Source organism: Paenibacillus sp. P13VS (genome assembly GCF_015143645.1).
Lineage (GTDB): Bacteria > Bacillota > Bacilli > Paenibacillales > Paenibacillaceae > Paenibacillus > Paenibacillus xylanilyticus_A.
On record NZ_WYEV01000004.1, the window covers coordinates 461,374 to 519,044 of the forward strand.

The following is a 57,671-nucleotide window of genomic DNA, read 5'->3' on the forward strand; positions in this document are numbered from 1 at the left end:
CCATGGGATCAGAGCCCGGTACCGGCTGAATACGGTATTGTCGGCCTTGGTCCTGTACACCTCACCGTTCAGGATGCCTCGTTGACGGCTGCTGTTCTGACGGAGCTGCTTGGATTCCGTCAAAAAGGAACCTACCCTGCTTTTGTTGCAGGTCAACCGGATGTTCTTGTATTTGAATCCGGTGAAGGAGGCAGTGGTTCCGAGGTCCATGTCGAGGAGCGTAATGACTTGCCGATCGAAAGACCAGGGCGTGGCAGCGTACACCATGTGGCCTTCCGGGTGGATAACGAGGAAGAATTGAAACAATGGGTAGAACGCGTTCGCAACTACAGCTTCCCTAATTCCGGCTTCGTCGATCGCTTTTACTTCCGGTCCCTGTACTTCCGTGAAGCAAATGGCATCCTGTTTGAACTCGCAACGGATGGTCCGGGTTTTGATACGGACGAGGAACTTGCTCATCTGGGAGAATCGCTCGCTTTGCCTCCATTCCTGGAAGGCCGCCGGGCAGAGATTGAAGCCAATCTCAAACCTCTGGATACTGTAATTCGTTAATGTCGATTGATCAACATGATTCGCACGGAATAAACGTAAAAACGATTATCACAATGTGTGCTATGGATTTGATCCAGCAACATCATCGTTGATAATCGTTTTTTACGTCTATTTTATTTAACCAAATACGATGTTGTAAGAGGTACAAACAGCGATGAACCTGGATCTTCTGAAACAATCTCCACAAAAACAGCTTCTGTGCCTGATACATCCACGTCCAAGCTTACCAAACCGCTTCCCGGCGATATACTCAGCTTTTTGAGCACCGTATTGTCCTGGTTGATTACCTGTATCTCCTGATTACCAACAAGAGCGGCCAATTCCAGATGCAGGGAAGAATACTTTTTGCCCGTCATGATCTGGAAGTCGTCCCCTTGCTTCACGGAATCGGTATGCAGATATACATCTTTGTAATCCTTGCCTTTGTAAGTAGTCTCCGCAGGATCTTTGGTATGCCATGCTGTAGATCCTAATACAGTTGTTCCAAGTGTACTTAGTGTTACTTTATCCTTTGTTACTGGCCCGGTTCCATTTTCTCCACCAATCAGGACGGATGAAGTTGCACTGTCATAAGTGATTTCCGTTCCGAGCAATGTGCCCACTGCACGCACGGGTAAATACGTTGTTCCATTGTAGGTAATTGGCAGTACCGTCTTGCCATTGGCATCCTTGGCTGTCACGGTTGCTCCATTCATTTTCAGAGAAATCTTGCTGTTCAGATAGGCCTTAATTGGTTCAAGCCCTGTTGCTGCCAGTGCCCCTGTACCAATACCGAGTGTCAGAGTGCCCACCATTAGTCCGATTACGGCTTTTTTCTTCACGATAAATCCCTCCCATACAAAATTGTTATCCTTTATACATTTAAACGACTAAAGTGGTAATGTCAACCACTTTAATTCAATATTTTGGAAATATTTCTGTATAAGAACAGCACAAAGCGAGGCTGAGTATCCCCGTTTTTTTCAGCCCCACCATTCCTGCGCCTGCCTAATAAGGCAGAAGCATAAGTTATTTTTTTATGACAAGCATCGATCCCTTAAATCTTCTATTCCGTGAATTCAATCAAACGATTCATAATACTCATCTTCATACGCTTCTGTACGGTATTCCACGTTCTCGGCCTTCCACTCACCGTCCTGATATACATAGGCAAATGTTAGATCTCCGTCGTACCCGACCGGCCCATAAGCACCGGATGCTGTAACTTCCAACTTGCCGTTCTCCACACTGTAATACACGACATCTCCGAATTGAAGTTCATCATGATAAGCTATGCCATCCGTTTCTTCCTCTATCTGAGAAGGTTCTAACTTCACCCCATCCAACGCTACGTCAATGGTCACTTTTCCAGACGTCACGTTCACTTTGGACTGCATGTGCTGCTTCACCACCTCATCCAGAGGCTGCATGTTCATCTCTTCCAGCGTATCCGGATCTATGATGTGTGCCTGACCCAAATAAATACCCGTCCCGTGTCCGGCAGTGAAAAGCACGATAATTTCCTTTTTGCCGTCCCCATTCAGATCCAGTTCGTGCACTTCGGGTTTGTAAGACCCTCCTTCTCCCTGCCATTTGCTGAATTCACGTGTCTGTCCATTCACTTCAAGAATCATGCCGTTATATATATAACCCGAACCCTCCACTTGCATCGGGTATAATTTCACCTTTTCATTTTCCGGAGCAACGGAAACGTTCTCTTTTTTTACAGGAGTTCTCTCTATTGAGTCAAAGGATGTTTCATTGGTTTCTATATTGGATGCCACGACCCCATCGGTCTGGCTGGATGGATCATCTATGTTAAGCTGTTTTGGTTCATTGGATGTTCTGGCTGCTGAAGTTGTACTAATCGTAACAACCGCCAAAACGATCATCAGCAGGATACCTGTCCAAGTTTTCAATATTCTGGGCTCCTTCTTTTAAAAATGGAATACTACAACTATTATATCGTCATTTATCGCCCAGTCGTTGCGATTTTGTTAATGTTTCATAAAAAAAACTTTACAAACCTCAAATTTTACGAAAGAATGTTCGGGTTTATCCATATAAAGAAAAAAACACCTCGGACACAGCTTATGGCTGCATCCGAAATGCTTTTGTTTTATCCATCAAACGATTCGTTAATTCTCTCAACTCTTCAGCCGAAGAAGAGATTTCCTCCATGATTGCCGTCTCCTCATGAGCGGCATCCATAATCCGTCTGGCCTCGTCTGAGAACGAACCGGCTTTTCCTTGAATTTGTTTCACGTGACCATGCGTCCGTTCAACCCGAACCGTCTGCTCTGCAATTTTGGAGCCGATCTCATGAGCGCCCTTCATGAACACCTCAACCGTCCCCGTCAGTTCCTGCAGTGTCTGATCAACGTTAATGGTGCGCTGGGACTCATTCACGACAAGCCCGTGCTGCTCATGAATCAGCTGTGCTGTATCCCGGATACGCTGCTGAACACGACTGATCGATTCGTTAATCCGGTGAACCGATTGTGTGCTCTCGTCCGACAGCTTGCGAATCTGCTGGGCAACGACAGCGAAGCCTGCTCCCTCTTCCCCGGCACGCGCTGCCTCAATGGATGCATTAAGGGCAAGAAGCGCTGTCTCCTCGGCGATATTTTTGACCGATTGCGTAATGGCTTCAATATCCGAAGCTTCCTTCTCCAGAAGCACCATGATGTCGCGGGAGCGATTATGTGATACGGTCAGCTCGTCCATGCCTTTCATCAGATACGAGAAAGTCTGCTTCGTTTGATCAACCGACCGTTCCATCTGCCCTGACATCTCTGTCATTCCGATCGATTGGGTATGCATGCGCTGAAAATCATTCAACATCTCATCTGCGGTAATCAGTGAATGCTGTGAGGTTACTTTTTGTTCCTCTACCCCTACGGCAATATGATCCACCGCTTCCGACATCATTTCGATCTGTTCAGCTGCCTGGGTAATGGCTTCACTTAGCGATTGCGCATTCTGTGAGGTCGTACGTGTACTATCCGAGATATCGTTTACAATACTTCTTAGATTAACGACCATCGCGCGAAATGCATCATATAAAACAGCAAGCTCGTCCTGTGTACGGCGCTCCGGAATTTCAGCTGTCAAATCCCCTGACGAAACTTGCTGAGCTGCCTTGGACAGGTGAACAATTGGACGTGTCAGCCAGCTTGAGGCAAACCATCCCAGAATTCCGTTCCAGCACACTCCTAGTATGAGTACTAAGGTGATGTACAACCAGCTTGGCATGGAGAAAGAGAGCCAGTCCTGGAGGAAAAATATAAAAAAGCCGCTAGTCCCGTATGTAATAATCGAAATGAGTACCAGACCCGCGACTGTCTTTGCGCCTAAAGTCCATTTCATGCTCGCACCTCGTAGTCCTTTTTTCCTATTTTACCAATCGTCGACCAAAAAACATGTGATCTACATCACTGAAAACACTAAATCAGGAACCCATCTTGTCCCGCACGAATACCTTTTCATCCTTGTGGTGCATAATTTATAAGATAAGTTTGTTACACTTCGATTCACCCAGTTACAAGCCAGGTTAATCCCCCTAATTTTAATTATTATCGGCAACTTGGGTAAAATCATTAAGCCTGGCATCCATTTTGCTTAAGTGATATACTGAGTGCGCTTCGGCATCGCCGGAGCTGACCTATTTTTGGATGCCACTGGAGGCGAAAGAAATGTCTACAATGTCCACACGGACGGAGAAAGATTTTATTGGTGAAAAAGAAATTCCTGCTTATGCCTATTACGGTATTCAGACAGTTCGGGCCGTGGAAAACTTCCCGATTACCGGCGTACCTGTGCACCGGGAGCTAGTTACAGCCCTCGCTGCCGTGAAGAAGGCTGCCGCAATCACGAATATGGAGCTGAAAATGCTGCCGCCGAAAATTGGCGATGTCATCGTGATGGCCGCTGAAGAAATGATGAAAGGTCATCATCTGGATCATTTTATAGTTGACTCCATTCAGGGCGGTGCAGGCACCTCCATGAATATGAATATGAATGAAATTTTGGCCAATCGCGGACTGGAACTGCTGCTGCAAAACAAAGGGGACTACTTCCATTGCAATCCCAACAACCATGTGAATATGTCCCAGTCGACCAATGATGTCATTCCAACGGCACTGCGGATCGCGGCGTATCGGTTGTCTGAAACACTGCTTGATACCATGCAGCGTCTGAAAGATGCTTTTCTAAAAAAAGAACTGGAGTTCAATGATGTCGTCAAAGTAGGACGCACCCATCTCCAGGATGCCGTGCCAATCCGTTTGGGACAAGAATTCGGTGCCTATGCGCGTGTGCTGGGACGCGATATGGAGCGTCTTGAATTTGCGAATCGCCGACTGCTGACGATTAACCTCGGAGCTACGGCAGTAGGAACAGGACTCAATGCCAAACCGGAATACATCGTTAAGGTCACGGAACATTTGTCCGATGTTACCGGACTGAAGCTGCAGACAGCTGATGATCTCGTCGATGCCACTCAAAATACGGATGCTTATATGGAGCTGTCGGCTGCCCTCAAGGTATGCGCGGTCAACCTGTCCAAGATCTGTAACGATATTCGAATGATGGCTTCCGGACCGCGTGCAGGATTCAATGAGCTTCGTCTTCCGGCCCGTCAGCCCGGTTCTTCCATCATGCCAGGGAAGGTCAATCCGGTTATGGCCGAAGTGATCAACCAGGTCTCCTTCCAGGTCATGGGGAACGATCATACCATCTGCATGGCGTGTGAAGCTGGACAATTCGAATTGAATGTCATGGGTCCTGTCATCGCGTTCAACCTGCTGCAATCCCTGAAAATCATGAATAACGGCATTGACGTGTTTACCCGTTATGCTGTGGAGGAAATGGAAGCAAACCGTGAACGCTGTGCACTGATCATGAAGCAAAGCTTCAGCGTTATTACGGCCCTCAACCCACATCTGGGCTATGACGTGGCAGCATCCATTGTGAAGGAAGCCCTGAAAACGGGTGCTTCGCTCCAAGAAATCATTCTGGAACGCGGATTGCTCACCATAGAGGAGCTCGAAGAAATCATGCATCCGGAACAGATGACTACACCAGGCATTGCTGGTGAGCGTTTCCTGCACAATATGTAATGTGGTTTGACTGACCCGAATTCATCATCATTATGGATCCAAAACAGAAGGCCCCTGCACACCGTTAATTCGGGTGAGCAGGGGCTTTATGGTGTTATAGCGCTGATGCTATAAGAATGAAGACTTTAAGACATGAAGGATCATTTAACTCCAGCGCTTGCGCTCAAGCGAAGGAAGGATCTGCAGCTCCTCCCTGTACTTTGCCACCGTTCTGCGGGAGATCCTGATTCCCTCCCCGGCGAGCAGCGCTGCCAATTGACTGTCTGAATATGGCCGGCTAACCTGCTCTGTACGGATGAGTTCCTTCAATCGAAGTTTAACCACTGATGCAGAAGTGGGATCTCCACATGCCGTCTCAATGCCTGTTGTAAAAAAGGACTTTAATTCAAATACTCCATGAGGGGTCTGAATATATTTCCCGCTAACGGCACGGCTCACCGTGGACTCATGCATGTCAATCCTCTCGGCAACGTTGGCCAGACTGAGCGGTTTCAGACCAGCGGGCCCTTCATGCAAAAAAAGTACCTGCTCACTCATCACGGCCGTGAGAACACGCATCAAGGTTCTGCGCCGCAGCTGCACACTGCGCACAATGGCTCTCGCCTCCGCTGCCCGCGCCGACCAGACTTCGTCTTGGGCTCCATGCCTGATCCAGTGGGAACATGCTTCATTCATGGATACACGAAGGTTCCCTGCCGAATGGAGCCCGATATAGATCTCGCCCAGCCGCAGTTCCACCAAGGCATCCGGAATAATGTAACGAGGACGCTCTTGCCGTCCAATGGAACGACAGGGTTTGGGGTCGAGCTGCGTAATGTAATTATACGCAGCCTGTGCCTCATGTGAGGATATACCTAGCCTGGCTCCCGCTTTCCCCGGATGGAAGGGGACGAGTTCCCCCAGCCCGGCCTGAACCATTTGCTCGGCATGGACAACGGCTGACGAATCCCGGCGTATCTGAAGCAGCAAGCACTCATGCAAGCTGCGTGCTCCAACGCCTGCGGGATCCAGCGACTGGAGGATATCCAACCCTGCTTGCAGCCCATCCACAGAGATGCCGAGTACGGATGACAATTCAGCCAAATCTATCTTCAGATAACCGTCGTCATTGACACACCCCGCCAAATATTCAGCTGTTACCTTCACCATAGGCGGGAGATCCAGCAAGCGAATCTGAGCAGACAGCAGCTGCTCAAGTGTTGGCTCAGCACTTTTCACCTGCAGCAGCGGGTCGTAGGAATCGAATGTTCTCTGATTTCCTTTCCGCGGGAGGCGAACCAGAGGTGCAGCGTGCTCCTCCACTTCAAGTACCGGATTCTCTTCGGCTGCTTCCTGCAGATAACGGTTCAAGTCCTGACCGGACAACGTCAGCAAATGAATGGACTGCTTCATCTCTGGCGTCATGGACAGCCGAACACGCTGTTCCTGAACCAGCTGCATCTCCAGCATGATTCTCCCTCCTTCTGTGCGGAATGGAATATATTTTATATTTTCCGGAAAAAGAGTACAAAAGTAAATGCTTGACTACAAGCATCTGCCGCTGCACGCCTCAATACTTCTCGGAGACCAGCTTCGCTTGTGTAAAGAGCAGCAGATAGTCTCTTCCGCCCGCTTTGGAGTCCGTGCCTGACATATTGAATCCGCCAAACGGATGCGTACCAACCAAAGCACCAGTGCATTTCCGGTTAAAATACAAATTGCCAGCAAAAAACTCCCGTCTCGCCAGTTCCAGATGCGCACGATTCCGTGAAATGACTGCACCTGTTAAGCCATAATCCGTGTTGTTTGCAATATGAAGAGCTTCCTCAAACGTATCTGCCTTGATGAACGCGAGTACCGGTCCAAAAATCTCTTCCTGTGCAATTCGGGCCAGCGGGTCAACATCCGCGATAATCGTCGGTTCGATAAAATAGCCTTGGGCATCCCCTGTACCACCGCCCAACACAAGCCTGCCTTCGCCCTTGCCCACTTCGATATATTCATTAATCTTGGCATACGCCTTGTCATCAATAACTGGTCCTACATGACTGCCTACCTCTAGAGGACTGCCCATCGTGAGCTTCTTCGTACGCTCAATGACCTTTTGTAATACCTCATCATATACATCCTTATGAATAATGGCGCGGGAACACGCGGAACATTTCTGTCCGGAAAATCCGAATGCCGAAGCGGTAATGGAGTCCGCAGCCAGTTCCAGATCACTTTCGCTGTCTACAACGATGGAATCCTTACCGCCCATTTCTGCAATCACCCGTTTGATCCACTTTTGCCCTGGAGCTGTGCGGGCAGCCCGTTCGTTGATCCGCAGACCCACATCTCTCGAACCGGTGAAGCTGATAAAGCGAGTCAGCGCATGATCCACCAGATAATCGCCCACTTCGCTGCCCGGGCCTGGTAAATAGTTCACTACGCCATCCGGCAACCCTGCTTCAGTGAGCAGTTCCATGAACTTGGCTGCAATCACCGGTGTCGTGCTGGCTGGCTTCAAGACAACTGTATTACCCGATACAAGCGCTGCAGAAGTCATGCCAGCCATAATGGCCAGCGGGAAGTTCCAAGGTGGAATGACAACCCCCACGCCAAGCGGGATATAGGTCAGTTCATTATCCTCGCCTGCAATGCGGGTCAGGGGCTGAGGTTCACTGAGACGCTGCATTTCTCTTGCATAGAACTCCATAAAATCGATAGCTTCCGCTGTATCTGCATCTGCCTCTGGCCATGTTTTGCCTGCTTCATACACCATCCATGCAGAGAATTCATGCTTGCGCAGGCGCATAAGCGCAGCTGCTTTGTACAGATATCGCGCGCGTTCGTTCGGATCTGTATGTTTCCAGGTACGGAACGTTTCTGCTGCTGTCTGAATTGCCTGCTCTGCCAGCTCCTGATCTGCCTGAAAAATCGTTCCGATCACCTGGTCCTTAGCCGCCGGGTTAACGGAGGTTAACGTGCGACTGCTCGTTATTTTCTGCCCGCCGATAATGATGGAATATTCCTGTCCGAGCTCAGATTCCACCTTGCGAAGTGCGCTCTCAAAGGCTTCCTTGTTCGCTGGTACAGCAAAGGGCGTAAATGGTTCGTTAACAAAAGGGATATTCATGAATAATTCCTCCTTCAGGATGTTGGAATCACTGGCTGCTCGCCTGATTTACCATGCTATTTCACTCTCACCCAATATATGTAGCAAGATCCGTGCCAACTCCGATTAAGAATGAATATTTTAATAAAATTAATGGAAATAAATGATCTGGCATGATTCTTGCTTCATTAAACGGCTATAAGAAGCATGATCCCTAAGGAGGAAACTGGCGTGAGTATTGGAACGGAAATGTACCGTAAAACACTGCTGACCGTTGCAGGCAATAAGGCTGTGGAGAATCTGTCCATCAAATACGGCAAGAAGCTGGCAGGCAAGTTTATCGCTGGCAGCACACTGGAGGAGGCACTGGAGGAGATTCGGGTCCTTAACAACAAAGGCATTATGGCCACACTGGATCATCTCGGGGAAGGCATCACAAGGTTGAGCGAGGCTGCCCAGTATCGTGATGAATATATAAGACTCGTGGAAGGCATAGCTCGCCAAGGGGCAGACTCCAACGTATCCCTGAAGCCAACCCAGATGGGCCTTGCGCTCGATCCGGAGGAGGGTTACCGGAATATCCGATCCGTGGCAGCACAGGCGAAGCTGCATGAGCTGTTTGTCCGAATTGATATGGAGGACAGCCCATTCACCCAGGCTACGCTGGATATTGTCCGCCGCCTGCATGCAGAAGGACTTGATAACACGGGAACGGTACTGCAAGCCTATCTTCATCGTACCGAACAGGATACACGGGACATGATTCGTGAAGGCATACGGCTTCGCCTCGTCAAAGGCGCTTACAAAGAGCCCGCGGCCGTAGCATATCAGAATGCTTCCGAAGTCATTGATCAATTCAAATCCATGATCCGCCAGCATCTGGATCAGGGTGTCTACACAGCGGTCGCTTCGCATGATGACCATATTATCTCGTGGACCAAACAGTATGCCAGAGACCGTGGCATCTCCCCTGATGCGTTTGAATTCCAGATGCTGTACGGGCTGCGCATGAGCGAACAGGAACGACTTGCACGGGAAGGTTATCGCATTCGCTGTTATGTACCTTACGGAACCATGTGGTATCCGTATTACACTCGCCGCCTTGCCGAGAAGCCGGCCAATCTGTGGATGGTCGTCAAAAACATGTTTAGATAATCAGACTTCTCCTATCCTGGTTCGATCGACCGCAGTGAAGCAAATCGTTGGAGCCATGTGAGCCCTTTTTTCTCAGGCCGCATGGTTTTTTTATCCCCTCTCTCAAGTCTCCCTCCTACAATGCAATGTCTAAAAAATATGAAACCCCAAATTGAAATGTCCAAAATTTGAGACACTAAGGAATGTTCAAAAAATAGTAATCACCAGCTTGGTGTCATATAACTTCACCTCCCTATGACTTGAAATGCTCAAACTATTTAGGAACAGTTGCGTAGAGAAGCAACATATTCGTATGTAAGCGTATACCAAACTAATTACTTTTTATTTTATTTAATCCTCCCTATAACACCTACACCTCATGTCAAAAAATATATACACAACTTATTTGTGCCGCTATAATAGGGCTAACCATTCTTTATCGTTAAAATCACTTTGTAGCTGCGCAACAATTCGTATTGCAAGTAATGGCACACAAGTGTCGTTTCTGATTATCATGCTCGAACCCGAGGTGAAACGGATGAAGCATTTACTCCCAGACGTAATGTCCCTTCTGCGAACAGACCTGAGTAGGCTGAAGGAAAGTAGTCATTTGCCTGTTATTTCTTCGTCTACTGCACTGCCCGAAGCCATTCCCTATTTTAGCGAAAGCCCGCACCTGTTGATCCAGGATGAAGGATCCCCTATTGGATATATTGAAGTAACTGATGTTTTGCAGCATATGCTGCAAGCCCATCGCCTCATGGAGGCATATTTTGAAACCACCATTGAAACGGCAGGTACAGCACTTACCCTGATTAATGAAGAAGCCAAGGTGGCGTACTGGACAACGGATGCAGAGCGTGTTTTCTCCATTAACAAAGAGGACATCATCGGACAGCCGGCAGCAGACTTCTTCCCGCCTGACCGCCTTCAATCGCTCAAGACGCTGTACACGGGCGACACGGTCTACCGTAAACAGCACCAGCCCCGTCCGGATCTGTTCGCGCTCATCAATGCACGTCCAGTGGTTCTTGATGGACGTATTGTGGGTGCGGTAGCTGCCGAAGTGGACATAACAACTGAAATCCGCCTGCATCAGGAACTATTACATATGACATCCAAAGTCCAGCACCTGGAGAAGGCCGTGGCGCGGCTGCGTCCGGATTCCGACCCGTTCGCGGGAATCAAAGGCAGCAGTCCGGTCATTAAGCAGTGTCTCGAGACCATACGCAAGATTAGTACTACTTCAGCCACCGTGCTCATACTGGGTGAGAGTGGAACAGGCAAGGAGTTGTTTGCCAAAGCCATTCATGACCTGCGCGAGTCACCATCCGCGCCTTTTATCGCCATCAACTGTGGTGCCATTCCCGCTTCATTGTTCGAAAGTGAGTTGTTCGGTTATGAAAAAGGGGCATTTTCCGGTGCTGATCCCAAAGGGAAAAAGGGGAAAATTGAACTGGCCGAAGGCGGTACGCTCTTCCTGGATGAGATCGGCGAAATGCCGCTGGAATTGCAGGTGAAGCTGCTGCGGGTCCTTCAGGAAAAGAGCTACTTCCCCGTTGGCGGAACACGCATGAAACAGGCGAATTGCCGAATTATCGCAGCCACCAACCAGAATCTGCTTGGCATGATTGCCCAAAACCAGTTTCGGGAAGATCTATACTATCGCCTGAATGTCATCAATCTCATCATCCCTCCTTTGCGCATGCGCAAGGAAGATATATATGAACTGACCCAGACGTTCCTTCAAGAGTTTTCCCTGCTCTATAACCGTCACATTGAACTCGTTCCTCCCGAAGTATTCAAGCTGCTGTTCAGCTACGAATGGCCAGGCAATGTACGGGAGCTTCGCAATGTGATCGAGCGGATTACCATTCTTACAACGGATGGTGAGGTCAAGGCGGAATATTTGCCGGAATCCCTTACCTCACTCATACAGCCTCAATCGTCCACAACAGATGAGACTGCATTGCTGCATGTCATACCGGTACAACCGACACTCTCATCAACCAGCGAATCTCCGGATACCATTGCAAAAGGAAACGAGAGCGAATCCTTCGAAGTCTGCCCCCTGTCTTATCAGGAAAGGCTGGATTCATATGAAGCGAATCTCCTGCGTCAGTGTCTGATCTCGGCAGGTGGCAATAAGCGTACACTCGCCAGGCAGCTAGGCATCTCCAGAGCCACGCTCTATAACCGAATGAAGAGGCTTGGTCTATGACCAGCCTCTTCTGTATTTCATGATCCATATCGTTTATAACACTCGTGCAAGACGAATCAACGCGGTTCGCAGATGGCGGTAAAACGTGGCCCGGCTCATGGAGCAGGCCTGGGCTGCGGCCGTTGGATTACCCGCATGAGTCCAGTAAGCTGCATAGAGGAGCATCTGATCCTGCTGGGAAATTCCGTGTGCACGCCCCTCCAGAAGATCCAGAACATGCATCTGCAGCTGTATCCCGTCTCTCACACTACTCACCCGCGCAGCATACTTTTGCAGTTCACCCGGGGAGTGTAAATGCGCCAGCATTTTTCGCAAATCCGACTCAGACCACGTAATCCGTTCCGTTCCCTCACTCGTCGCTTCATACGGCAACCGGCTCCCTTGTTTCTCGGGATTCAGCAACGACATTACCCATTCTCCAAATAATCCATTACGCAAATCCAGGTCCATGACATCAGCCTGATCCTCATATCGGTCACAGATACGTGTACGCGTTCTTCTCATCCGAAAACCGATGCTCTGTAAAAACAGCTTCAGATTCGGATTGGTTGCCACCAGCATGACTCTTGCTCCATCACCCAGGAGGGACAGCCTGTCCAGGGCCATGTAGCCCACGAGCTCTTCACGTCTATATCCGGGTACGTTATCACGGGCAGCAGCCAGTACGGCAAAATGAGTATCCGTCTGATCCGGATCGCATGCGAGTTCCTGCGGGCTAAAGCATTCTTCCATTTCCGCCGGGAAATATCTTAACAGCATCTCACTGCTCTCCCGGTGGACAAGTACCGTAATAAACATGGCAATTGGCTCCCCGTTCTGATTACGCATCAGCACAATTCCTTCAGGGTAACGCTGTGCCAGCTCATCCAGAAATGGGCGATAAGGCTCAGCCTGCCACGGCTCCACACTGTATTCGCACCATTCCTTCAATAAGCTGTGCAGCAAGGGAAGGTCTCCTTCTCGCATGACCTCCAGCGGTGAAAAGAGGGCCTCGGTGGATACATCCGCATATTGGCGATGCTGAAGCATGGATTCCTGACAGAGCAGGAGCATTCTCCGGGCAATCTGCCGCTGTTCATGTGGTCCGGCCTGCGCATGCAGGGGCAGCAACAAGCTCGCGATACGTACCCGCATGGCTTGCAGCCGCTGCGGTTCACGCTGACGAAAATCCCGAAGCAGATGTACTCTGGCCAGGTCATGCAGTGCCAGGCCATCCGGAACGGAGCGAATGAACGACATCCGCTTCAGCGCCAGGTATTCGCCGAGCGTCACCTCCGTTTGCAGAACTGAGGATAACAATTCCTGATTGGCGGTTTCGAGCAGCGTGAGCACCTCAATCATGGGATGCAGACTTGGAAGCGTCAATTCGAGCAATAAGCGTGCACTGATCATATAGGACAGTTCGGCCCACTCCGCAAGAGGTACGTTTCGCCGATGATCGGCAGCTTCCACCGCGAGGGCAAGTCCAAACGGATGCCCGTCCGTCATTCGTGCAATCGTGCCTGCCATGCTGATATTCACAAGTCCTGCACCAGCAATGTACTCCGATACTTCTTCATTCGTGAAATGCTGAAGCGGCATCTGCACCAAGTGCTGCCTCAATCGGGGATGCATTCGCCATGCCGTAGCCGGTTCGGATCGTGAGGCCAGTATGATCAGCACCCCGCTGGAGGAGAGTTTATTAACGAAAACCTCCATAAACCAACTTTCCAGCAAAGCAAGTTCTTCATAGTTATCCACCGCAATGACCAGTCTTTTGTGAACCGACGTCTCACTCAATCGGCTAAGTGGGCGGAGATGCCCCTCACTCCCCAACGTTTCCAGTCCCAATGTCGAGGACAGATACTCCAGAAAGACCGAGGGGGTTGAACCACAGGATCTGCCATCCATCCATATGGACGTAGCTCCCCGACTACGGGATACCGATAACATCTCCGAGAGCAGGGAGGATTTCCCGATCCCTCCCATACCCGTTACCGAAAAAATGGTCAAAGGTGCTTCCGGATGGTCAAACCAGCGATCCAGAATCATTAATTCCTTGACTCGTCCTACAAAACGTTTGCCACGGTCATAGTGTCTATCGCTCTGTACCTCACTACTGTTTCCCATTTGTGCCCTCCGTACTAGATACTGGTACTTTACGCTAAGCCTTATACAAATGCTCAATATACGCCATTCACTTGCAAAATTGAGACTATTTTGAGACGCGCACTAACCTATAAAATGATAAAATCTCGAAGTAAGCCAAATTATGGATAGGTCCCGAACAGCATCATGCAAACGTTTAACACGGGATACATGCGCTTTATTTTCTATAATCTTACCATTGCATAAACTTAATTAACTGTTCCGCCCATCGAGCACACCAATCTAGTCGCATTTGCGAAAACCTGTTGCTGAAGTACATAAGCACTTACCGATCTCAAACTCCTTGCTTCCCTTCCAAAACCATACTGATTGCAGGAAAGGCGGATTTGTGTGAGAAAAGAACTCGATATCTGTAATCTGAGCGGACAACTCGGAATCCAACATGAAAAGCTGGCTGATTGGTTGAAGGAACACGGAATTCTGTCCCATGAGGCTGAGGCAAAGGGCCGTTCTGTTCAAACGTCGCCTCCGTACAGATTGGCAACCCCCACATCTTTATCACTCGCTCCCTCAACAGGTCAACCCAAACTCTTTCGCGGCAGGCGTTCCATGTCCGGTCGTTCGATACTGCCAGAGCTGCGTCCATCCCGTCGTATCGGCAAAAACTACTAAACTACACTTCGGGTGCACCCCATTATCAGGAATGATGAGTCTGTTCATCCTCCATCATCGCGTTAGCAAGCAGCGCCATTTCCAGGCATATTCTTCTTTCCTGGTCCATAAAACCAGGTCCCATCAGCTCTTCCAACTTCTCCAATCTGTTGTACAACGTCTGTCGATGTATAAACAATTGGGCAGCAGCGTCGCGCTTGGAACCAAAATTCTTCAAGTAGGCTTCAAGCGTCTCCACAAGCTGAAGATGATGTGTACGGTCGTATTCGATCAGCACACCAAGATGGTCTTGCACGAAGGACTGAAGGAAGGATTGAGGCAGTGCCTTCAACATTTGATATATACCCATACGTTCGTAAAAGCAGATATGTTCCATCCGATTCACTGAACGTGAAACTTCAATAACCTGAAACGCTTCTTGAAGACTGTCCGGCATGCTGGTCAGGCGGTTGCGAATTTTGCCAAACCCGGCATAGATCGCAACCTGCTTCAGGTTACGGCTCGCAAAGCGTTTTACATCTCCAATGATGCTTTCGAGGGACCTAACCAGCTTATGGGAGGTGGATGCAGCACTCTCTTCCTTGGCACAGCACAGGTAGACCTGGTTATTTTTCAGCATGATCAGGCTCGGCAGATTGTTCTTCTTCAGCAAGGATCTTAACAAAACCAGAATATCCTGATGATTCGCCTCCATCCGTTCACGTCCGGTCCCCCTCAGCTGATGCTCAATCTCAATCACTCCTCCTGCAAACCAGTACTGTCCCTTCACCAGCAATCGGAGTCCCATACGGGTCTGTGCCTGTTCTTCCTGATGGATATGACCATTCATCAGGTCCTGAATTAATTCATTCTGATTGCGGACCATCTTCTCTTCGAGAAACTGGGAACGAAGCGTCAGTGCGGCTGCCGCCTTCGCCGTGTAATCAAGCAGCAGTTTGAGATATTCCACTGGCGCAGAGGGATGCACCACCATACCTACAGCCGAGAACACCTGACCAAAGCAGACCACCGGATGACACAGCAGCGTATGCTGTTCATCGATGCGAAACCATAGCTCGGTATCCGAATCGTTCAGATCCAAATGCTCTACTTCCTGTTCATACCATGTATAGATGGCCTGCTCCATCTCCGGGGGAAGACCGGGGACAAAGCTGCCTGGCTCCATGGACGAAATAAAGACAACCGGTTTGGCCGCATATTCATGAAGCAGATGGAGTACGGCAGACATATCGGTGCTCTGCAATGTCCGCTGCTGCAGCTGACGGGAGTATGCCTCCAGACTCTTCAGCAGCTGATGCTGATGATTAATGAGCAGCGCATGAATATCCTGCGTAATCTCCACGAACCTTACTGGCTGTTCGAATACAATCAGCGGAAACTGATGTCTATCCGCCAGTTCAATTAATTGTTCGGGAATGCCATGAATGCTGGTGCCAAACTCCACACACAATCCTGCCGCATCACTATGAATCAGCTGGAGCAGATATTCTTCACGCCCCTCTTCCGATTGAAGCCACAGCCCTGTGGATAAAATAAGATCATGGGGGCTGACATACGGAGAGACGTTGGTAATCTCCAATACATGAACCCATCCAACCTGACGGGATGTTCCCCCGCTTCCTGCAACCAGACGCGCTCTGGCAAAGACAGGGCGTGCCAACAGATCCTTTATCGTAAACACACGATCATTTCTCAATATCGATCCCTCGTAATGTTATTTTTTCTTACATTATAATTCATGGACAAATGTCCTGAACAGCCCTTTTCGACATAATGTTGATTGAATCTCTTGAAACATAGACATTAAGTAAGGTGCAAAACCGTTACTCAGGTCATAAACTTGTAGTATAAGTTGACAACCATTAAATGGACGAGGTGCATGGGCATGAAAATCGGTATCCCAAAAGAAATCAAAAATAATGAAAACCGTGTAGCCGTAACCCCTGCCGGAACGGCTGACTTTGTCAGAGCAGGGCATCAAGTCATGATTGAGCAGGGTGCAGGATTGGGCAGCGGATTCACAGACAGCGAGTATGAGGCGGCCGGAGCAGTCATTCAGACTCAGGCCCAATCCGTTTGGTCGGAAGCTGACATGATTATCAAGGTCAAAGAACCTCTGGCGAGTGAATATAGCTATTTTCGTCCCGAACTGATTCTCTTCACGTATCTGCACCTGGCTGCAGAACCTGCGCTGGCCCAAGCCCTCATCGAAAGCCGGGTGACTGCCATTGCGTATGAGACCCTGGAGGTTAACGGCACCCTTCCCTTGCTGACGCCAATGAGCGAAGTTGCCGGACGGATGTCGGCTCAGATCGGGGCACAGCTATTGGAGAAAACGGAAGGTGGCAAAGGCATTCTGTTATCCGGCGTGCCTGGCGTCAGCCGCGGCAAGGTTGCCATTATTGGCGGAGGTACGGTCGGTACCAATGCGGCCAAAATTGCGATTGGTCTCGGAGCGGACGTGACCATCCTCGACCTGAATCTGAATCGCCTGCGCCAGCTGGATGACATATTCGGCAACCAGATCCATACGCTGGTATCCAGCGCATCCAACATCGCAGCTGCGGTCGCTGAAGCGGATCTGCTGATCTGTGCGGTGCTGATTCCCGGCGCCAAGGCGCCCAAACTTGTCAGCGAGCAGATGGTCAAAACGATGGCACCCGGCTCGGTTATTGTGGATGTCGCTATTGATCAGGGCGGAATCGTAGAGACCATTGATCATATTACGACCCACGATGAACCGACTTACGTGAAGCATGGTGTTGTACATTACGCGGTAGCGAACATGCCTGGCGCGGTGCCGCGCACATCCACATTGGCGCTGACCAACGCCACCATGCCTTATGCGCTGCAGTTGGCCAACCATGGTGCAGCCTCCGCGATTCGCGGCAGTGCATCCATTCGCAGCGCGGTTAACGTGCTGAATGGACATATCACGTATGAGGCAGTGGCCCGGGATCTCGGGCATGCCTATGTTCCTGCAGGACAGGCGCTGGAGCATCCCGCCGCTGTCCAGTAATCTGTAGCTGATCGGTTCCCACCCGGCGTCTTACCTTTCCGGCCCGTGGAACGAACAGAAGCGCCAGTCCGGGCATATGCTGTCCGGGCTGGCGCTTCTCGGTTTAATTTTACATAAAATAAGTTCTGCTAGGATGATAAGTTCAGGGTTCTCGGATACTCCTATGGTTCAAACGGCCCGCTCACTGCACACCTCGCGAAAGTTACAATCCCTGCACGCACGACGTGAAGGCATCGGAGTAAAGTACGACATGTCTTTTGGACGATTATGATACTCATCTGCCACGCAGGAACGCATCTCCTCAATGTATCTTCCCACATTGTCTTCGACCTTCTGCAATTCCTCTTCGGTCGGCGTAAACTCTCGATGCGTCCCGGTCAAAAGATATTCCACTCGCAGCTCAATCTGCTCCAGCGGCACTCGGTAATGGTCCCTGACATACGCGGCGTACAGCATGAGCTGGTCCGTGAAATCATCCTCCTTGCCCGTCTTCCAGTCCACAATTACAATGTTGCCATTGCTGCGGCGATACAACAAGTCCATCTTCACGTATACTCGCGTATCATGCAGAATCATGGTGTCCCATTTCTCAATCTCCAAAATATCCGTACTCGCCCGGGACAGATCCTCCCAGGTAAGAGTCTGATACATATGGCTTACACACGCCGAAGCTCGCTCCTTAATCGTTGCAATTCGGTCATTCAGCGTGTCATCTCCGTAGTAGATTTCGGATAGCATCACCCGATTCTTCGGGTCCAGACGCCACTGATCCTGATCCATCGACTCCACATAGGCCTGATTAAGCAGCTTCCGCATCGTTTGTTCCAGAAAAGATTCACGCGGCTTGTCTTTGCCTTCCTCCCTGCTTCGGACTGCCGACTCACACATCCGATGTGCGAGATCACCAAAGACGAGATATAGATTGCTGAGCTGTTTCAATCGGTACAGACGAACCTGCATCTCATCAGCCGATTCTGTCTTCCAGCCGTTATGGGCTCCGTAATAATGATAATAATATTTGCGCAGGCACTCATCGAACATGCTTGCCCGCGACTGCGAATACGACCACTGCGGGTATTGTGCCATAAGCTGTTCTGCCTTTCTGTATACCGGATCTGCATGAGATCCCTTGATGCTCACAGTATATAGGATGGGGTGAAAATGCTGCAAGCTGTCCTGTGATTTTGTACTGAACGCAACCGTTTCCGATTCGAATCGTAACGTTTATATAGTATCATCACCAAAAGATGAAATGGCGAAGCAAAACGCATAATATACTAAATAGAGGACAGGATGTTGCAGATCATTAAATCATGTACAGGCATATCCTAAAAGGAGGCACCACCCATGAATCGACCGGATTGGTTCCAGGCGGAAATGGCTTTGCAACAGATCCAGGTCATTGGCAGCGACCGGAATGAGCTGGTGAATATCATCGGCCATGCAGAAGGAATCCATTGCATCGGAACAGGTACGGATGCGGCTGTTTTTACCTACGACGGCTTGCCCCAATATGCCTTCAAAGTGTATTCGGATCACGCCCTGGAGAAACTGGAGAACGAGAAGCGGGTCTATGAACAGCTCCGTGGATTACCCTACTTTCCCACCTATTACGGCTGTGGCCGAAATATTCTGGTCATCAGTTATGAACCGGGAGATACACTGCTGGAGTGTCTGGAAAAAGGAATTCCGGTTCCCGAACAGGTGATGATCGATGTGGACGAAGCGCGGTCAGCTGTACGCAGCCGTGGCCTCAACCCACGGGATATTCACCTCAAAAATGTACTTCTTCAGAACGGACGCGCAAAGGTTCTGGATGTATCGGAGTACATTAAGGAAGGCAATGACAACCGGTGGGAGCATCTCGTCTGGGCCTACCACAACATTTATCCAAGAATCAAAGGCACGCCCATTTCCCCGCGTATGCTGCAAACGATCAAATGGGGCTACAATCAGCTGGATCAGGCCAACCTCAAGATGGACGACCTATCCAAAAAGGCAAATCGTCTGTTCGCCAGGTTTATGAAATAAAAGGTTACTCTCACAACAATGTACTTTCACGGAACATATCCTTCGGTATCAATTTTAAAAACCCGGTCATCCCCATGAAGGGTGAGAACCGGGTTTTATTTGTAATATACAACATTGTAATGGGAATGATCATCTGAGTCTTATATGCCGCAGCTTATCCGGATTTCGGATCATGTAAATTTCTTGAACGAGGCCGTTTTTTATAGCCAGGCTGACTACCGTTGGGGAAGTCTCATTGGGGACTTGTATCAGAAGACCATGTTGTCCGTTGATTCTAACCACCCGTACCGATACCAGGCTGTCTCCCTTGGCTACCAGACCTCCAATGAATGCAATGACGCGTTGACTGGATACAATCGGCTTCACAGCTGCTGTGATTTTGCCACCACCATCACTATACAGCGTAACATCATCCGAGAGAAGCTGGAAAAGTTCAGCCATATCGCCCGTCGACGCAGCCTGAAGAAAACGCAGTGTCAACTGCTCGGACTTCGCATTGGGAACCCACTCAATCTCCGATTCGTTCTCCATTTTTTGTTTGAGACGACTGAAGATTTTACGACATCCCGTCTCGGTTTTACCAAGGAAGTCTGCAATATCATCGTATTCAAATACGAATGCTTCACGTAAAATAAATACCGCTCGCTCGACAGGGGTCAACCGTTCAAGCATAACAAGGAAAGCATAAGAGATCGTATCTTCCAGCTCAATCGTCTGAAATGGATCCATTTCTTCTGCCCGGATTGATGCTGGGATGATCGTATATTCTTGCAACAAGGGCTCCGGCAACCAAGGACCGATGTACACTTCTCTTTGTGCCTTGGCTGACTTCAAATAATCAAGACAGCGGTTCGTAACGATTTTGCATAAGTAAGCCTTCAGATCTCGGATGTGTCCCTCATCCTGATCTATGGCTTTCTGCTGCAAGGTCACAAAAGTGTCCTGCACCAAATCCTCGGCATGGGTGACCGATCCCAGCATACGATAAGCGATAGAAAACAGAAGCGGTCTGTACCTGCTGTATACTTCATCAAGTTCCATCCTGTGCCCCCTCTGTATAGATGTCTGTATCTGCCAATATCATCCGAGCAGCTTCACGTGCACTAGCCAGCGAAGCATGAACCAGCATCCCCTCACTCCCAACCCAATCACCAGCAACATAGATTCCCGGGCGACCCTTGACCTGCGGACTCGGCCTCCCCTGGAGACCGCCCGTTGCGGCGGTCGGAACCGCATGGGTAACCAGCATTCGTGGCATAAGCCGCTTCCGGACAACATGCTTGCGCCAGCCTGATTGAATGCAATCCAGAAATCCAGTCAGTTCGTATTCATCCCTTTTGGGATCGGAATGCCCTGTTGCCGGTAAATACTTCATGACGTGTACAACGTTACGCTCGGAGTGAATGGATAATGAAGCCGTGGCAGAATGATTAGCATAATACCACGGGGCGTCGGCACCCAGAACAAAGGTCGTTTTGGGATTCGGCATCCCTGTCACAACCAGATCCAGACACGCTGCGTAAACTGGAACTAGCTGCCTGTAAAGTGCTTCTTCGGTGGTAGTAAGTGCAGGATTCAAAAAAGCCAATGTACTCTTTGGCCCAGCAGTGGAGATGATATTCCGGGAAATTAGACGAGATTCGTCCTTAAGCTTGATCTCAATCCGAGGCATAGTGCCACTGACTTCTTGTACGGAAACGCCATTACGGATGGATGCGCCAGCTTGCTGAGCCCGCGTAGTCAATTGATTGATAATAGACTGCCATCCTCCGTTTACATACAACACCCGACTCTGTTTAAGCTGATGAATCACAGCTCCAGCACTTATCAGATCAGGGGCATCGCAATACATGCTTAACCGAACAAGCGCAAGTACAATACGCTGTGCACACAGGCTAGGCACCCTTGTATCCAAATACTCCTGCAGACTAACCCTGTTCAGGGAAGATGCATCCGCTCTGTTCAGAGACCAATAGAAACCAAGCAGCTGATATTTCTCTCTACTATTCAGGCGCGAACCGAACAACAAACGCAGCAATGAAACGTTCATACCCCGACTATTTTCTCCGTCAAAAACCAAGCTGCCCGGCGGTTTGGGTGCCATTCCATCAGGAATTACACCTATATCTCGCAAAATGGGGAGTGCGCTTCTATTCAGCGCATGAGCACCCAAGTTAACTTGGGCATCTGCCAGTTCAGTAGAAACAGCACGACCTCCCGGATGCGCCCCTTTTTCCAGCAAAAGCACTTTTTGTCCGGCCCGGGCCAGATATATAGAAGCAGTTAATCCAGCGATACCTGCTCCAATAATCACAGTGTCCCACACGAAATCATTGTCATTGTGTCTCACGTCATATCAATCCCTTCTATTGGATACACATATGACGATTAGAGCCGTTATTCTGTGACCAAAATCATTCCCCTCATCCTTTCCGGTTCAACCGACCTTCGGAAGGAGTCATTCCCTTATACTGTTTATACAGTTTCGTAAAATAATTGGCATTGTCGCACCCCACCCTGGCAGCAATCTCGGTAATGGTCAGATTGCTGCTTCGCAGCAGATGCTCGGCTTCGGTCATCCGGCATCCGTTCACGTATTCAACGAAGGTGCGGCCCGTTAATTTCTTGAACATTTTGCAAAAGTGATATGTATTCAGCCCCACCTGACTGGCTGCTTCGGTTACGGATATCTTCTCCGCCGCATTGGCTTCAATCTGCTCGATCAGTTGTTTGAACCGCTCGCGATTCGGGAAATAAGAACCCGTTGCTTTTCCCGGCAGCTGCTGGGGCATAAAGGTCCGAGCCAGCATGGTAAACAGGGCGTGCAGCTTGGACTTGGCCACGAGCTGGTAGGCAGGTGGCTGCTTAACCATCTCCTCAATTGCATCATGGATTAAGGAGAAGTAGTCCAAGCAGATTTTATCCTGCTCCGCCGGCTTCACCGGAAAGCGAATCCGCCCCTCCAGATAAGGTGCCACGTACTGCAGATGCAGCGGATCATGTGTGAAGTCATGGAATAACGCCGCATTGACAACAACCGAATCATACTCCACATCCCCTTCTTCCAGAGCATAACCCACATGCAGCGTGCCTCCCGGAATAACGAGCACCTCGCCCGGCCCCGCCGTATATGGTCTGCTGTCGATATGAAATACAGCGTGACCCTTGCGCATGGCAATCAGTTCAAAGTGTTCATGCCAGTGCAAATACATGATACACTCCTCCATTTTCATATCGGAGCATCGATTCTGAAACAGCTGAAATGGATGTGATTTATGGTCAATTCGGGTATTTTCGTGAAGCGCTTTCAGATCCAGCACGACCTCTTCCCCCTCCTCACAAAATCGGACTAATATTGCACAAGATTGTATAGAGCCATGCAGCAGATGCGCGGCTATAATGAGTTTGTCACGAAGTACTATAAGCCAATATTGGAGTGAAATACAACCATGAAAAATCAAATACGCATCGGTACCCTCGTGGGTGGAGCGGATGCTGTCCGCGTGATCCCTCAGATCATGAAACACGGTTTCGAGTCATTTAATCTGACCTTTTGGCAAACCACGGGTGAACTGGATCTTGCCGAAACAGCGAAGCGCGTGCGCGAGCTGGTCGACGAACATGATATTAAGATTTCTGCACTCAGTGTATTCGGCAACCCGCTCACCGGGGCCGGAGACAATGCAGACACACTGGCCAGCTGGGAACGGGTTATTGATCATGCCCATCTGTTCGGCGCAGACATTGTCTCGGGTTTCACGGGACGACTAACGAATCAGCCCATTGACGAGTCCATCCCGCGGTTCAAGGAGGTCTTTGGGGAACTGGCACGCCGGGCGGCGGACCGGGGAGTACGGATTGCTTTTGAAAACTGTGATATGGGTGGAACCTGGCAAACGGGCGACTGGAATATCGCTCATAATCCGACGGCTTGGGAAATGATGTTCAATGCGGTTCCGGAAGAAAACATTGGCCTGGAATGGGAGCCTTGCCATCAGATGTCCAGTCTCATCGATCCGATTCCTCAGCTTCGCAAATGGGCGCATAAAGTATTCCACGTGCATGGCAAAGACGCAACCATTGCCTGGGATATCGTCAAGGAATATGGGGTTCATGGTCCTCATGAATATGTCTGGCATCGTACGCCCGGCTTCGGAGATACCAATTGGTCCGACATCATCACCATTCTGCGGCAAAACGGTTACCAGGGAACGATTGACATCGAAGGCTGGCATGATCCGGTATACAAAGATGAATTGGAAATGACAGGACAGGTGCATGCTCTGCGCTATTTGAAACAATGCCGCGGCGGGGATTTTGTGCCCAATCCGAAATAAGGAGATGATCGAGTGAGTCAGCAACATCGAGTGCTTGTCGCCGGCTGCGGTGCCATGGCCAACACCTGGGTCGATTACGCCATGCAAAGACCGGACACGGAGATCGTAGGGCTTGTCGATCTGCAAGAACAAAATGCTATGGCCCTGGCTGCACGCCATGGTCTCTCCTGTCCTACATATACGCATATCGCTGAGGCCATCCAAGCTACAGAAGCCAACATCGTATTCGATGTCACGATTCCCGCAAGTCATTATGGCATTGCCATGACAGCTTTGCAGCAAGGCTGTCATGTATTCGGCGAAAAGCCGCTGGCAGAAACCTTCGCGGAGTGCGGGGATATCGTCCAGACTGCCCGCAAAACCGGCCGCATCCAGGCCGTGATGCAGAATCGCCGCTTCGATCCTCGAATCCGTGCCTTTCGGGAGCTCATTGCCGGAGGAACCATTGGTAAGGTCGGTTATGCTGGGGCAGACTTCTTTCTCGGACCACACTTTGGCGGATTCCGGGATATGATGGACAGTCCGCTGCTGCTGGACATGGCGATTCACACGTTTGATCAGGCCAGACTTATTCTTGGAGCCAATCCGGTATCGGTCTATTGTCACGAATTCAACCCTCCAGGCTCCTGGTACACAGGCAATGCGATGGCGTTATGTATCTTCGAAATGTCGGACGGCTCCGTATTCAATTACCGCGGGTCCTGGTGCGCAGAAGGCGCCCCAACCTCGTGGGAAGCATCATGGCGTGTAACCGGGGAAAAAGGTACAGCCATGTGGGATGGACATGATGACATTTATGCAGATGTCGTTGCTGCAGAGCACCTGGATGCAAGCGGCAAGCCTTCCTTCTTCCAGCCTTCAGAGCGAATCGAAGGACAGCTGCCTGTCATGGAGAAAAGTGGACATCACGGCTGCCTTGAAGACATGTTCGCTGCACTGGAAAGTGGGCGATTGCCCGAAACGGATTGCAGCGACAACCAGTTCAGTATGGCGATGGTGCTCGCTTCCCTCGAGAGTGCCCGCACCGGACAGAAAGTGCTCATCGCTGATCTGATGCAAGTATAGCTTGGAGATGGCTTCTTCTAAACTAACCCAGCCCGACCCGCAAATCTGCGCGAGTTGAGCTGGGTTGCTTAGTATTTTGCTGCATCTTTACAGAATGAAAAAGGAGATGAGAAAATCCGGGGATAACAGCGATCGAAAGATGGTAATGCAATCGGAGTTGTTGAGTGTAACTATATAACCATTTTATACACCTCTATAAAATTCCTTTTTGCATGGCTTTGTACACGAGCTGTGAGAACAGGCTGTTGGACCAGGCAAACCAGGGTCTTGTAAATGTATCGGGATCATCTGCATGAAAGCCTTCATGCATGAACCCGGTCCCTGCATCCGTATTTTCCAACAGTCCAATCATCTCCAGCATTTCCTCGTCATTATCCGCGGTCAGTCCCTGCATGGACAGTGCCATATGCCAGATGTATCCCGGCGGGGTATGCGGGCTTCCGATCCCTTTGGCTGCTTGGCCTTCATAATAGAATGGATTCTCCTTACTCAGAATAAACCTGCGTGTATTCTGGTACACGGTATCCTCCACAGGTGCATATTCCAAATACGGAATGGACATCAGTCCAGGCGTACCCGCATCATCCATCAGGCAATGATTACCGTATCCGTCTGTTTCGTAGGCATAGATTCGTCCATAGACCGGATGATTGTATATGCCGTAGAGAGAGATTCCATGGCGAATCTCTTCTTCAAGCCGCGCCATTTCGCTAACCAGTTTTTCGTCCCGGAATACCCATTTGGCGATCTCCCCCATCTGGCGCAAGGTCACCGCAGCGAACATATTCGCAGGGATGTTATAGTGGAAATCACAGGCATCATCGCTCGGACGGAAACCCGACCAGATCATTCCGGTGTAGTTCACAGGCATTCCCATTCCCGCATTACGCATCGTATCATGGGCTGGACAATTGCGACGCATAAACCGATATGGCGATTGCTCGGCATGGTGCTGCTCCGTTTGCCAGAGATGGACTACACTCTCCATCACCCTTTTGAAGCGTTCATCGAAAATATCCGTCAATTCCGTCTCACGCCAGTACGCATAGGCCAGCTTCATCGAGAAGCAGAGGGAATCCAGTTCGAATTTACGTTCCCATACCCATGGCGACATCTCTGTCTCATCATTGGCATCCCAGTGCCAGCCGTTGGCTGTTTCGTTGAATGCATTGGCATACACATCAATGTCAGCATAGAACATATGGCGCTTGATCAGTCCGCCGATGATCCGTTGTAATGCTGCATCGTCCTTCGCGAGCGGTACATAATGCATAACTTGCTCTACGGAATCACGCAGCCACATGGCTGGGATATCACCTGTAATGACAAACGTTGTACCGTCATCAAGCAGTTTGGTCGTCGTCTCGAGCGTACTCGGAAAGCAGTTGCGGAACTGTGCGAGCAATCTCGGTCTGTGCTGCAGCTTCTTGTCCGCCTCCGCCAGAATATCTTGTACAGCCTGCGGCAACTCCAGATGAGGCATGGGAATCTTCGGTAATCTGAACTGTTCCATGGATGTAGTCTCCTCTGCATGAATTGTGGTTGTGGTGTTTGGATATGGCTGATCTGTTCTTCTCTAAATCCGTCATATCCTTTCAGGCATATTCGATTATTGTTATTTTTGTTATCATAATATATAATAACGTTATTAAATGTAGTGTACTGTGAGTTGGTAAATGTCGTCAATTCGCAATTGTTATAATTGTCACGAATTCATTTCAAAATTTATATTTTGTTTACATATGAAGGAGTCATGAACATGTCCCGCAAAGTATCCATTCAGACGCTGGCTGACCAGCTTGGATTATCGAAATATGCCGTTTCCCGTGCACTCAGTGGCAAGACAGGAGTCAGCGAGTCTACCCGCGCCCGTGTGCTTGAACTTGCGAGAGCTCTGGGTTACCGCCAAAATACACCCGGAAGCACCGGTGTCTCCGCTGCTGCAGACCAATCCGAACCGCCATTCGCGCTCATCTGCATGAATCAGCTAAACCGCGGGGAGCCTCACTACTGGCAGCGGGTGCTGTCCGGCATGATCTCAGGCTGTAATGAACGAGGCTGGCATCACGCAATTGTATCTCCTTCACTTGGTACGGGGGACGAACATACACCACCGGAACGGGCCATTGCTCCCCATCTGGACTGGGAACGATGTGCGGGTGTCATTGTCATGGGCGCCTTTCCTCATGCCGTGCTGCAGCGGCTGGCTCAGACCGGTCGTCCCATCGTGCTGGTGGATCATCAGGAACCGCTCCTGAACTGTGATACGATCAGCCATGATAATCTGGAGGCAGGTATCACCGTTGTGCGGTATCTACTGTCCCTGCAATCCCGCAGAATCGGGTTAATCACGGACGATGGCCGTGCGGCCAGCTTCGCACAGCGCAAGATCGGCATGGAACTGGCATTGAATCATTTTCATACCGGCCACGGTCACGCGGCCACATTCCGGGAATGGAATGTTCCTTATGAGCAAGGGGAGTGGGTAGACCAGCTCGCTGCCGAAATCAACAACATGCCGGAGCATGAACGACCCGATGCCTGGATTGGGGTGAATGATGATATTGCCCTGCAATGGATGAACAAACTGCAGGAGATCGGAATCTCCACACCTCAAGACTGCCTCGTGATTGGCATTGATAACGTGCACTCTGCCGCAACGTCTTCCCCACCTTTGACAACCGTCAACCTGTGCAAGGAAGAGCTAGGACAGCGGGCCATTGAAGCTTTACAGAGACGAATTGAACGTCCGGGGACACCGAAAGAAACCGTCATGCTCGCCACTTCCCTTATACCGCGGGAATCGGCTTAACTTGATACTTGTCCACCCCTTAACATCAGTACAATCTAATGCACAGCAAAAAAGGCCCCACATGTTAGTGCGGGGCCTTTCATCATTTTAATTGAATTTTCCTGCTGAGTAATAGTTCGTGTTTGTTATTTCTGCCAAGGTAGGCTTGTAAACGATGGCAGATCTACTTTCCAATTCAGATCGCGATATTCTGCGTTAACTAGTGCTGTTCTTTTTAAGGTGAATTTCGTTCCGCTTCCTTTGTAATAGCCGCGGACGATCAATTTCAGATTATCCGCAACATATTCTCCATCAGCATTGGGCTGATCTGGAAAACCAATTACTTCAACGGGATACTCTTTCCCTTCCTGATCGACTGCCACCCAATGATCTCCATTATAAGCATTCTTGAAAGATCCATACCCCTCCAATACAAGGGAGTATTCTTCCCTATCTCCTTTCGAAGCGTTATAAGAATCCAACAAAGACTTGTAATTGAAATCAGAAAATAAAATCTCATCTCCAAATTGTTCAAATTGTAGTACGTAGGTGTAAAATTCAGCATCCTCACGCATCTTCTCCAGGTCCACTTCCAAGGACTTCTCATCCCTTACCGGGATGGTGTACCCATCCAGGACAAAGCGAATCTTCTTCGCATTCACTGTCACAATAGCAGGGTCCCACGTCTCAGACAATCTCATCTGTCCCCCATCCTGGCTTAACTGACTCGTATCTCTTAACCTGAATTTGGCTTGACGGGCATTCGTCATGTTTCCGTTAAATACACGGTACTCATTAGTTTCAGGTATCTCCAGATGGTACAGCAGTTCCATTTGTTTCTCCCAATCCTCTCCGACTTTGGCACGCAACTGATCACTCAAACTCACATTCATGTCAAGCCGGGTTCCATTTGGTGTTCGCACCAACTGTGTCATATCCAGCTTCAAACCTTCCGGCGTCATATATGTGTTATTCATAGGAGCTTCGACAGCCAGTGATTTGGCTTTGGTCATATCGATATTGAACTGGAAGCTCCAATCCACCGTGACATCTTTGTCTTCGTACGATTTTGTCTCGAAATTATAATAGCTTCCTATATTCAAATGCCCCAGCTCCCCACGTACAACCACCTCGTCGGGGATTTCATCCTGAAGCTGGTATACAAATCTCTGATATACTGAACCATTTTGAATTGGATCCCCAATTGAAGCTAAGGATGCAATCGAGTTTCCTTGCCCGTCTGTGATATGAATTCTTCCCATTTCGGGATAAACCGAATATATCGTACTCCCATCAGGTGCATTTTGCTGTACAGTAATCACGATCTGCGAACGGTCCACTAGTACATCTTCAATCTTAAGCGTGTAACCCTGGTCCTCAATATGAATATTAGGATTAACCACAAGACCGAGCGGCTTGAGACGTTTGTAATCATCAGCCAGATAGGAATACTTCAGTTCCTCTGGTACAGGAATATTGGGGAGCAGAGGATTATTCACTGCGTTGACCGCAGGTTGCTCAGATCCTATTTTATAATCCCAAGCAAACCAGGCTCCCCCTGCAAGAATTACAACAGCCGCTGCTGCAACCCCCATACGACGCATCCAATGGGTTTTGGAAGACTTTTTCACGGAAAAATTCAATTCTGCTTCACGTTCCATGGAGACACCATCCAGTTTCTTCATCACCTGAAGTGTAAAATCGGGTTCAGGCTCCTCGCGAAATACATGCTGTTCCCATAACCGGTCTTCATCATTTGGAATAGGCTTCATATGTGGCTAACCCTCCTTTGCGCTCCATCTGTTTCTTGAGCATCTTTTTCCCACGGTACATCGCGTTTCGGACCTGTGCTGCACTCATGCCGGTAATATCTGAAATTTCTTCATAGCTTAGCTCATTGGTATATTTCAACAGCAGCACAAGCCGGTATGATTCCGGCAGCTGTTCCATCTGGCGGTGTATTTCCCGCTGCATCTCCTTGTGCAGCACATGCCTCTCCGGCGATTCTTCACTGGCTGGCTCCATGACCGGTTCATCTGCGGTCATCACCGGTTTCTTTTGCCGTATAAAATCCCGCATCCGATTCACTGCGATGGTATATACCCATGAAGAAAAACTGCTTCCTACCCTTCGGGACGGGAGATAGCGATAGATCCGAATAAACGTGTCCTGTGCAAGATCCTGCGCATCCGGATGACTCGCGCCCATTCCGCGTAGAATGCCGTAGACTTTATTTTTATATCGATCCACGAGCAAGGCGAACAGCTGTTTATCCCCCGCGATAATACGCTCGATGAGCTCCTCCTCCTGCATATGTTGAGTCATGTAATCCCCCTTCTCTACAGCTTCCATGCATGGTTCTGTACTATATAGACGGAAGTACTTTCCAAAAACTCTCACTTTCTTCAAAAAAAAGAATTCGCTCAAGTCCGGTTCAAAGCCGGTTGAGCGAATCCACTATAATCAGTCTCAACGTTTCTGCGCAATAAAATCGCTAAGCTGTGCGTAAATAGCAACAATCTCATCCATCGACATGCGCACCAGTCCGCTCGAAGAAGGTGCCACGAATTCCTGAATTTCCGGGACAACCGGATCGTCCTGAAATCCCCATTCCACTTTGGTACGTTTGCTGTACTGGGTGTATACCCCTTTCCCGACAAAACAGGCAATGTCCGGTCGGTACTGTTCCAGCTTTTGCCGAAGAATCTGACGTCCCTCCGCATATTCTTCACGTGTTATATCTTCCACGCCTCTCGTAGGCCGGGCTACTATGTTGGTAAATCCATACCCCAATTTGAGCAGATCCTGATCTTCTTCCGGATGATATAAACGAGGAGTTAAGCCGGAACGTTCAAGAATACGCCAGAACCGATTGCCTTTGTAGGCATAATGATGGCCGGTTTCGCCTGATGTAATGCTGGGATTGAATCCGATAAACAGAATCGATAACCCAACATCCAGATGATCTGGAATCATATTCACATGACCTCCCTAGTGTATAAAATGATATAATGGTTGAAGTGTTTACGAAATCGGACTGAAATTTTCATGAAAAAGGAAGCTGAACAGATGATAGCAGACATCATGCTTGAAGTCGTCCTGCCCGTCTTTCTCCTGATCGGAGTCGGGTCCTGGATGCAAAAGGTGTTCAAGCTGGACTTGTACACCCTCGCCAAAATCAATTTCTATTGTATTACCCCCGCAGCCGTCTTTATGAGCATGTACCATTCCGATATGTCGGGTGAACTGCTCGGTACGGTCACTCTCTTCTACGCCATATATGTCATTATTCTGTATATCGTAGGATCTGTGTTCGCACGAACACTTCGATTGAACAAAGGCATGAAAGCCGCCTTTAACAACAGTGTCATGCTGGACAACGCAGGCAACTATGGCCTGCCGATCAATGCGCTCGTATTTCGCGGAGACCCGCTGGCGTCTTCCATTCAGGCTCTGGTCATGTCCCTGCAGTCATTGCTGACCTTCACGTATGGCGTATTATCTATCCAGGGCGCGAAGCTGAAAGGGAACTACCGTGCAGTCATTATCGGATTTCTCAAAATGCCGGTTCCCTATGCTCTCTTACTGGGGATTCTGTTCCACATGTGGAAGGTGCCTCTGCCAACGTTTTTGTCCATGCCGCTGACGTATGCGCAGCAAAGTATGGTTGCTGTGGCACTGCTGACCCTCGGAGCACAGATTGTCAAATATCCGATCCGGCTGTACCGTCTTGATGTGTATATTAGCACATTTTTGCGTCTCCTGATTGGCCCGGCCATCGGGATCTCCATTGTACTGCTTCTGGGTCTGGAAGGGATCGCCGCACAGGCTCTGATCATTGCTTCCGGAATGCCTACCGGGGTGAATGCTTCCATTCTGGCCGAAGAATATGATAACGAACCCGACTTTGCCGCCCAGACAGTGCTCATCTCGACACTCTTGAACATTTTTACGATTACTGCCCTTATTTCTTTTGCCAAAACATTTTGATGCTGTCGCACACAACAGCTGAGCGTCTTCATATTCAACAAAAAAACAAGTCCATGACCCACGATTAGGGTTATGGACTTGTTTTTTTGTATTAGTCGTTCATGGACACTGCAACGACATCAATCTGATACTGACCAGCAGTGTTAAATGTAATGTTAAATGTAGAATCCATGCTTGGGCTTGTTACCGTGCTGAACCTCTTGGAATAAGATAGATAGAGTTCTCCGTCCGTGTCACCAGTTAAGTTGATTAAACCAGCGTCTCCATATTGAGCCAAGGTTACGTCATGATCCGTAATGGTTGTTCCATCCGTTCTTTTGATCTTGAAATAGTACCGGATATCCTTGAAGTCCTGATTAACCGTCGCGCGAAGCTTAAGGTCCTTGCTAACTCCACTGTCCACGGTTTGGAGCGGGAGCGTCTCCAGTTCATTGTTGCTGGAATCCAACCATTTTAATACATATGTAGGCTCTGCCGGAGCATTCACCTTGAAAGTGGCTGTGATTTTGTTGGACAAAGGCGTGTATGAATAATCAGCATAGGCTGGGGCAGCCATTGTAAACAGCGCAGCCGTGAGAAATAGCGCCTTAACCATTCTTGGTGCTTTCATCGTTTTAATTTCCCCCATCTTTTTGGACTAACTTTCATATGCTTTAGGCCGGCTCGTTAACAGCAACAACACTGATCTGGTACTCGCCTGTTGTGTTGAACTTCAGATTGTAAAAGAAATCTTTCCCTGGTGAAGAAATTGTTCGATAATATTTGGAACGGATCACCAGTCTGCCCTCATCATCCAGGTATCCTGTTCTTGGCGTACCAAGCTCATTCTCAACGTATTCGTTCAATTCCACATCTCCTTCAGTAATTGCAGTTCCGTCTGTACGGGTGATGGTGAACACCATGGAAATATCCGAATAATTTTGAGATACCGTTGCACGAACCGTAACATCCTTGCTTTCTCCACTGGTTACGGTTTGTAACGGCAGCGTTTCCAGTTCTCTATTGTCATTATCCACCCACTTCAGCATAAACGATGGAGCAACCGGATTGACCTTAAAGCTTGCCGTAATTGTATTTGAAACCGGTCTTCCAGAAGCTGCATAAGCAGGAGCTGCAGCGAGCAGCAAGGCAGAGGACAATAATAATACTTTCGCGAAGGTATTCTTTTTCATGATTAGTAAACGCTCCTTATAATTTATAATTTTTAATTAATATTCATCCCGATGTTCATGTTTAACAGCACTAATCTGCACAGAGTACGTCCCCGGAGTATTGAATTTTACTTTAACAGCAATCAATTCCTTGCTTACCACTGGAGAGTCATCTGATTTAGTAATAATCCAGCCGTTTTCTACATGATGAGACGTGTATCCTGGCGTACTGATTAACTCTACTTCTGAGGTAGAGCGCCCTTGTTCATCCGTCCATTCCAGCAGGTAGCTGGCATGATTAACGATCTTCGTTACTTCCGGGATTGGCTCTGAGGTAAAAGACACCGTCTTGGTTTCTCCTGCTTCCGTAACGACGATGCCTGTATTTCCTGATCCAATTACCAGCTTCAATGGAAGTCTAATGTCCAATTTCAATTTCGATTTTTCTTTCACACCTTCGACCGCACCTGTGAAATTGTATACACCCGGTTGTGTGATGGTAACTTCACCTTCCTCTATAACAACGCCTTCTGGCGCACTCCACACCACGGCTCTATTAACCGTGCTGCCATCCGTCAATCGAACGGACACTTCTGTTGGCAGTTTGTAAGCTTCAGCAACCTCCTGAATTTTGGTGATATCTGCGACGACAGGCACCGATGGATTAACGCTCCCCCCAGAACTGCCACCAGTACCAGAACCACCAGTGGAGGCAGTGGGTTGTGAATCGCGTGGTTGTCCATTGATCAGTTGGATCTTATCCTGATTACCGCTATAGTCTTTGACAAGTCCAGGCACATTCTGTTTGTCCGGGACAATAATGTCGTTAATCACACTGTTTTGCTGGAGGACAATTTCTGAGTCCTTGACTGCTTTTTGTGCGACGGTCAATGAACCAACGGAAGTTGTGCCTGTCAAAGTCAATTTGGAAGCCACATTCAGATTAAGTCCGTTGAATTGAGTATTTTCAAATACCAAGGCTGTTTTGGCATTCCCTTCTACCTGTACCATTCCATCTACGGATAGATTTTTGATAGTCATCTGATCACCGAGAAGGGTCAAATTACCTTTGATATGCAGATCCCCACCATCAAACACCAAATTCTTTTTGGACGCAGGCAACGTCAAATCGACAATATCTTTAATTTTGAAATCAGGTGTCAGTGTGACCTTCAGCGCTGCCCCTTCAAGAATCTTCTTGTTGTCCATGTTAAGTAACCTTTGCATTTCCTCTGTCACAGGATACTCAAACGCACCAATGCGGACCGTATTCTCGTTTACAAGGGTAAGCTCCGTTTCCGTCGTTTTTGGTTCCTCAAGCGCCTGAATCAATCGGGTCAAAAAGACTGCAATTTCCTGCCGTTCTGTCGGCCTGTCTAAATCCAGCTTTTTTCCGTCCCCTTGCAGCAAACCAATCTCCAGAGAAGTTTCTATGCTTTGTTTGCTGGCAGGATCACTTACTTCTTCATCCGATAACGTCGAGGTTCCCTGTCCCTTTGCACTGGTTGCTTGAACAAAGATGGATAACAATTCTTCCCGAGTGACCGGGTCTGTTGGTCGAAACGGCTCGTTTGGATTCCCCATCAACCCTTGGCTCAGAACCCGCTGGATACTGTCCGCGGACCAGTTGCTTGCACGGACATCCGGAGGCAAGGCCGATGAAGATTCACTGGCTGGAAACTGAAGAGCACGTACGAGCAGCCCTGCCACCTCTTGACGAGTAATTTTTTTGCGCGGTTGATAAGTTCCGTCATCATAGCCCTGGGTTATCCCCATTTCGTTCAAATAGGCTATAGAGGCCAGAGACCAGCTGGAGGCTTGATCCAAATCCGAGAAAAGTCTCTCAGAAGACTGCGCTGATACATAATTCGATTGAAGCTGACTGAACAGGAAGACACTAAGCGATGTGCGCAAAAGCCATTTGTTCAAAGATATTTCTCTCCTTTTGGGAAGTAAATAGAGACCTGGGAATCATTGCGATTTGCACAACAAAACAAAATAACCAGGACAACATCCTTCAATAGTCCCACCAATATAGCAGGTCATTCTGAACAGATTCTGAACAATCGACTTTGGGTCCAGAATCAGCAGCTGAAATTCCTACCTTATTAAAACCTAATAGAATGCAAAAGAAGTTCAGAGCCCTTTCCCTACGGATGGCTCTGAACTTCTATTTTGGACCAATTATATGAGAAGAAATTTGAATACCATTCTAGCTCCCTACAAAACAATCAGGATTCAAACGTCGTCCGTTCCGGAAACTTGCCGCCTTCCCTGAACAAACATCGGACCAGCCGCTGCGCCGCCCGATTGAAGTAAAAGCTGGGATTAACCCCTTCGACCTGAACAGGTTCCAGTTCCTTCACACTTTCCTTGATCTTGTTCATTTCAATCAGTCCCATCTTCCGCTCATTGGGTCCGAATCGATAAATAACCTTTTCATCGTCTTCCGTCTGTTTTACCAGCAGAATCATGGATGCCATACAGGTTACCCCCTATCGTTACGTTATGAGATTCCAATGACTACTTGCTATATACATTATTACCCAGATGATCATGGAAGCATATAGGGCTTTGGTTCGTTTATATTGAAGTTAAGACTCCTAATTCAAATGTTCTTAAATGTAAAGTTTTTACAATAAAACAAAAAAACAGGCCTGGATCTTGTCCAAGCCTGCCTTCATCTCAGTCTAATGTAAGGTGCTTTCCTTTATTATTATGGACCATCACAATCGTGGATCGACCTTCTCAGACTCCAGAGCTAACGTCGCCAGCACACATTCATGAACCCGCTCCACCGGCTCCCTGCGTACAAAACGCTCCACTCCCTCCATGCCCAGAGCGCTTTCCATCAGAGCATGGCGTTCCTTCTTGGACGTTTTGCGTTTGCTAAGCCGGGACAAATTCTCGGGCGCCAGGTAATCCATCCCATAGATGATGTGCAAATATGCATGCCCTCGTACTTTAATCGCAGGTTGGATTCGGATTCTTCGAGAGCAGATGCGATACGATGCCTGCTCCCTCTCCAGTTGCTTTTAATATCAAATGCATGGATTACTCCTCCTTCTTCCTATGCTCCTGCTCTTCATCCGCCCATGCTTCATCCAGCGCAGATCGGAAAATTCGATTCAATTCTTCGTACCCTACAACCTGATCATTCCTCATGTCCGCAGCTACGTGTCCGAAATGCTCGATGTTCTCTGCCAAATAGGAATGAATGGCTGGCAGCTTCGGCTCCAGTTCCAATTCTTCTCCAGCTCTCTTCCTGCTCAAAAGGTCTTGAATTTCCACATACAGCTGCGGTCCCGCAGGTATAATGTCCTTGACTAACTCATCAAAGTCCAAGGGCGGCATGGCGTCATAACGTTCAATCCAACCGCAGGCGAGCAGCGGACGGAGCACATAGAAATACTTTTTGATCTTCACCTGCTCGCCTTGCAGGTAATCCCGGAAGTTCCCTTTGGCCATATTCAGATAATGGTACATGCAGGACTTCGGCGAGAACGTAAGCGGAGACCATGCACGAATGTGCTCTGCCACACTGTACCGCTCTTTGTAGCGAATGGGCGATTGCAGCCACTCCAGCAGCGGTGGATTTGATTTTCGAAATAACTTCAGCGCCTTTTGCAGATCCCAGCCGTTGATGTCCAGCTGATCACTGATCGGACGTTCAATCACATCCCGTTTATCTTCAATCGACAAGTACCAATCCAGCGGTCTCACGTACAGAAAACGCACATCGTAATCACTATCCTGCGAAGGAAACCCCCAGGCACGGCTGCCCGACTCGCAGGCATAGATAATGCGGATCTGTTCCTCCTGTTCAATCTGTGCGAGCTGCTGCCGAATCGTTTCTCTCATTTCTTCATCAACGTGAGTCATGTCTACCTGCCTCCTTTATCTCTTCTGCTGCTCGCCACGTATCTCTTCGTACCCTCATTATGCCTAACTCATCCATACTAGAACATGTCGAAAGTATGGCGACCTTAGTAAGTTTCAAATGAAACCAGCCACGCTTCCTGTTACAATGGAGGGATACGAGAAGTGGGGAGCTGCATATTGCTTAATCCATATTTGCCTGACTCCAGGCCACCAAGGAGTGATGATTCATGGCCAAAGAAAGCTTTGACAAAGAAATTCAGTTCCTTCGCATGCTGTCTCTGACAAGCGGTGCATACAGTCGCAAACAATATGCCGAACGACTCGGCATCTCCGTACATACTTTTGATAAAACGACGCGTAGGCTAAAAGAAATCATGCAATCTGTGGCGGACCAGCGACACGGTTCAGAGCCGAGCAAAGAAATGACGGAACTCGTCCGTTTCCAATATGGGGAATCTGCGGAACCCCTGCTGCTTTTCCTTTTTCGGGCCAAATCGATGAAAGAAACAGAGGTTCAGCGGCTTTCCGTCATTTTACATACACTGCAGGGCAGCGCGCTGACCGCAATGGAACTGCTGGATGCCTGCTGTGTCGATCTGCCAGAGGAACTTGCATTGCCTGACGAAAAAACGATCCGCACCGATCTGAAGTATCTGGAAGAAGTCGGTGTTATCCGGAAGGAACCGGGCGGCAGGCCTTATCGCTATATGCTGCAGCAGGACGTCCTCACCAAACTAACGGCCCAGGAACAGCTGGAGTTATATGATTTTGTGGACATTATGGCGAATACCCAAGTTCCCTCGGTACAGGGGTATCTGCTGAGAGACAGCCTGAAGAAGGCAATAGCCGCAAGCTATCCCGAGAAGGAAGTAACCGAACCTTTTATATACAAGTACCATTATTATTCCCGCATTCTGGATGAGGCGCATCTGTACACCCTGCTTAGTGCCATTCGCCAGTGCAAGCGAGTCCAGTTTGTCTATTTTTCACCCAAAAAACCATCCAGCTACAGCTCCCAGAACACGAATCCGCGATTCGAACGGGAAGCAGGCGGACACTCCAATCAGATCCTGCCGCTCGAAGTTGTATATGATCACCAATATGGTCGGTGGTATGTCATTGGATATCAGGGACGCCGGGGTTTCGTGAAGTTTCGAATGGAGGGCATCACCCAGATGGAGGAACTGGATGCGGTAAGCCCAGAGCATATGCACGATCTCAAGCAGCAATGGGCAGAAGTCAGCCGGTTCAGCTGGCTGGTGGATACGGCGAAGACGGTTACGGTTCAAGCCCGCTTTTTCCATCCCGAGAGCGGTCAGCGCAACTTCATTCTGGATCGGGTACGTCTGCAGGGCCAGTGGGGCACCATTACGCCCGAAACCGAGCATACCTTTCTGTATGAGATCCGGGTTAACGGTACGACGGAGATTAAACCATGGCTTCGAAGCTTTGGCTCCAGCTGCGAGGTCATTGCACCTCACAGGCTTCGCCAGGAGATGATTAAGGAATGGAAGGAGATTGCGCAATATTATGAATCTGTTCGAGAAGATGTTCAACTATCAGATCATGACGAGATTGAATGAGACAGGACTGTTCACCTGGACTTCCCAGGAACGGGCCTGGCTCCGGATGATGCTGAATCACACTGCCGCCCAGGAAGCATTAACTCCTTCCACTTACCATAAACTGCAAGATATGCTGGATGACGAGCCGGATATGAACCTGCAGGAGTACTTGACCGAGAAAGCCAAAAGCGAAGAACACAGCGTATCCCATCCCCTGCTCCATGCACTGCGCAGAATCATAATGAACCAACAAGCTTTTCGACTAACGGGGCATGTCCGCAATGGACGAATCATTCAGGATCAATTCGGATTCCCGTACAAGCTCGAATATTCCATGGTCAAAAAAGAGTGGTATGTGCTCTGGTACGCCCCCCGTTTCGGGAAATTGATGTCAACCAAGCTGCGCAGCATTATCACTGCGGAGGCCGAGGTCCTTGAACCGGAAAACGTCTCGCGTTATACGGAGCAAATCCGCCATTTGAGTGAGAAACGTAAGACAACCATCACGATTGAAGTACTGCCGGAGTTTAATACGGAATTGTCACGAATTCTATATGCCTTCTCCTGCTTCGAGAAACAGGTAACGTATGTGGAAGCTCAGCATACCTACCGGATTGAGCTGACGATCCCCCGGAGTGAGATGGATTATGTGTTGTCCAAAATGCGTTTTCTCGGCAAACGGGTGCGGATTGTAGACAACGTTATGCTGCGCAATCGCATGTCCGAGACAGCAGCCAAGGTGCTTGCACGCTACGCAGATCCGGAACCTCAAGGTGAGCCGGGTCTGACTTCCGAGGCCAAGGTGTCCACATAACAAACAACAACCCGAACCATATGGTTCGGGTTGTTCATCTGTGCGCTATGTGGCAGCGGAATTCCGTCTTTTGTTGATGGCATGCACACCCATAACGACAGCAATCAACTCATAGGTATCCAGCTGCTCGGACTCATTACTCAATACAAAAGCTCCTGAACTGAACCAGCCGCTCGTGCGTCTGAAGCTAGCCACAATTCTGCCGCCCATTCCCGTGACATCATATTCCTGGGAAAATGCCGGTGCAGATACTTCATAGATTCCTCGCGGTCCAGCATCGTATTCGTATCGTTTACTAAAAAAGCTCATTCTGGCTCGGAGGACCCCAAGGTGTCTTCCATCCACTGAAGTGACATCCCAGCGATTGCTTAACATCCCGAATCGACCACTGCAGATCAGCCCTTCTGGACCGAACACATCTAGTGAAGAACCAAATAGACTTTTCAGATCCAAATGTCCGGCCTGCTCCTGATTCCCGTCCATAATTTCGGTGTATCCTGCGTTGAAAAAGTTATCTCTGAAGTATAGTTCCATAACATCCTCCCCTTTTGCTGAAATTAAACCTGCCCGGTAAAGTCCATACTATATATGTATTTACGTATGTGAATTGGAAATGGCTTCACAACTTTTCGAATTATTAGTATTCTAGCCATAAAAAAACGGACGATCGTGATCGCCCGTGTGATTCATATCGCCCCGAAGTATACTGCTAAACTTCTACCTTTTTATTATTCAGATATACAGCAGCTCCAACCATAATTACTGCCACAATAATCTCAAATAGGATACTCCCCAGCCTTCCATCTGACCACAAAACTCCATTCGCTGTAAGTGTGATCCCTGTACTCTCTTGAGTAAACTGGAACAACTCGTTCGGGTTAAAGCGACCAGCAAGAATGACATTCTCCAGCCAACTGATTAGATTGGTCAGCACGAAGAATGAGACGATACTAATCCACGGGCCTGCTTTCCACCTGAAGCTGCCTCCAATGGATATGGAGAGAAAAATCATGATGGTCATAAAGATGGCAACCCACCAAATAAACAACAGCAAAGTAAGCCAATCCGAAAGATGGATACCCGAAAGATGGATGTAGCTGAGAAAGTGCATTCTTGCATTCGTGGCAACATAGAGGAAGTAATGAATGATGGCAACTGCTGTTAGCCCCAGCCCACACAGTGTACCAAATATTAGCGGAGACAATAGGTGAGACAGCCCTGTTACGGGTACGAGACGACGATTGTACGCACGGATGTTGGACCAGTATGTCTTAATCATTCTCACATAGATGGCTACACCTGCCCCCACATAAGCAATAATACCAATAATTAGCCCTGCCACCTCGGACATGAACAATGCCAGACCGATCTGAACGATGATCAATACAACCAGCCCTGCCAATAGGATATTCCAATTCCTTCTAAAATCATATTTCAACAATGTCATCATTCCGCATACACCTCCTTGAACATCTCATCCACACTTTTACCGTATTTCAGACGAAGCGTCTCGACCTCTTCCTGCATCACTTTCTCGCCCTCACGGATGAAAATGACTTCATCAAAAATCCGTTCTATATCGGTCACCAGATGTGTCGAAATTATCAGACTGCTGTGTTCGTCATAGAATTTTACGATGGCATCGAGAATTTTGCCGCGGGCAACGGGGTCAACACCGCCGATCGGTTCATCCAGCAAATACAGACGAGCCTTGCGGGAAAGTGCCAGTGTTAGTTGAAGTCTTTCATTCATGCCCTTGGATAAATGCCTTACCTTGTCCCCCTCGGCGAGCTTCATGAAATCAAGCATTTCCCTGGCCTTCGCCTCATCAAAATCAGCATAGAAATCCCGATAGTATGCAATGGCATCACGAACCTTCATCCATTTCTCGGTCAAGGGGCGATCCGGCATGAAGGAAACGAGCGACTTGGTCTCAAGCCCAACCGGTTTACCCGTGATCTGAATGGTCCCACTTGAAGGATGCAGCAATCCGGCAGCAAGCTTCATCAGGGTACTCTTGCCGCTGCCGTTACTGCCAAGCAGCCCAACAATCCTGCCTGGCGCAACCGTAAGCGTGACATCGCTTAGTGCCCGCTTGCCGCCGTACATTTTACTAATGTGATTCAATTCAAGGACGTTACTCATGCCCTGTCCCTCCCTTCCCCTGTTCATGACTGTGCTGTAATAACTGACCTCCAGCGACCGCGTCCGCAACAATGGTAACAATATCCTGCTCTTCAATCCCGAGTTCCTGCATGCCTGTCAAAAAACGCTCCAGCAGTTCTCCCGCCATTTCTTTTTTGATCGTCATTATTTTCGACTCCTCACTTGTAACATATCTGCCCAGCCCCCGTTTCGTTTCGACCACTTCTTCCCGCTCCAATTCCTGAAATGTCCGCTGTACTGTATTGGGATTAATCTGCAGCTCAGCCGCCAATTCCCGGACCGAAGGAATCTTATCGCCTGCCTTCAGTGTGCCTGTCACAATCTGCTTCTTGATGTACTGCATAATCTGCAGGTATATAGGTAAGTTGTTATCGAATTCCATAGCCACAAAGCACTCGCTCCTCTCTGTACTGGTGTGTTAGTTACATAGTACACTAGTGCTATGTTGTTGTAAAGCCTATTTATTTCTAACCTTATGCAGAAATCCCACAAGGATGTCCTATGACTATGGGCTAAAATAAAAAAAGAGCAGATCATATACGATCTGCTCTACTCAACCAAGCTAATCAGCTGGTGCACTGCGCCCATTTATACAATATCCAGAGGAACTTTACCTGCTGGTGCCGGGAAGGCTTCATTTAACCGTTCTACTTCTTCGTTTGTTAAAACGATATCCATGGCTGCGGCATTCTCTGCCACATGAGACAACTGTACTGCTTTGGGAATCGCAAGCACATCGCCATCCCGGATAACCCAGGACAATGCGATCTGTGATGTGGTCACTCCACGTTCAGCAGCAATACTGCGTATGACCGGATGCTCCAGCAGCTGGGTGCGCAGCCTGCCTCCCTGAGCGAGCGGGCAGTACGCCATGACGGGAACATTCCTTTCCCGGAGCCAGGGCAGGAGATCCCTTTCAATGCCGCGCGATGCCGCATGATACAATACCTGATTCACGGCACAATGCTGGCCAGCCGGAATATCCCACAGCTCCTGCATATCCTCCGTGTCCAGATTGGACACGCCCCAGCGCAAGATTTTACCCGCTTGTTTCAACTCTTCCAATGCTTGAACCGTCTCTTGCAGCGGTACGCTTCCCCGCCAATGCAGCAGATATAGATCCAATCGGTCTGTACCCAGACGCCGAAGACTGTTCTCACAGGCTGTGACCATCTGTTTGCGATCTGCATGATGCGGATAAACCTTGGAGACCAGAAAAACTTTATCCCGGCAGTCCGCTATCGCTTCTCCGGTGACTTCTTCCGCCCCGCCCTCAGCATACATCTCTGCGGTATCAATTACTGTCATGCCAAGTTCAATCCCGTTACGCAATGCTCTTACCTCCTGCGCACGGGCTGAACGGTCTTCTCCCATGTACCAGGTACCCTGCCCTATAGCAGGCAGGGATGTACCGTCAGGAAGCAGAACGGTACGCTTCTTCTCTCCATGTGTTGTCATTTTGCATCCCTCCTATTCTTATAAAGTATCTCGAAAATTATAGCTTGTCTTGTTGGCCTGGCTTGTATACTTCACTCGCACGCTTCCATCGTCCCACCATCATGATATACAGCTGTTCCAGCGGCAACGACAGACTGCTCTGGGCTATACTCACCGTAGCATCTACCATCTGTGTATTCACGGTCATCAGCTTGCGCTTCACACCGGTCTGACGATCCAGGAAGGCTTGCTCATCCTTGAGTTTAACACCGATCATCGACTGCCCCATCAACTCATACATGAAAATGTTCTCTACATCTTTCCAAGGAATGAAGCCTCCCGAGGTATAGGAGGAGGCATCCACGAATCCTTGCTCATTGACGACAAATGAAGGCTCCTTCTTGATCATCTTCACCAAGCTGTATGCAAGACAGAGTCCAAAAAACAGGACGGAAACCAGGCCTACAACCGCGGAAATTACAGAATCCCCTGTATCAGAAGAATCGCTGAACATCAAAAAAAATCCGGCGGCCACAAAAAGTGCAGCTCCGGCCGCAAGCCATCCCATTCGTTTACGGCTCGGATATTCCACATGCTGTTGTTCATAGGATGTCGACAATCTCGTGCTCCTCCTTTAATTTGAACGAAATAGGCAATGCTTATATCTTCTATATCAGATTAGAATCGTTAACAGACAAAAAACACATAGGTTATTAACCAAAACAAACCAACTTCAAACAGGAAAATCCAGCCCTGATCCAACGCGTTCATGACAATTCCACCATTAGGATTCGCCATACATTCAGCAATTCCTCCTGGTTAAGATATAAGCCAAGCAACGATCTCCATTCGTGCAGAAGCATGTTGTCCTCCCCCCTGCTTTCCTTTAATATAAATGGAAAGGTTAGGAAATTACATTTGTAAAACAAGGTGGGAGGATAATCAATGAACAGTCTGCGTGGCATCACATCGGAAGATCTCTATCAGATTACATGGGTGAACGATCCAACCCCGTCTCCTGGAGGCGAACAGCTGGTATATGTAAGTCGGAAGACAAATGACAACCGGGACGGTTACTCTTCTCACCTGAGACTCCTGCAGCTGAAGAGTCAGAAGGACAGAGGATTTACCTTCGGTGACAAGGATCACTCGCCCTCCTGGTCGCCGGACGGATCACAGCTTGCCTTTTTACGGGAGCATGAGGGAAAAACACAAGTCTGGATCATTGCCGCAGATGGCGGAGAAGCACGACAAGTCAGCCAGTTGAAGCATGGAGCAAGTTCCCTCATCTGGTCTCCGGATGGCCAGACCTTACTTGTGAAATCCTCTGTTGATATGCACAGTGAAGCAGAAGAAGAATCCAATACAGACAACAAACTGCCGCAAGAACTTGTTGTTGACCGAATTCGCATGAAATCGGACGGCGGAGGATTATGGAATGGCAGACGCACTCACCTCTTCCGCATCTCGGTTGACGGCGGGGAAGCCACTCCAGTTACCTCCGGTCATTTCGACGTCGGTGACTATGCATGGTCACCTGACGGAACGTCCATTGCCTGGATTGCCCAGCTGCCGGAAGCAGGAGAGGAGCATAATGATTATGCACTGACCAATCATGTGTACCGCGCAAAACCAGATGGGTCTGACATACAGCAGCTGACTCCGGAAGGGTTCACCTTCAGCCGATTGACATATGCACCGGATGGACAATCCCTCGCCCTGCTTGCCAGTGACCGCTCGTACGGAAATGCCACTCTGGTGAAGCTCTATACACTCCCGATCTCGGGCGGTCAGCCTCTGTGCCTGACCCGTGACTGGGACGTACAGATGAATCATAGTATCGTTGGAGATATGCGTGCCCACCTGACAACAACGGGGCCATTATTCACTCGGGACGGCTCTTCCATTCTCTGTCTGGCTACCGTTCATGGCAGCGTTCGAATCGCACGTGTTGCACTGGATGGCAGTCAATCGGAGTATATACTGCCTGCGGAGAAAGAGTTTTATCAGTTTGCTGAACTGGAGAATGGTGACATTGTAGCGGCCGCTGCCGACACGCAAAGCCCGGGAGATCTCTTTTGGTATCCCCATCCGGATGATCACGGAGCCGAGTCCATCCAGCTGACTCGCAGTAATCCCCAGCTGGAAGGAGAGATCCGGCTCAGTGTACCGGAAATGTTCTGGTTTGATACCTCGGATGGGCTTCAGCTGCAGGGATGGATCATGAAACCAATCGGCATGGTAGACGGTGTCAAAATCCCAACGATTCTTGAGATTCATGGCGGTCCTCACATGATGTATGGCTTTACCTTTATGCATGAATTCCAGATGCTTGCTGCGCAGGGCTATGCCGTCGTTTATACCAACCCGCGTGGTGGATTGGGTTATGGGCAGCAATTCGTGAATGCCTGTCGTGGTGACTACGGCGGTGGCGATTACCGCGACCTTATGGAGACCGTTGATTATGCCTTGTCCACCTATGAGTTTATTGATGAAACCCGCTTGGGCGTTACCGGAGGCAGCTATGGGGGCTTCATGACCAACTGGATTGTTGGACATACTGACCGGTTCAAGGCAGCCGTCACGCAGCGGTCCATCTCCAACTGGCTCTCTTTTTACGGTGTCAGCGACATCGGATATTTTTTCACCGAAGATCAGATTGGCGGCAATGCGTGGGAGGATACGGAACTGTTATGGAAGCACTCCCCTCTGGCTTATGTAGGGAATGTAAAAACACCTCTGCTGATCCTGCATGGTGAACAGGACCTTCGTTGTCCGATTGAACAAGCTGAGCAATTGTACATCGCCCTGAAGCGCCGCAGACAAACGACCCGTCTCGTTCGTTTCCCTGGGGCTAATCATGAACTTTCCAGAGGCGGTCACCCGCATCTGAGAGTGAGACGTCTTGAGCACATTGCCGGATGGTTCAACGAGCACTTGTAATTATTTTTTCCATAGGACAAGCCAAGTAGAGATACAACCATCGCAGGAAGAAAGTCATCGGGAAGATGGCGCTGCGATGGTTTTTTCGTTTGTGTGAACTAAACGTTTTAGCCAAACAGCAGGTTTAGTTGCAAGAGTTAGAGTTGAAAGAGATCAAAAGACAGACTACATAGGTCCGCATAGAAGTACATGCTCCGTTGAATAAACCTAAGGAATTTGGACCATACCGTAAGGGGTTTGGAAGCAGGTCAAAAAGTTGCGAAAATAACGAATTTATTAGATAATTATCTGTCGATTGTGGTCGAATGAACGGATTAGAAGGGGGAACCTAATGATGAAAAAAAACACATTTGATGAGCCGATTAATCGTCTCTCTACCGGTTCGGAGAAATGGGACGCACTTGAGGAAATCTTTGGCGTGGCCGATGCACTGCCTATGTGGGTGGCTGATATGGATTTTGCTGCACCACCATCTGTTATTGAGGCATTGCAGACACGGATGGAACATGGCATTTTCGGTTATACCGTGCGCACGGATGCATATCACGAAGCCCTGAGAGGATGGATGGAACGACGCCACAACTGGAAAATCAACGATGATTGGGTTGTGTTTACACCTGGAATCGTTCCAGCCCTAAGCATTGCCGTTCAACGTTTTACGGCACCGGGTGATGCTGTTGTGATTCAAACTCCAGTCTACGCCCCCTTCTATGAAGTGGTACGTGGCCAGGACAGAGAATTGATGACCAATCCCCTCCGTTTTGAAGACGGACGCTATTCCATGGATCTGAATCATCTGGAATCCTGTCTGCAGACAGGCCGGGTGAAGTTGCTTATCCTTTGCAGCCCTCACAATCCTGTTGGACGTGTATGGTCTCGCGAGGAGCTTGAAGGCCTTGCTGCCCTGTGTGTGCAATATAATGTAATTGTGGTGTCGGATGAAATCCATGCCGATCTTGTGCATCAACGCGGCACGCATACTCCGCTGTCCCAGGTCTCGGAGGCCATCGCTGACCTGAGCATCATCTGCACGGCACCAAGCAAAACATTTAATATTCCCGGTCTATGCACCTCGAATATCATCATTCCGAATGCCTCCTTGCGTGCATCCTTTGCCCAGGGCGTCAAAACCATAGGCCTCGCCAGCATCAGCACACTGGGCGCCATTGCAGCCGAGGCTGCATACAACGGAGCCGAACAATGGCTGGACGACTGCCTTGCCTATATTCGGGGAAACATGGAATACGTTCAGGAGTATGCGGCGAAGCACATGCCTGATGTTGGCATTGATTTGCCGGAAGCGACCTATCTGCTCTGGATGGACTTCAGCAAGCTGGGTGTTCCCCAGGAACAGCTTGTACGGCTGCTCCTGAACGAAGCAGGTCTCGCCCTCAATGACGGCACCGTCTTCGGATCGGAAGGCACGGGATACATGCGGATGAATGTCGCCTGTCCACGTTCCACGGTTGAAGAAGCCATGCGCAGATTATCCCTGATGGTGAATCAATTAAACAAACAAAACTAGTGCCTATAAAATAAGCCATCTTCCTCGATCAAGTCGAAGGAAGATGGCTTTTCTTATCATTACAGCTCAGATACAGGCATGGGCATGATTCGGTCACAGAGTCTATTCAGCAGGTCCAGGTCATGACTGATCACAAGCAGCCCCAAATTACGCTGTCGCGCCGTTGCCATTACAGTATGCCAGATCTGGGCTTGTGTGATAGCATCCAGCATCGTTGTCATCTCATCCGCAATCAGATAACGCGTTTCCTTGCCCAATGCGCGGGCCACGCAGAAGCGCTGCAGCTCTCCACCAGACAATTCATCCGGTCTGCGATCCAGCCATTCAGGCTGAATGCCGAGAGCATTCAGAACGGGATGCTCCGCCATCTCGGCTTCATGTAACACACGGCGCATTCGCCAGCGTGGGTTGACTGCTTTTTCCGGGTGCTGAAATACAAGTTGAACCGGACAGACTCCAGCTCGTGGAAGCGGCTTCCCGTCCATCAGCACTTCTCCTGCCATAGGTTCTGCATACCCTGCCAGGATGCGTCCCAGGCTTGTTTTGCCAGATCCACTGGGTCCCCACAATCCCACAACTTCTCCCTGCTCCAGCTTCAGGTTCATATCCCGAAATAACCAATGGTTCTTGTCGTATCCATAACCGGCATTCCGTGCTTCAAGTGGCATGAATACACCTCACTTCTCCGCCTCGCAGCTTCCTCAATTCAGGATGTTGATCTGTACATGCAGATGTCGCAGCAGTACAGCGGGGTGCAAACGGACAACCGCTTCCCTTCCGCTGATTCGCCAGCGGCTGCGAGCCCGGGATGGGCTGGAAACCATTTTGCGGCAAAGCATTCCACAGTGCACGTGTATAAGGATGTCTCAATCCATCTCCTGTGTCCGTAAAATCCGTGACCTGCGCGATCTCCACACAGGAACCGGCATAGAATACAGCGATACGATCTGCTGCGGTCAGTGCCGAAGCAATGTCATGGGTAATCCACAGGATGCCTGCCCCCCGGTCAGCCATTTCCCGGAATTGCTTCATCGTGTCTGCCAGCACTTCGGGATGGATTCCCGGTGTCGGCTCATCGGCAATAATCAGCTTGGGCTCACCGGAAGTCGCCGTTGCCATGAGTACCCGCCGAGCCATGCCTCCAGAGAGCTCATATGGATACTTCTTGCTGGTTCCCTTGGGCAATTGATAGCGATCTGTAAGTTCCCTCTCTGCCTTATGCATCTGTAAACTTGAGGATACCCGGCGCTCACCCCGCTTCCGGTGAACTGGCTGAACCTGCTTACCTACCTTGAGCAGCGGGTCCAGGTGAGTAACGGATTGGGGAATGTACACCAGTTCATCTCCACGCAGACGTAGCTGCCGCTCTCTCGTCAGCGGTTCTTCAGCATAACTGATCTGTCCCTCAAGCCTGGCACTGGCAGGAAGGATGCCCATGATTGCTTGTGCCAGCACGCTTTTGCCCGATCCGCTTGCCCCTACGACAGCTACAATCTCGCCTTCATTTACGGTCAGATCCAGATCCTGAATGACTTCGCTCTCCTCATGTGCAAACCAGCCACGAGCTCGTCTGAATGAAACGGAGACCCCTTTTACTTCAAGAAGAGCCATCGTTATCCTCCCTCCCTTGAACTACCTGTCCCTGTCAACACTTTCAAACTGTTCCCGAGCACATCAAAGGCACGAACGACCAATAACAGTGCCAGCCCCGGGAAAAAGGCAAGCCACCACATGCCTGCGGACAGATATCTCATCGATTCTGACAAAATAATGCCAATGGCCGGCTGCTGAGGCGACAGCCCGAGCCCCAGAAACGTAATTGCAGCCTCATGCAGAATGGCATGAGGGAAGATCAGCAATGTACCCACGAACAACTGTGGTACCAAGTGAGGAAGCATGTGCTGTGTAGCAATCCTGAACCGGGATTGGCCCAGCCTGCGGGAAATATGAATATAATCTGCCGATTTCAGCTGAATCATCTCCGCACGAACAATCCGGGCCAGATTCGGCCAGTGTGTCAGGGCGATGGCAGCCGCCACACCAGGCAGACCTCCACCGAAGACAAAGGCCAGCATCACGAGGGACACCAGATGAGGTACACTCAGGAATAGATCAATTAGCCATGAAACCACCCTGTCGGCAAGCTTGCCTGAAGCAGCGATCAATCCCAGCACGAGTGCCACGATCCCTCCTCCGCACGCAGCCAGCAAACCAACCTGAATGCTGGTCGTTAATCCCTTCAGCGTACGCATGAACATGTCCCGTCCCAACCAGTCCGTACCGAAGGGATGTGCCCATAACGGGGCCAAATTCCGCTCTTTCAACGAAGTTAGCGTGGACTCTGCGGGGAGCACGAACCCTGCCAGCCATAAGATAACAATCCAGCCGAGTGCCAGACTCCCCCAGATCAAGGCCCGTTTGCGCGGGTTGGCATAGCTCCGCTGCTTCTCGAATCCAGACACGCCTGGAGACAATTCGGCTTGACGCCTCCACCGTTTACCGTAATTCCGCTTCTCCGTTTCTTCAGATCCGCCCGATCGCAGCCGCAGCACAGCACGAATTCGTCTGGAGGACTGCTCCATCTCTTGCTTCATGTTAACAGTTCCTCCTTCATCCGCGGATCAATGAACCGATAGAGTATGTCTGCCAGCAGATTGCCGGTAAAAACAAAGATCGTACTGCACAGGACAAGTCCGAGCAGCAGCGGCACATCCCCTCGCAGTCCAGCCTGAACGGTGGCCTGTCCCAGGCCCGGATAAGAAAACACCTGTTCTGCAAGAACAGCGCCTCCAAACAGTTCACTGAAGGAAGCAAATTGCAGCGTTAACGCAGGCAGCACGACATGTCTGAACCCATGCCTGCGGAACAGCTGCACGCCACGTTCGCCCCTAGCTCTGGCAAAGAGTATATAGTCCGAGTCCAGCACATCCAGCAGCTTCTGGCGGGTATGCAGAGCAATGGCTGCCACACCAGTCAGACTCAGGGTTAATGCAGGAAGAACCATATGTATGGCACGATCTGTCCATGTCACCTGATCAGCTGCCATCCCTGCTGGAACACCCAAGCCAACCGGAAGCCAGCCTAGCCACACACCGAACACCATAAGCAGCAGTAAGGCCATCCAGAATACCGGAGTGGAAGCCAGCGTATAGCAATACCAGCAGATCAAGCGATCCAGCATGGATTCCCGTTTCATTGCTGCGACTACACCCAGACTGAAGCCAATCAGTCCGGATAAAATCCATGCCACCGCCATAAGCGCGACAGAATTCAGGAATCGTTCCTGAATGATATCCGCAACCGGCTGTCTGTAGATCATCGACGTTCCCAGATCACCCTGGAGTAATGCCTGTCCCCAGGTGAACAGACGCTGGGCAGGCGGGTCATTCAATCCCCACCGCTCTTCAATCAGACTTCGCTGCTCGGCGCTCACTCTGATCATGTCTCCCCCGATGTAGGCCTCAATCGGGTCCACAGGCGAGAACTGCATCAATATAAAAGCCACCACGCTGACTCCTGCCAGCAGTGATAGGAGTCGCAGCAGCTTCACCCCAACATACCTTCCCCATTCAAGAATGCCTGTCATACCATCTCTCCTCAATGTCGGTCAGAACTCGCACTATATTGCCTACTTCGAGTTGTCATCCCAGGACCATTCCTCCAGATTGGATGTCACCGGCCAGCCATGTCCATGGGGGTGAATCTGTTGTTCACCAATGTTCAGGCCATCCTTGACCAGATACAGGTGATCAATATTGACCAGCCATGCCCAAGGGGCGTCGCCCTGATAGCTGAATCCCGTCTTCCCGTCCCACTCTGCCTTCTGCCAGAACGGAAGGGCTGCTTCTTCACTCGTAGCTTGGAGGGCCTGCTGCATCCAGCTATCCACCGCCGGGTTGGAATACAGCCCCACATTGTAGTATCCCTCCCCCTTGTGCGTGCTGCTGTACAGATTGTAGGTTTCCAGCGGGTCATGACTTCCCCATCCGAATAACACGGCATTGGCGTAAGCCTGCTTTTTCGTCTCTTCACGGCTCTTGCCTTCCACATTGATTTTGATACCAGCCTGGGCCGCCATATCCGCAGCAGCAAGGGCAAGGGATTGTCTGGTCAGATCTCCTGCAAAATAGAGCAGGTTGAACTCGGCATCCATGCCGTTTTTCTCCACCACGCCATCACCGTCTGTATCTGCCCAGCCGCCAGCCGTCAGTATCCGCTGCGCTTCTTGGACATCCGCATCTGCAAATACAGCGTCCGGATTACCCCAAGGCAGATCATCACTGACCGAGTATGCAGGACGACCATGACCCTCCAGCACGCCTTCAACCAACGCATTACGGTCAATGGCTACGTTCACCGCTTGGCGGATGGCAAGGTCGGACGTCACATCGTTCCCAGCAGGGAAACCGTCAGCAGAAGTACCGCCCGCAGGCTGCATCGGGAACATGATTCCCCGGTTATCCACGGTTTTGACCGATTCCAGCGTCATGCCGCTTACCTGCTGCTTGCTGAAAGCGGCGGGAATGGCTGCAATGTCGACTGAACCCGCTTGGGCTGCCGCGAAGGCTGCATCCTCGTCCAGATAGAGAAATGTCAGTTTGCGGAATGCAGACTTTTGACCGTAGTATTGCTCGTTTGCTTCCACAATGGCCTGTTGTCCCTTATCCCACTGCACCAGCTTGTACGGGCCGGAGCCGACAGGATGCTCAGCATAATCGGAGCCATAGGCATGTTCAGGCACAATTCCAAGTGTAGTCAGAATACTGATAAACGTGGACTGCGGAGACTTCAATGTAAAGACGACCGTTGTTGAATCGGGGGCCTGCACTTTGGCCATATTTGTCAAATCAATCACCGATCCGCTGCTGGCCGCTGTTTCAAATGTGAACTTTACATCTTCCGCCGTCAGCGGTTCACCATCCGAAAACTTCACGTCATCCCGCAGCGAAACGGTCCATGTGAGCCCGTCTTCACTAACGGAATAATCTGTTGCCAGGTCATTGACCAGTTGCAGCTTAGCATCCCTTTTTAGCAGAGTACTCTGAAAAAGCGGCGAACCATACTGCCCCCAGCCTGTTGTCGGATCAAACCCGCCTTCCGGCTCTGTGCCTACCGCAAGCACCAACTCATCCCTCGGGTGAGAAACTGCAAGTGCCTGACCCTCCTGAACCGATGAAGCACCTTGCGTACATCCTGCGAGTCCAACTGCACACAATAGTAAAAGACTAAGTCCTACCTGACTTGAACGTTTTCTCCATGAAATCCCGTGCATGTTTCCCTTTTCCCCCTTTTGAAATTGACCACTTGCTCTCCTCTAGTAGATGCAGTATTTCTTCCAACCAGATTCGTTACAGTTCATATTCGTGTTACTATTTTTAGCAATTGTAGCACAATAACAAAATAACGTGTCAATAAAGTTGACTTCGAAATCCATATTTTTTCAGTAGTAAAGGTGTTCAGAAGAATCTGTCTGGAATTATGGAGTTTCTCATATCAATAAGTAAGAATAGGTGACAACAAAAAAAGACTATTGGTGATGAACCAGCAGTCTAATTGAATAAGGATATGAAGTTACAGGATGAAGAGCTGTATATAGAGGGCTTCACGCATAAGTTTACCAAATGACATACTCCCAAAACGGGGCAATGAATTGAATAACTACTTTTCCGACTTCTCTGCGGATACACTTAAAGCACTAATTGAACCAAAAACCCAAACAAAGGCTAGTAGATAAATCAGTTTAACTTGGGATTCCTCGTGAAAAATCAGAATACAGAAGAATAGTATAACTCCTGCAATCATTTGAATAGACATCATTGATCTTCTGAAGTAGATTGGAGCGAAAAAACATATGATACCCGCTAGAAAAATAAACAGTTCTTCAGCCATGTGCCTGCACTCCCTTCCTTTTTATGAGAAAGACCTAAATTCACCATATCATGGAATTATCGCAATAATACCATATATTGGTAATAAGCTTCTCGTTAGTTAATTAAAAAGCAGCCGATGATTGTAGTCGGCTGCTTTCTTGGTTATATTAGGTTTTCGTTAACTTAACTTAGTCCAATGGTAAAATCTGTTCTATCTGTGATTTGCTTGGGTACTTTGGCTAGATACCAGCGACTATAGTAATCATAAATATTGAAGAATGTATTTATGTACTTCTGTGTTCTATTTTTTCATAAAGATCTTGCCCGTCATAGCTGCGATCTGTAACAACATCCCTTATGAACCGGATAGCATTACTGGAATCCCCTCCAAACGAAGCCCCACTAAGCGCTCCTAACACCATAACAAATGGATAAAATATAATAGCTAATACGCTCTTCATTTCTTCACCCATCCCCATGATATTCCTATTCATACGAATATAAATTTTAGAAGTTTCAATTCTCTATAAAATAATACATATAGCGACGGAGTATATTTCGTTTTACAACATGGAACGTTTGGCTATCATGAATGCGAAATTGCTTTATAAGTTAAGGACCATTTTCCAAGAAACGGTCCTTAACTTATCCTTAATTCCTTTATTTATGAATCTCAATACTATCTAGATCTAGACCATTTGTTTTAATCACTTTCTTATACCAATAAAAAGAATCTTTAGGAATTCGATTAAGACTCCCATTTCCATGATCGTCCTTATCGACATAAATGAATCCATATCTTTTTCTCATTGTACCACCCGAAAGACTAACAAGGTCTAGTGCGCTCCAAGGCGTATATGCAATAACTTCTACGCCATCCTTAATAGATTCACCGATTTGCTGAATATGTTGTCGTAGATAATCAATTCTGTAATCATCATGAACTCTTCCATCTTGAACAGTGTCTGCTGTACCCATCCCATTTTCAACAATCATGATAGGAATTTGATAACGATCATAAACATGGTTCAATACCCACCTTAAGCCTACGGGATCAATCTGCCAGCCCCACTCCGTCGCCTCAAGATAAGGGTTCTTCATACCATATACCAGATTTCCAGCTGTAAGTTCCTTGGTCTTATCATTCCCGATACAATTAGTCATATAATAACTCATGGAGTAAAAGTCTACTGTTCCATTTCTTAACGTATCCTCATCCCCAGGAAGAATCTCAATTTTAATATTTTTTTCATCGAAATACCTCTTGGCATATGCTGGATATGCTCCTCTAATCTGAACGTCTCCACATAACATATTCTTAATTTGATCTTCTTTTTGTGCTAGACGAATATCTTCAGGGTGACAAGTTAATGGATAATTACACATATATGCTATCATGCATCCAATTTTATTATCCTTATTCATCTGGTGTCCTAAGGTCACAGCCTTCGCACTAGCTATAAATTGATGATGAAGTGCCTGTACTCGGAGTTGCTCTGTATTCTTATCTGATTTATAGGACATATTCATTGCTCCGGCAGTAATAACTCCAAACGGAACAAGGAGACAGTTTATCTCGTTAAACGTAATCCAATACTTTACTTTGCCATTATAACGCTTAAAGAGAACCTCACAATAATTCAAATAGAAATCAATCATTTTGCGATTTGACCAACCGCCATATTCATCAGCCAAATGCAAAGGTGCATCATAATGAAGAATCGTTACAATAGGTTCAATATTATATTTCAACAGTTCATCGAACACATCATCATAAAATTGAAGTCCTTCTTCGTTTGGAACAAGTTCATCCCCTTTGGGGAACACACGGCTCCACGAAATTGACATTCTATATGACTTGAGCCCCATTTGACTCATTAGAGCGATATCTTCTCTAAAATTATGATAGAAGTCGCTTGCAACATGACCAGGATAATAGACGTCAGGCATGATTTTTTCGGTTTGATGGCGATGTACACTACCATCCACACTTCCGCCTAGAATATCCATGATGCTTGGCCCTCGTCCGCCTTCATCCCAACCTCCTTCGACTTGCCCGGCAGAAGTAGCGGCACCCCACATAAAACTACTTGGAAAATTATATTTCATCTCTATTCTCTCCTCTCCACGTTTAAGCATTCAGTACGTTATCTCCATATGTCACATGCCCGATCTTATGTTGTATGCTCGAATAATTATCTGAATTAGTCACCACTATGGACGTTGTAAGATCATATCCAAGGTTTTTGATTGTCTTCAGGTCAAACAACATCAGAACATCACCTTGCTGCACTTGATCACCAGCCTGAACTTCTAACTGGAAATGCTCCCCTTTCAATTTCACCGTATCGATTCCTACATGAATAAGGATTTCCATTCCATTATTGCTTACCAATGCAATTGCATGTTTTGTTTTGCTGATAACTGCGATTGTTCCTGCGAACGGTGCAACAACTTTTCCTTCTGAAGGAATAATTGCCACTCCTTTACCCATGGATTCAGTCGCAAACGCTTGATCATTGACCTCTGATAGTGGTATGGCTTCCCCTTTTAATGGACTTGCAACTTGTTCTTCAGCAACTTCTGAAATTTGTACAGAAGCTTTTTTATTATCTGTAATCTGTACATTAGATTCATCGTTCTTTTCGTCATCTACAGGATCTTTAAAACCAAGAACCCAAACCGCGATAAATGTGAGCACGAATGAGATAATGACAGAGACAATCACCCAAACTAAAGAGATAAAACCCTTATCCCCAATAAAGATTGGAAGAGAAATAATGCTAGGGCTTACAAAGGAATATGCAGTCACTCCCGTTAGTCCAGCTACAGCGCCTGCTATTGCAGAACCAATGAGTACGGCAATAAATGGACGTTTCAACCGTAAGTTCACACCATAAAGAGCCGGCTCAGTAACACCAAACAATGCTGAAACCCCCGCAGAGAGTCCGATACCTTTCATTTTGTTGTTTTTTGATTTCATGGCCACAGCGAAAGCTGCTCCTGCTTGTGCGACGTTTACCATTAATCCACTGACAATCAAAACTGGATCATATCCTTTAGTAGCAAACATTGTAATGATCAAAGGAATCATTGCGTTATGTGTACCACTTAAAACGAGGAACGGGAAGATAAGCGCATTAACACTTACTGAAATCCATCCCCATGTATTCATGACATCTATGAATTTACCAAAATACTGCCCCAATAGGTCCCCAGCAGGTCCAAATACAATCAACATAATTGGTGCAACAATCAGGATAGTAATCATTGGTCTAAGGAACACTTTAATCATCGCAGGGCTTAAACGATTAGCAATAGGATCCACATATGACATCAACCATACTGCTAAAATTATTGGTACTGCTTGAGCGCTGTAACTAATTAATTGCAACGGAATACCAATAAAACTGGTTGAAGTGGCACCATCCGCAGCTAGGGCTGTCAAATTTGGATGAAGTAATATGGCGGCCATAACCATCGCTGCAAAGTGATCGGTATTAAATTTTTTCGCAGCGGTATATGCTACAAAAAACGGTAAGAAATAATAAACCCCGTCACCAAGTATAGTCAAAATCTGCAATGTGGAGCTTTCATTGGTCAGTACCCCTGCACTAACTAGGATAGAACAAAGGACTTTAATCATTCCTGAACCTGCAATGACAGGAATAATAGGAACGAAGCAACTTAACAGTACGTCTACAATTCGACTAATGACATTTTTCTTTTTCGTTGGCTCAGCTTTCTTCTCATCATCGCTAAGGTTGGAACCTTGTCCGATAGCAGCTACTTGGGTGAATGCACTGTAAACTTGTTCTACTTTGGGACCAATAACGATTTGATACTGTCCTCCTTGATTTACGGTACCGTTTACAATTTCCAACTTTTTAATGGCTTGGTCATTTACCTTGGACATATCCTTGATATTGAGCCTAAGGCGCGTCACACAGTGGGAAGCGGATTCAATATTTCCATTGCCTCCTAAATGTTTGAGTATTTCTTCGGCTGTTTTTTTGTGTTCCACCAGCATCATCTCCTACATCGATCTGTTCTCTTGTTGAACAATATTTATGATAACGCTTTAAAACTGCTTGTTATACCTGCTAAATATCCTTTTATGTATATAATTATTAACTCTATTTTTGGAGATGTATTAATTAGAGTAATTATTCATGCTATATTTTTATCCTCAAAACAAAAAAAGTACGCATATTGAAGCGTACCTTCTTTTAATGCTGATAAA

The 57,671-nt window shown here is 48.5% G+C and carries 51 protein-coding genes and 1 pseudogene (2 of these 52 only partly in view); 15 read left to right on the plus strand and 37 right to left on the minus strand.

Features of this window, described 5'->3' with window-relative positions:
- A protein-coding gene (locus GUA98_RS11900) for a ring-cleaving dioxygenase (protein WP_153977210.1) crosses the window boundary here: on the plus strand, positions 1–552 show its 3' portion. It extends 423 nt beyond the left edge of the window; 552 of the gene's 975 nt are visible here — the last part of the coding sequence; the start codon falls outside the window, past its left edge; it ends in the stop codon at positions 550–552.
- Positions 553–665: 113 nt separating this feature from the next.
- On the opposite strand, the gene GUA98_RS11905 is transcribed toward GUA98_RS11900, so the two are convergent.
- The 3 genes from GUA98_RS11905 to GUA98_RS11915 form a co-directional block, all read right to left on the minus strand.
- Positions 666–1,373 (minus strand): stalk domain-containing protein, encoded by a 708-nt coding sequence (locus tag GUA98_RS11905; protein WP_153977209.1) that lies wholly within the window; start codon positions 1,371–1,373, stop codon positions 666–668.
- Between the two features lie 237 nt (positions 1,374–1,610).
- Positions 1,611–2,450 carry a hypothetical protein gene (locus GUA98_RS11910; protein ID WP_193723121.1) on the minus strand — a complete coding sequence of 280 codons (840 nt, stop codon included), beginning with the start codon at positions 2,448–2,450 and terminating at the stop codon, positions 1,611–1,613.
- Between the two features lie 172 nt (positions 2,451–2,622).
- Entirely contained in the window at positions 2,623–3,900 is a 1,278-nt protein-coding gene (locus tag GUA98_RS11915) for a methyl-accepting chemotaxis protein (RefSeq protein WP_193723122.1), read from the minus strand.
- Between the two features lie 326 nt (positions 3,901–4,226).
- Between GUA98_RS11915 and GUA98_RS11920 the strand changes: the two genes are divergently transcribed.
- Entirely contained in the window at positions 4,227–5,651 is a 1,425-nt protein-coding gene (locus GUA98_RS11920) for an aspartate ammonia-lyase (protein WP_193723123.1), read from the plus strand.
- 144 nt (positions 5,652–5,795) lie between these two features.
- On the opposite strand, the gene rpoN is transcribed toward GUA98_RS11920, so the two are convergent.
- A complete protein-coding gene (rpoN, locus tag GUA98_RS11925; protein WP_193723124.1) occupies positions 5,796–7,100 on the minus strand; it encodes an RNA polymerase factor sigma-54 in 1,305 nt (434 codons plus the stop codon).
- A 100-nt stretch (positions 7,101–7,200) separates the two neighbouring features.
- On the minus strand, positions 7,201–8,748 hold the full coding sequence (gene pruA / locus GUA98_RS11930; RefSeq protein ID WP_193723125.1) for an L-glutamate gamma-semialdehyde dehydrogenase: 1,548 nt from the start codon (positions 8,746–8,748) through the stop codon (positions 7,201–7,203).
- A 210-nt stretch (positions 8,749–8,958) separates the two neighbouring features.
- On the opposite strand from pruA, the gene GUA98_RS11935 reads away from it, so the two are divergent.
- Complete coding sequence (locus GUA98_RS11935) at positions 8,959–9,882, plus strand: proline dehydrogenase family protein (RefSeq protein WP_236146699.1); 924 nt, start codon at positions 8,959–8,961, stop codon at positions 9,880–9,882.
- A gap of 517 nt (positions 9,883–10,399) precedes the next feature.
- Positions 10,400–12,082 carry a sigma-54 interaction domain-containing protein gene (locus GUA98_RS11940; protein ID WP_153977203.1) on the plus strand — a complete coding sequence of 561 codons (1,683 nt, stop codon included), beginning with the start codon at positions 10,400–10,402 and terminating at the stop codon, positions 12,080–12,082.
- A gap of 33 nt (positions 12,083–12,115) precedes the next feature.
- Here the strand turns inward: GUA98_RS11940 and GUA98_RS11945 are convergent, their stop codons facing one another.
- On the minus strand, positions 12,116–14,191 hold the full coding sequence (locus tag GUA98_RS11945; RefSeq protein WP_193723126.1) for a hypothetical protein: 2,076 nt from the start codon (positions 14,189–14,191) through the stop codon (positions 12,116–12,118).
- 369 nt (positions 14,192–14,560) lie between these two features.
- On the opposite strand from GUA98_RS11945, the gene GUA98_RS11950 reads away from it, so the two are divergent.
- Entirely contained in the window at positions 14,561–14,842 is a 282-nt protein-coding gene (locus GUA98_RS11950; RefSeq protein ID WP_153977201.1) for a hypothetical protein, read from the plus strand.
- 25 nt (positions 14,843–14,867) lie between these two features.
- Here GUA98_RS11950 and GUA98_RS11955 read toward each other — a convergent pair whose 3' ends face one another.
- Entirely contained in the window at positions 14,868–16,538 is a 1,671-nt protein-coding gene (locus GUA98_RS11955) for a PucR family transcriptional regulator (protein ID WP_193723127.1), read from the minus strand.
- Between the two features lie 189 nt (positions 16,539–16,727).
- Here GUA98_RS11955 and ald point away from each other — a divergent pair, with 189 nt between their 5' ends.
- The gene (ald, locus tag GUA98_RS11960; RefSeq protein ID WP_193723128.1) at positions 16,728–17,861 is read left to right on the plus strand and encodes an alanine dehydrogenase; all 1,134 of its coding nucleotides are present in this window, start codon (positions 16,728–16,730) and stop codon (positions 17,859–17,861) included.
- A gap of 168 nt (positions 17,862–18,029) precedes the next feature.
- On the opposite strand, the gene GUA98_RS11965 is transcribed toward ald, so the two are convergent.
- Positions 18,030–18,947, minus strand: a complete 918-nt coding sequence (locus GUA98_RS11965; protein ID WP_095289115.1) for a PD-(D/E)XK nuclease family protein — start codon at positions 18,945–18,947, stop codon at positions 18,030–18,032.
- Between the two features lie 261 nt (positions 18,948–19,208).
- Between GUA98_RS11965 and GUA98_RS11970 the strand changes: the two genes are divergently transcribed.
- A complete protein-coding gene (locus GUA98_RS11970; RefSeq protein WP_095288876.1) occupies positions 19,209–19,892 on the plus strand; it encodes a serine/threonine protein kinase in 684 nt (227 codons plus the stop codon).
- A gap of 129 nt (positions 19,893–20,021) precedes the next feature.
- Here GUA98_RS11970 and GUA98_RS11975 read toward each other — a convergent pair whose 3' ends face one another.
- The 3 genes from GUA98_RS11975 to GUA98_RS11985 form a co-directional block, all read right to left on the minus strand.
- Positions 20,022–20,933 (minus strand): RNA polymerase sigma-70 factor, encoded by a 912-nt coding sequence (locus GUA98_RS11975; RefSeq protein WP_193723129.1) that lies wholly within the window; start codon positions 20,931–20,933, stop codon positions 20,022–20,024.
- The gene (locus tag GUA98_RS11980; RefSeq protein WP_193723130.1) at positions 20,923–22,242 is read right to left on the minus strand and encodes a phytoene desaturase family protein; all 1,320 of its coding nucleotides are present in this window, start codon (positions 22,240–22,242) and stop codon (positions 20,923–20,925) included. The genes GUA98_RS11975 and GUA98_RS11980 overlap by 11 nt, the downstream gene beginning before the upstream one ends.
- A 73-nt stretch (positions 22,243–22,315) precedes the next feature.
- On the minus strand, positions 22,316–23,212 hold the full coding sequence (locus tag GUA98_RS11985) for a helix-turn-helix transcriptional regulator (protein ID WP_193723131.1): 897 nt from the start codon (positions 23,210–23,212) through the stop codon (positions 22,316–22,318).
- Positions 23,213–23,341: 129 nt separating this feature from the next.
- Here GUA98_RS11985 and GUA98_RS11990 point away from each other — a divergent pair, with 129 nt between their 5' ends.
- Both GUA98_RS11990 and GUA98_RS11995 read left to right on the plus strand, forming a co-directional pair.
- On the plus strand, positions 23,342–24,229 hold the full coding sequence (locus GUA98_RS11990) for a sugar phosphate isomerase/epimerase family protein (protein WP_193723132.1): 888 nt from the start codon (positions 23,342–23,344) through the stop codon (positions 24,227–24,229).
- A 12-nt stretch (positions 24,230–24,241) separates the two neighbouring features.
- A complete protein-coding gene (locus tag GUA98_RS11995; protein ID WP_193723133.1) occupies positions 24,242–25,294 on the plus strand; it encodes a Gfo/Idh/MocA family protein in 1,053 nt (350 codons plus the stop codon).
- A gap of 193 nt (positions 25,295–25,487) precedes the next feature.
- Here GUA98_RS11995 and GUA98_RS12000 read toward each other — a convergent pair whose 3' ends face one another.
- Entirely contained in the window at positions 25,488–26,807 is a 1,320-nt protein-coding gene (locus tag GUA98_RS12000; protein WP_193723134.1) for a glycoside hydrolase family 125 protein, read from the minus strand.
- A gap of 246 nt (positions 26,808–27,053) precedes the next feature.
- Here GUA98_RS12000 and GUA98_RS12005 point away from each other — a divergent pair, with 246 nt between their 5' ends.
- Complete coding sequence (locus GUA98_RS12005) at positions 27,054–28,106, plus strand: LacI family DNA-binding transcriptional regulator (protein WP_193723135.1); 1,053 nt, start codon at positions 27,054–27,056, stop codon at positions 28,104–28,106.
- A gap of 125 nt (positions 28,107–28,231) precedes the next feature.
- Here GUA98_RS12005 and GUA98_RS12010 read toward each other — a convergent pair whose 3' ends face one another.
- The 3 genes from GUA98_RS12010 to GUA98_RS12020 all read right to left on the minus strand — a co-directional run bounded on the left by GUA98_RS12010 (position 28,232) and on the right by GUA98_RS12020 (position 31,061).
- A complete protein-coding gene (locus tag GUA98_RS12010) occupies positions 28,232–29,857 on the minus strand; it encodes a hypothetical protein (protein ID WP_193723136.1) in 1,626 nt (541 codons plus the stop codon).
- Positions 29,838–30,410 carry an RNA polymerase sigma factor gene (locus tag GUA98_RS12015; RefSeq protein ID WP_193723137.1) on the minus strand — a complete coding sequence of 191 codons (573 nt, stop codon included), beginning with the start codon at positions 30,408–30,410 and terminating at the stop codon, positions 29,838–29,840. The genes GUA98_RS12010 and GUA98_RS12015 overlap by 20 nt, the downstream gene beginning before the upstream one ends.
- Positions 30,411–30,554: 144 nt before the next feature.
- A complete protein-coding gene (locus tag GUA98_RS12020) occupies positions 30,555–31,061 on the minus strand; it encodes a mismatch-specific DNA-glycosylase (protein WP_193723138.1) in 507 nt (168 codons plus the stop codon).
- Between the two features lie 93 nt (positions 31,062–31,154).
- Between GUA98_RS12020 and GUA98_RS12025 the strand changes: the two genes are divergently transcribed.
- A complete protein-coding gene (locus GUA98_RS12025) occupies positions 31,155–32,075 on the plus strand; it encodes an AEC family transporter (protein ID WP_193723139.1) in 921 nt (306 codons plus the stop codon).
- 91 nt (positions 32,076–32,166) lie between these two features.
- Here GUA98_RS12025 and GUA98_RS12030 read toward each other — a convergent pair whose 3' ends face one another.
- The 6 genes and pseudogenes from GUA98_RS12030 to GUA98_RS12055 form a co-directional block, all read right to left on the minus strand.
- On the minus strand, positions 32,167–32,685 hold the full coding sequence (locus tag GUA98_RS12030) for a hypothetical protein (RefSeq protein ID WP_193723140.1): 519 nt from the start codon (positions 32,683–32,685) through the stop codon (positions 32,167–32,169).
- Positions 32,686–32,728: 43 nt separating this feature from the next.
- A complete protein-coding gene (locus GUA98_RS12035) occupies positions 32,729–33,247 on the minus strand; it encodes a hypothetical protein (protein WP_193723141.1) in 519 nt (172 codons plus the stop codon).
- Between the two features lie 36 nt (positions 33,248–33,283).
- Positions 33,284–35,155 carry an S-layer homology domain-containing protein gene (locus GUA98_RS12040; protein ID WP_193723142.1) on the minus strand — a complete coding sequence of 624 codons (1,872 nt, stop codon included), beginning with the start codon at positions 35,153–35,155 and terminating at the stop codon, positions 33,284–33,286.
- A gap of 302 nt (positions 35,156–35,457) precedes the next feature.
- Positions 35,458–35,709 (minus strand): hypothetical protein, encoded by a 252-nt coding sequence (locus GUA98_RS12045; protein ID WP_095360818.1) that lies wholly within the window; start codon positions 35,707–35,709, stop codon positions 35,458–35,460.
- A 243-nt stretch (positions 35,710–35,952) separates the two neighbouring features.
- Positions 35,953–36,222 (minus strand): annotated as a pseudogene (locus GUA98_RS12050) (polynucleotide kinase-phosphatase); the annotation flags it as partial.
- Between the two features lie 58 nt (positions 36,223–36,280).
- Positions 36,281–37,108, minus strand: a complete 828-nt coding sequence (locus tag GUA98_RS12055; protein WP_193723143.1) for a nucleotidyltransferase domain-containing protein — start codon at positions 37,106–37,108, stop codon at positions 36,281–36,283.
- A gap of 227 nt (positions 37,109–37,335) precedes the next feature.
- On the opposite strand from GUA98_RS12055, the gene GUA98_RS12060 reads away from it, so the two are divergent.
- Both GUA98_RS12060 and GUA98_RS12065 read left to right on the plus strand, forming a co-directional pair.
- Positions 37,336–38,691, plus strand: coding sequence for a helix-turn-helix transcriptional regulator (locus GUA98_RS12060; RefSeq protein ID WP_193723144.1), 1,356 nt, complete (start codon positions 37,336–37,338; stop codon positions 38,689–38,691).
- The gene (locus GUA98_RS12065) at positions 38,639–39,487 is read left to right on the plus strand and encodes a WYL domain-containing protein (RefSeq protein WP_193723145.1); all 849 of its coding nucleotides are present in this window, start codon (positions 38,639–38,641) and stop codon (positions 39,485–39,487) included. The genes GUA98_RS12060 and GUA98_RS12065 overlap by 53 nt, the downstream gene beginning before the upstream one ends.
- 45 nt (positions 39,488–39,532) lie before the next feature.
- On the opposite strand, the gene GUA98_RS12070 is transcribed toward GUA98_RS12065, so the two are convergent.
- The 6 genes from GUA98_RS12070 to GUA98_RS12095 form a co-directional block, all read right to left on the minus strand.
- Positions 39,533–40,021: a hypothetical protein gene (locus tag GUA98_RS12070; RefSeq protein WP_193723146.1), complete on the minus strand. Its 489-nt coding sequence runs from the start codon at positions 40,019–40,021 to the stop codon at positions 39,533–39,535.
- 175 nt (positions 40,022–40,196) lie between these two features.
- Positions 40,197–40,937 carry a hypothetical protein gene (locus tag GUA98_RS12075; protein ID WP_193723147.1) on the minus strand — a complete coding sequence of 247 codons (741 nt, stop codon included), beginning with the start codon at positions 40,935–40,937 and terminating at the stop codon, positions 40,197–40,199.
- Complete coding sequence (locus tag GUA98_RS12080; protein ID WP_193723148.1) at positions 40,934–41,632, minus strand: ABC transporter ATP-binding protein; 699 nt, start codon at positions 41,630–41,632, stop codon at positions 40,934–40,936. The genes GUA98_RS12075 and GUA98_RS12080 overlap by 4 nt, the downstream gene beginning before the upstream one ends.
- Positions 41,625–42,041, minus strand: a complete 417-nt coding sequence (locus GUA98_RS12085; protein WP_193723149.1) for a GntR family transcriptional regulator — start codon at positions 42,039–42,041, stop codon at positions 41,625–41,627. The genes GUA98_RS12080 and GUA98_RS12085 overlap by 8 nt, the downstream gene beginning before the upstream one ends.
- A 200-nt stretch (positions 42,042–42,241) precedes the next feature.
- Positions 42,242–43,111, minus strand: a complete 870-nt coding sequence (locus GUA98_RS12090) for an aldo/keto reductase (RefSeq protein WP_193723150.1) — start codon at positions 43,109–43,111, stop codon at positions 42,242–42,244.
- A 37-nt stretch (positions 43,112–43,148) separates the two neighbouring features.
- Entirely contained in the window at positions 43,149–43,709 is a 561-nt protein-coding gene (locus tag GUA98_RS12095) for an STM3941 family protein (RefSeq protein ID WP_193723151.1), read from the minus strand.
- A 326-nt stretch (positions 43,710–44,035) separates the two neighbouring features.
- Here GUA98_RS12095 and GUA98_RS12100 point away from each other — a divergent pair, with 326 nt between their 5' ends.
- Together GUA98_RS12100 and GUA98_RS12105 are read left to right on the plus strand one after the other, a co-directional pair.
- Positions 44,036–46,033 carry an alpha/beta hydrolase family protein gene (locus tag GUA98_RS12100; RefSeq protein WP_193723152.1) on the plus strand — a complete coding sequence of 666 codons (1,998 nt, stop codon included), beginning with the start codon at positions 44,036–44,038 and terminating at the stop codon, positions 46,031–46,033.
- A gap of 334 nt (positions 46,034–46,367) precedes the next feature.
- On the plus strand, positions 46,368–47,558 hold the full coding sequence (locus tag GUA98_RS12105) for a MalY/PatB family protein (protein WP_321573869.1): 1,191 nt from the start codon (positions 46,368–46,370) through the stop codon (positions 47,556–47,558).
- A gap of 59 nt (positions 47,559–47,617) precedes the next feature.
- On the opposite strand, the gene GUA98_RS12110 is transcribed toward GUA98_RS12105, so the two are convergent.
- From GUA98_RS12110 to GUA98_RS12150, 10 genes are all read right to left on the minus strand, one after another.
- Positions 47,618–48,226 (minus strand): ABC transporter ATP-binding protein, encoded by a 609-nt coding sequence (locus GUA98_RS12110; RefSeq protein WP_153977173.1) that lies wholly within the window; start codon positions 48,224–48,226, stop codon positions 47,618–47,620.
- Complete coding sequence (locus GUA98_RS12115) at positions 48,216–49,169, minus strand: ABC transporter ATP-binding protein (protein ID WP_193723154.1); 954 nt, start codon at positions 49,167–49,169, stop codon at positions 48,216–48,218. Before GUA98_RS12115 ends, GUA98_RS12110 begins: the two co-directional genes overlap by 11 nt.
- Before the next feature lie 2 nt (positions 49,170–49,171).
- Positions 49,172–50,152: an ABC transporter permease gene (locus GUA98_RS12120; protein WP_193723155.1), complete on the minus strand. Its 981-nt coding sequence runs from the start codon at positions 50,150–50,152 to the stop codon at positions 49,172–49,174.
- Positions 50,149–51,144, minus strand: a complete 996-nt coding sequence (locus tag GUA98_RS12125) for an ABC transporter permease (protein ID WP_193723156.1) — start codon at positions 51,142–51,144, stop codon at positions 50,149–50,151. The genes GUA98_RS12120 and GUA98_RS12125 overlap by 4 nt, the downstream gene beginning before the upstream one ends.
- A 42-nt stretch (positions 51,145–51,186) precedes the next feature.
- Complete coding sequence (locus GUA98_RS12130) at positions 51,187–52,830, minus strand: ABC transporter substrate-binding protein (protein ID WP_193723157.1); 1,644 nt, start codon at positions 52,828–52,830, stop codon at positions 51,187–51,189.
- Between the two features lie 386 nt (positions 52,831–53,216).
- The gene (locus GUA98_RS12135) at positions 53,217–53,447 is read right to left on the minus strand and encodes a hypothetical protein (RefSeq protein ID WP_193723158.1); all 231 of its coding nucleotides are present in this window, start codon (positions 53,445–53,447) and stop codon (positions 53,217–53,219) included.
- Between the two features lie 265 nt (positions 53,448–53,712).
- Positions 53,713–53,901, minus strand: a complete 189-nt coding sequence (locus tag GUA98_RS29540) for a hypothetical protein (RefSeq protein WP_227779590.1) — start codon at positions 53,899–53,901, stop codon at positions 53,713–53,715.
- Between the two features lie 187 nt (positions 53,902–54,088).
- Positions 54,089–55,567: a glycoside hydrolase family 1 protein gene (locus GUA98_RS12140; RefSeq protein WP_321573870.1), complete on the minus strand. Its 1,479-nt coding sequence runs from the start codon at positions 55,565–55,567 to the stop codon at positions 54,089–54,091.
- A complete protein-coding gene (locus GUA98_RS12145; RefSeq protein ID WP_193723160.1) occupies positions 55,560–57,452 on the minus strand; it encodes a beta-glucoside-specific PTS transporter subunit IIABC in 1,893 nt (630 codons plus the stop codon). Before GUA98_RS12145 ends, GUA98_RS12140 begins: the two co-directional genes overlap by 8 nt.
- Positions 57,453–57,657: 205 nt before the next feature.
- Positions 57,658–57,671, minus strand: the final stretch of a protein-coding gene (locus GUA98_RS12150) for a GH39 family glycosyl hydrolase (RefSeq protein WP_193723161.1). 2,374 nt of this gene lie beyond the right edge of the window; 14 of the gene's 2,388 nt are visible here — the last part of the coding sequence; its start codon lies beyond the right edge, outside the window; the stop codon is at positions 57,658–57,660.

Excerpts from the sequence above, each read along its gene's own strand:
- GUA98_RS11915 (WP_193723122.1), bottom strand. The coding sequence starts at position 3,900 with ATGAAATGGACTTTAGGCGCAAAGACAGTCGCGGGTCTGGTACTCATT.
- GUA98_RS12125 (WP_193723156.1), bottom strand. The coding sequence starts at position 51,144 with ATGACAGGCATTCTTGAATGGGGAAGGTATGTTGGGGTGAAGCTGCTG.
- GUA98_RS12120 (WP_193723155.1), bottom strand. The coding sequence starts at position 50,152 with ATGAAGCAAGAGATGGAGCAGTCCTCCAGACGAATTCGTGCTGTGCTG.
- GUA98_RS11970 (WP_095288876.1), top strand. The coding sequence starts at position 19,209 with ATGAATCGACCGGATTGGTTCCAGGCGGAAATGGCTTTGCAACAGATC.
- GUA98_RS12115 (WP_193723154.1), bottom strand. The coding sequence starts at position 49,169 with ATGGCTCTTCTTGAAGTAAAAGGGGTCTCCGTTTCATTCAGACGAGCT.
- GUA98_RS12000 (WP_193723134.1), bottom strand. The coding sequence starts at position 26,807 with ATGGAACAGTTCAGATTACCGAAGATTCCCATGCCTCATCTGGAGTTG.
- GUA98_RS12025 (WP_193723139.1), top strand. The coding sequence starts at position 31,155 with ATGATAGCAGACATCATGCTTGAAGTCGTCCTGCCCGTCTTTCTCCTG.
- GUA98_RS12075 (WP_193723147.1), bottom strand. The coding sequence starts at position 40,937 with ATGATGACATTGTTGAAATATGATTTTAGAAGGAATTGGAATATCCTA.
- GUA98_RS12010 (WP_193723136.1), bottom strand. The coding sequence starts at position 29,857 with ATGAAGCCTATTCCAAATGATGAAGACCGGTTATGGGAACAGCATGTA.
- GUA98_RS12130 (WP_193723157.1), bottom strand. The coding sequence starts at position 52,830 with ATGCACGGGATTTCATGGAGAAAACGTTCAAGTCAGGTAGGACTTAGT.
- GUA98_RS12015 (WP_193723137.1), bottom strand. The coding sequence starts at position 30,410 with ATGACTCAACATATGCAGGAGGAGGAGCTCATCGAGCGTATTATCGCG.
- rpoN (WP_193723124.1), bottom strand. The coding sequence starts at position 7,100 with ATGCTGGAGATGCAGCTGGTTCAGGAACAGCGTGTTCGGCTGTCCATG.
- GUA98_RS12020 (WP_193723138.1), bottom strand. The coding sequence starts at position 31,061 with ATGATTCCAGATCATCTGGATGTTGGGTTATCGATTCTGTTTATCGGA.
- GUA98_RS12090 (WP_193723150.1), bottom strand. The coding sequence starts at position 43,111 with ATGACAACACATGGAGAGAAGAAGCGTACCGTTCTGCTTCCTGACGGT.
- GUA98_RS29540 (WP_227779590.1), bottom strand. The coding sequence starts at position 53,901 with ATGGGTGAAGAAATGAAGAGCGTATTAGCTATTATATTTTATCCATTT.
- GUA98_RS11920 (WP_193723123.1), top strand. The coding sequence starts at position 4,227 with ATGTCTACAATGTCCACACGGACGGAGAAAGATTTTATTGGTGAAAAA.
- GUA98_RS12140 (WP_321573870.1), bottom strand. The coding sequence starts at position 55,567 with ATGCTTAAACGTGGAGAGGAGAGAATAGAGATGAAATATAATTTTCCA.
- GUA98_RS12060 (WP_193723144.1), top strand. The coding sequence starts at position 37,336 with ATGGCCAAAGAAAGCTTTGACAAAGAAATTCAGTTCCTTCGCATGCTG.
- GUA98_RS11975 (WP_193723129.1), bottom strand. The coding sequence starts at position 20,933 with ATGGAACTTGATGAAGTATACAGCAGGTACAGACCGCTTCTGTTTTCT.
- pruA (WP_193723125.1), bottom strand. The coding sequence starts at position 8,748 with ATGAATATCCCTTTTGTTAACGAACCATTTACGCCCTTTGCTGTACCA.
- GUA98_RS12135 (WP_193723158.1), bottom strand. The coding sequence starts at position 53,447 with ATGGCTGAAGAACTGTTTATTTTTCTAGCGGGTATCATATGTTTTTTC.
- GUA98_RS12105 (WP_321573869.1), top strand. The coding sequence starts at position 46,368 with ATGAAAAAAAACACATTTGATGAGCCGATTAATCGTCTCTCTACCGGT.
- ald (WP_193723128.1), top strand. The coding sequence starts at position 16,728 with ATGAAAATCGGTATCCCAAAAGAAATCAAAAATAATGAAAACCGTGTA.
- GUA98_RS12030 (WP_193723140.1), bottom strand. The coding sequence starts at position 32,685 with ATGAAAGCACCAAGAATGGTTAAGGCGCTATTTCTCACGGCTGCGCTG.
- GUA98_RS12045 (WP_095360818.1), bottom strand. The coding sequence starts at position 35,709 with ATGGCATCCATGATTCTGCTGGTAAAACAGACGGAAGACGATGAAAAG.
- GUA98_RS12110 (WP_153977173.1), bottom strand. The coding sequence starts at position 48,226 with ATGCCACTTGAAGCACGGAATGCCGGTTATGGATACGACAAGAACCAT.
- GUA98_RS12035 (WP_193723141.1), bottom strand. The coding sequence starts at position 33,247 with ATGAAAAAGAATACCTTCGCGAAAGTATTATTATTGTCCTCTGCCTTG.
- GUA98_RS12080 (WP_193723148.1), bottom strand. The coding sequence starts at position 41,632 with ATGAGTAACGTCCTTGAATTGAATCACATTAGTAAAATGTACGGCGGC.
- GUA98_RS11940 (WP_153977203.1), top strand. The coding sequence starts at position 10,400 with ATGAAGCATTTACTCCCAGACGTAATGTCCCTTCTGCGAACAGACCTG.
- GUA98_RS12100 (WP_193723152.1), top strand. The coding sequence starts at position 44,036 with ATGAACAGTCTGCGTGGCATCACATCGGAAGATCTCTATCAGATTACA.
- GUA98_RS12070 (WP_193723146.1), bottom strand. The coding sequence starts at position 40,021 with ATGGAACTATACTTCAGAGATAACTTTTTCAACGCAGGATACACCGAA.
- GUA98_RS11945 (WP_193723126.1), bottom strand. The coding sequence starts at position 14,191 with ATGGGAAACAGTAGTGAGGTACAGAGCGATAGACACTATGACCGTGGC.
- GUA98_RS11990 (WP_193723132.1), top strand. The coding sequence starts at position 23,342 with ATGAAAAATCAAATACGCATCGGTACCCTCGTGGGTGGAGCGGATGCT.
- GUA98_RS12055 (WP_193723143.1), bottom strand. The coding sequence starts at position 37,108 with ATGACTCACGTTGATGAAGAAATGAGAGAAACGATTCGGCAGCAGCTC.
- GUA98_RS12005 (WP_193723135.1), top strand. The coding sequence starts at position 27,054 with ATGTCCCGCAAAGTATCCATTCAGACGCTGGCTGACCAGCTTGGATTA.
- GUA98_RS12065 (WP_193723145.1), top strand. The coding sequence starts at position 38,639 with ATGAATCTGTTCGAGAAGATGTTCAACTATCAGATCATGACGAGATTG.
- GUA98_RS11965 (WP_095289115.1), bottom strand. The coding sequence starts at position 18,947 with ATGGCACAATACCCGCAGTGGTCGTATTCGCAGTCGCGGGCAAGCATG.